This is a genomic window from Bacillus manliponensis (assembly GCF_000712595.1).
Classification (GTDB): Bacteria; Bacillota; Bacilli; order Bacillales; family Bacillaceae_G; genus Bacillus_A; species Bacillus_A manliponensis.
Map to the genome: position 1 here is coordinate 1 of NZ_JOTN01000019.1, position 57671 is coordinate 57671.

Consider the following 57671-nt stretch of genomic DNA (forward strand, 5'->3'; position numbering starts at 1 on the left):
GCTTATTGTATTTTTTGCTTAGCGTGGTTTTTTTCCGAAATGCGGGCGGTACCCCTAAATAAAAGAAAAGCAATCTATAATAAAAAGAAAATACAAGGAGGGTACTATGGGAAAAAGTTTTAAGAGATTATTACTGGAAGAACTATCGTTTCTCCCTTATACAGGAGGTAATTGGCACGTAATAGAGATTGATCACTCAGAATGTTTAAAATCGGAGAGGAAATATATAAGAAGTAAAATTAATACCCAATTGAAAGGCTTCCCAGAAGGTATCTATATTTATACTAGCAAAAATACCAAAGAAGTATTATATGTGGGTGAGGGTGATATAAAAACGAGAATGATAAGACATTACCGCAAAACTTATGGGGAAATAGATAAGAAAAAAGCTAGTCATATTTTTTTTAATAACCATAAAGAAGAAATGCTAGTTTATTATAGAGAGGTATCGAGCAGTTGATAGACGAGAAAAAATAGAGGAACTACTGATTGCTGAATTAGAACCTAAACATAGTCGCCTTCTATATAAAAAGCAATTAAAACTCGAATAAAGCTTTTTATTATGTAGAAATTCAACAAAATACGGCTTGTATAAAAAAGAGAGACACTTCTGTCTCTCTTTTTATTTTGAAAGGAGAGGGAGAATGAAAGAGTATATCGATGTAGTTTGGAAAGGCTCTACAGCAATATTTGGAGCGTTCTTTGGTTTTGTATTCGGGGGGGGGGTGGAGTCAATTGTTACAGGTTTTAATGTACGCATCGATTATTGATTATACGTCGGGTATGGCAGCAGCAGGAGTGAATGGCGAGCTTAAATCAAAAATTGGATGGAGAGGGATATTCAAAAAAATAATGATGTTTGCTCTTATCGCACTGGCAGCACAGGTAGATATGTTATTTAAAGAGCAAGGGTTAAACCTTGAAGTATTTGGTTTACAGGCTTCACTTCAAGAAGCATTTATCATGTTCTACCTAGGCAATGAGTTACTATCAATCATTGAAAATGCAGGGCGTTTAGGGTTGCCGCTTCCATCATTGGTTGCGGATGCAGTTGAAATTTTAAACGGCAAGTATAAGAAAAAAGAACAAAAAGGAGAGGTTGAATAATGACTAAACGAGTATGGTTTGACGCAGGGCATGGTGGTTATGATCCAGGAGCATTAGGGTACAGTTTGCGTGAAAAGGACATTGTATTGAAGCTAGTATTAGAAGCTAAACGGATTTTGTTAGATGAGTTTTATAATGTGGTAGTTGGAATGACACGTGAAACAGATGTGTTTTTATCACTAGAAGCACGAGCTGATAAAGCGAATCCATGGAAAGCAGATGTATTTATATCTTTCCATTGTAATAGTGGCTCTACAAATGGTGTCCCTGGTGATGGTTTTGAAACATTCCGTTATCCTGGTGCAAATGGTGATACATTAAGGTTGCAACAAATCATGCATAACAAGATTTATAATGTATATAAGCAACATAGTATTGACGACAGAGGAATGAAGCAATCAAACCTTTCCGTTCTTCGTAGGACGCATATGGCTGCAGTTCTTACAGAAAACTTATTTATGAATAACCAGGAGATTACTAAGTTTAATGATGTATCTTTTATAAATGCTGTAGCACGTGCTCACGCTGAAGGAGTAGCGGAATACCTTGGACTAGCTAGAAAGAAACCTGCTACTTCAAAACAAACAATGTACCGTATCAATATAGGTGACTTCGATTCAATCGAGTGGTTAGCGGTAGCACTTACGAAAGTAAAAGAGGTGTTACCAGGATACGGTGTGTGGACCCAGTGTTTAGATAACGGATACCACCGTATTATTGTCGGTGATTTTAACGATAAAAAGTGGACGGATGATACGGTGGAGAAGTTAAAACCGTTAGGATACGGTACGTGGATACAGATGTTATAAACAAACAGAGCCGGTTCTTTCACCATCGGGAACTGGCTCTGTTTGTTTATTACGATTTTACTTTCATACCCCATTCATATTGTACACAATTACAATCAGCCTCAATAGTATCCAAACGCTTTCTTAATAATTGCAAGTCTGTAGTAAAAGCGCTACTAAATTTAACACTCATTTGTTTTTCTTTGTGTCCTCGATTATATTCCAAAGATGGAGTGAATTCTCGGGTATCACCATCCGTGAACCTATAATTATAATTATCGAGTTGATCTTCTACCAAGCTCATAATAATATCCCGTAAGACGATATATAATTTGTTTTTTACAAAATAACTTTGGAAATCACTGTGAGTTCGAAAACTTTCAGGGAATCGGATTATGAACTCTGTAGAAATTATATCTTTTCTTTTGTTAACGTAGGTATGGACCCAGTGTAAGGAAGCTTCTTTTCCCTCAATCTCTATTTTTCTCATTTGCTCTCTCCTTATCTATTTTATTGATTATAACACTAAAAGGATGTTGTTTGATATAAAGCATATAATTAAAGGTAAGCTCCTATAAGGAATTGTATTTTATATTCATTAAAAAATTCTTCTATCTTTATGTTTATACGGCTATATTTAATATTTACACCCAATTTACATCTCCTTAATACCCGTCTGTTAAAATTTAACATGTAACGATATCTAACGTAAAAGGAGACGGTAAAGTGGAAAAGATGAACGTAATTTTATCCGATGGACAAGCGTTAACTTACTACGTAGCAACAGTTACAACTGGAGAAGAAACATATTATTTTGAAATTAACAAAGATAAGAATTACTTTGCGGTGTACCTTATCGATGAACACCAAAGACGTTTGGAAATCAGTACTATTTTAGGTTCAGTTGAGATGATAATTGATGAAGAGGTTCGTTATAATTACTGGAAAGCACTCCGTTCTACTATTAATTCTGACTGGGTAGTGTCAGATGGGGAATATTCAGAACGTGCCATGACGAAAGAAGAGGAAGAAGCGTTTCTTTTCTTGAAGGAAAAGGTATTAGACGAAATGTCAGAGGGAATGCCTATATAATATATAAATCCAGTTCCTTATCGGGAGCTGTATATTTTATATTTATTTTCCAATAAAAACAAACTATACAAAAAATATCTATAAAAATTAAAATTTGGTATTTACAAAAATATCTTTATATTCTATTATTTTAATTGTAAGTAAAATACATATTAGGGGGAAATAGTATGAAAAAGTTGATTGCTTCTGTTTTTGTAGCGGTGTTAGCATTCGTATCTTTCGGTGCTCCACAGGCTATGGCAGCGGGGGACCATCGTGCAGACATTATACAAAAGGGTAGTGAAATATATAATACTATTCTAGTTCAGAAATCTTTACATGACAGTCCAGGCAACACAAATATAGTAAACTATGTTAGTCCTGTTCAAGATGTAAAAATAATAAGAGCATCTTTTTTAATTAATACATGGAAAGGTCATAAATGGGTACAATATCATACGACAACAACCATAGAAGGATGGAATCGTATTAGGACATTAGATACACATTTTAATGCTTCGAATGCTACTCTAAAAGTGGAATCTACTAATAATAGTCCTACATATATTTATGATTCTTCGATTGGCGGGTCTCCTATATCTAACCTTTCATCTCAAACTGTGGAAGTACGTCAAGCGTGGTATCAAATTGAAACATGGTTAGGACCTAAGTGGATTGGTTATCAACTGCGATAATAAAAAAGCACTCATTGCGAGTGCTTTTTATATTGTTGTCTAATGAGTAAAGTAAAATCTTATGTGTGGTGAAAAAACCTCTTTTGTTTATGAGTCTTTAGTAGAAGAGGGTTTTTCTTGCACCTCGTAAAGATCATCAACTTTGCATCCAAGAAGATTAGCTAAAACGAATAATCGATGCGTATTTGGGAAAGAAGTATTTGATATGTAATTATTTAGTTGTTTTACACTTACTTCTAATTTCTCCGCAATGAAATCTTTTCGATAACCGCTTTTTTCTATCCAATCCCCGATTCTACTATTTAATTTAATCTTCATATTTATCACCTGCAGATTATTTCAACGTTTATTTCACAAACCCTTTTTTGTAAATGAATTTCTTTTTTGAGGAAATTTATTTTCTTAAAACAGGCAATTTCATTTCTTTTTAGTCATATACCTATACCAAAGTAGCTACAAAGGTAATGAAACACAAAAATATATTTTGATACTGTTGTAGCTACCAAATTAAACTCTCTTTTGTTACTGCAGTAATTACCGTGGTATCTACCAAAGTATTGATACCACGGTTTACAAGCTGAAAATCACTTTGAATTTAGGGATTTCGATGGTGTTTATAAAGAGGGAGATTTTTATGGTGGGAACTTACATTGTATTATCGGCAGTTGGAGTAGTTACTATTGGAAGAGTAGTATTGGAGAAACATCTTATGAAAAACGATAAAGTAGCTGCAGCACGTTTACTATCAGATGGATTGTATCATGGTGTTCGTCTTAGTGGAATAGCATTCATTGGTTATGTATTCGTTAGGATAGTTATGATGTTCTAGGGAGGATCACATGAAACTGGTTAAAGAATGGTTTCACCAAAAGACTTTAAAACATCAACTTATAGAGGTGTTTAAAAAAGCTGGTCTATACTTGGTACATGAGACAAGGGGCGGAAAAGTACCGATTTATCCGAAGATACATGCAATTTCTGAAGATGATAAGAGGACTCAATATGTGTTCACAATTCCGAATGGATTAAATCCGCAGCAATTAGAAAAGAAGTGGTTTTGCTTTCAGCAGATTCTAGGAACGAATATTAAAATTGAGGGTGATATTAAAAAATTTGTATTAAACGTTTATTATTCAAAAGTTGGATTGAAACCGTATTTGTATAGTTATAGTCAAATGAAAAGTCAGTTGTCGCAGCATAGATTACCTATTCCTGTAGGTAAAGATGAGTTTGGTAATTATTTGGTCTATGACATGGTGGAGCAACCGCATCTGTTAATTGCTGGTGAAACAGGTAGCGGAAAAAGTAGTATGCTACGTGTGATACTTGCTACATTGATTCAACATATGTCGGCTCAGAAATTACAATTATACTTGGGCGATTTGAAGCGATCAGAGTTTCATTTTTTAAATAAGGTGGAGCATGTAGTAGGGCTTTATAAAAATAGGAACAGTTTGGCTGCATCACTGCTGAAATTAAGTCGAGAACTTGAGAAGCGCGGCAATCTATTGGATGAAACGGAATTAAGTCACATCGATGAGTATAACAAAACAGGGAATGGGCCGTTACCATACATTGTAGTTTGTATTGATGAAGTAGCTTTACTTCATGGGGATGAGAATGTTATGGATGTGTTGGATGATATAGCTGCAGCTGGAAGAGCGCTTGGAATGTTTCTTATTCTTTCCATGCAAAGACCAGATGCAGAGGTGTTAAACAGTCGTGTGAAAAGTAATTTAACGGTTCGTATGGCATTTCAATCCGCTGATAAAATAAATAGTCGTATCATTTTAGGGACAGAAGGTGCAGAAGCTATAGATCAGCCAGGGGAAATGCTAATAAAGTTGAAGAAGCTCACGCGAATCCAAGCACCATACTTAGAATTAGAGAAAGCTAAAAAGATTATCAAACCTTATCAGATAGAAAAGAAACTTGAGTTAGTTTCACCTGAAGAACCACAACAACTATTTGGGGTGTTGGATGATGAGACAGAGGGATAAAGCAATTTTAACAGACTTACAAAAGTTTCGTTGTATGTCACGAAATGACATTATAGATTTACACTTTAGTGACTTGAAGAATCCAGTTACCTCATGTAATACAGTGTTAAAGCGTTTAAGACGGGATGGATATATTGAAGTGAATATGTCACATCAACCTTTCGTATATTTTCCACATCCAAATCCTATCCGAAAAAGTAGTCAAAAAATCGCACACTTTCTAGGGATAGTGGATGTATATAAACAGTTGCTACCTCACGATAAGCCGAAGAGATTTGATGTTGAACCTAAGTATGGGAAAGGTTACATGGAACCTGATATATTCACTATTTGGAGAAGAGCGCCATTCTTTATCGAATACCAAAACTCTGTATATAGCACAGTTGTTATGCAAGAAAAAATTAAACGGTATGAAGCATACTTTTATAGCCAGGAATGGCAAAGAGAAAGTTGGCAACCTGAAGGTAATAAAATATTCCCTCCAATTTTAATCTTCACAAATAGAACATATTCTCTTAATAGTAACTTACGCATCTTTCAAGCAACTTCCATTGAACATTTCCTAAAGCAAACTGTTTTTAAAACGAAGTGATATAAATTATAGATGCAAAGTAATAACATATATATTAGAACCCATGCTATTCAATGTCCCTTGTAATGACTAATAATATAAGTAAAACAGCCACGGAGGCAGCCACAAAAAGAAAACAAAATATAATAAAAAATATAAGCCTATTTCTTTAAAATGCTTATTTCCCAGCATTCTTGATAAGCAAGGATATGTTGCACCTATAAGTCCTGCTAATGGACCTACAGCTGCTGCTCTAAGCTGATGTGGTTGAGAATACGGCTGTTCTGTTAAGTTAGTATTCTCTATAGGGGTGTTTCGTTTTTTGCTAAGCTGTTGGATTTCCTCTTCGGTCAAATTGATAGTCGAATCATTTTCTACAGTACCTTCAGCAAAAGCGCTAACAGGTATCTATGATAAAATAGTTGAAAAGATAAAGATAAATAATGTAATTTTATTTAGTAGTTTCATTTTGCTCCTCCCTTGAAGTTTATAACCGGATATAAATATATAAAATTTTAATGATTTTTTTATATCTAGATATTAAATTTCAGATAATTAAAGTGAGTTTGATATAATGTTATTCATAATCTCTTATTTATGATAAGAAAGTTGAGGTATTTATATGAAGAATATAGGAATTGGTTTTTATGAACCAAGAGAAGAAGAATTCCATACATCTATATGGAGTTTAATAGAACTCGTCGAACCCCAGAAATATCAATGGCGGATAGTTGATGGAGAAGTATACATAAGAGATGAGAATGACCCGTTAGATGGAGAGTTTTTATTTGAAAAGGCTTTTGTTGATGGATATGAATTAGGAGACATTGTAAAGGATAGAGGTTGTTATGTAATCTTCTTAAATATGCGTGCATTTCCTAAAAAGTTAGATAAGAATGAGTTATTAGCCCGAATAACAACTGTCCCAGAATTTATTAATAGTAGTTGTGAATTTATGATAAATATTGTAGATACTTATGACATTAGTATTTTAACTAAGGATCCAGAGCTATTGGAACAGTTATTTAGACATGTAACAGACCTTGGATATGAAAAAGTTACGTATATAACTGACAAAAGAGAGGGACTAATTTAACGGAATACCCGAAAGAATTTGCCTTCACTGGATAAAAAATAGTCCATCATGATAGGGCTGCGTATATGATGTTATGTAACAAGGAAGGGATTTGTCATATAGTAGCAGTGAATCGTATTCAGAAGATGGTTGTGGATAATGCAAAGTTAAAGTGTTAGGAAGAACTCACTAAAATATACAAACAGAAGTACAATGGAAAAATGCCAGTGACCCATTTCTTCACCATTACAAAATACAGAGAAAAGAAATTAGAACAAATGGCAGCAAGATACAATGTGTTTGTAAACGTATATGTTCGTCAAGAGTATTGATGTGGAACTATAAAATAGTGCTAACAAGTTTGCAAACGAAAATGCAAACTAAACGAATACTCGTATGTAATGGTCAGAGACAAATGGTCGCTGATATGTCCTCTAAACCTCTACAATATAACGCTTTTTAATCTTGTATAAACATGTATAAAGACCATGACTTCATTACTACAATATGGACAATCTTTACCTTCATTTGTGTTAAACAGGGACCATGTATCTTTTGCTTTCCATTTTACTTTGCAATTTGTACAGCGAGTCATAGTTTTTCCTCCATCCCATTATTTAAGCTACAGCGAAAGTTTTCATCATATAATACAAGTAGTATATGCTCTTGTTAGTTATATTTTAGCAATGAAATCTTATGAAATATATAACTATATGTGGAGAAGAATCGATATGAGGATGAAAATTTTCTGTTTATAAATTGACTTTCTTATGTACTTTAAATATAATGTATCACAAGTGAATATTTTCTTATCCAGAGAGGTGGAGGGACTGGCCCGATGAAACCCAGCAACCGCATTGCAGGTGCTAATTCCAGCAGAACAATTTTGTTCTGACAGATAAGAAGGAAGATACGTGTAACTTCTTCTTATCGGAGAGGTTTTTTTATTGCAAAAAAACCGATAATGACAGTTAGAGAAGAAAGGAGCATGGCATCATGACACTTGAAAAATATGTAACGTTACGTAATGCAGTGTATGAATATATGGTTGAACAGGAATCACCAATTACATTGTTAGATATTCAGCAACATATGACGTCTGAGCACGAAGGAAAGTTTGCGAAAAAGATGTTACAACAATTTCATTTAGCACGGTTGCTAGATGAATTAAAGTTAGATGGACTGATTGCATTAGCTGATGGAACAGAGCGATCAGGAATGAGCAGTGTATATTATGAAGCGAAAAGAGGGATTTAATCTCTCTTTTTTTCATTATGTAGGAAAAGACTGCTGAAGCAGTCTTATGCAAGGAAATGGTGCTGAGTGTGTAGGTTGAAATTTAAATGTGCCCTAGAAGATGGGCGTTTTCGGCAAGCCAACAAAAAAGACACCCTTTGCCGAATAGGTGCCAGTTGGTGTGTCAAAGAGGCTTGCCCTCTGACATGTATTAGAATAGCACGACCACACACTTAGAGTCAAAAGGTAATATATGGTTGAGGGTTATGTGTGTGTTTATTCCGCATTAACGGGCTGTAAAAATCTCACTGAGTGACGTTTTACTTTATAAAGGGAGTAAGTCATTTCATAACGAATTTGTATAAAGGGTCTTCTTTATAATTATGTTTAGTGGAATATACAAAAGTCTTTGAAACGAAGTGGGAGGGAAGAGTTTGAAACTGAAAAATCTCTCTTTTGTGTTCATCGTTATTTTATCGTTTTGTATAGCAGGTTGTGTAAAAGAAGAAAAACAAGAAGAGCAGAAAATTAAAGTTCAAAAACGAATTGGTGATGATGGTGGATATGAGGAATTTAAGGAAGTTAATGACCCTATAGAAGTTGGCAAAGTAGAAAATATATTGAATGACACTAACTGGATTAAGGCGAAATTTGAAATGTCCCGTCCTCCCGATTATCAATTTCTGTTTCAGTTTAAAAATCCCGATATAAAAGCAAAGGTAGTGTTATATCGCGTTTGGGTCAGCTCGAATAAAGAGACGCTAGAGATCATTCGGGGGGATGATCAATATGCGAAATTAACAAAGGAGCAGTCCGAAATATTATTTGAAATTATTACGAGTGATTAACTAGTTAGTTTGTAACATAATAAAAAGGAGTGGAATTCCACTCCTTTTTATTATGTTTAAATTATAGAAAAAGAAAACATAACCCAAGCACAGTTCCTGCATAAAGCAGCAGTACAACGCAAAATCCCATAATATCACGTGCGCCTAATCCAGCGATTGCTAATGCTGGCAACGCCCAAAATGGTTGAATTAAGTTTGTCCAAGCGTCGCCCCAGGCAATGGCCATTGCTGTTTTGGCAGCAGGTACACCAAGTTCAGCGCCAGCGGGTATCATAATGGGAGCTTGCACAGCCCATTGTCCACCGCCTGAAGGGACGAAAATGTTAATAAGACCCGCGCTTAAAAATGTAAAGAGAGGGAATGTCGTTTCATTTGAAATACTAATAAAGAAATTTGAAATTGCACCGCCAAGTGATAGACCTTCGCTATTTGCCCCAACCATCATTCCCATAATCCCAGCGTAAAACGGAAATTGTAGTAAAATATCTGCGGAACTTTTTGTAGACCGGGAAAATGCTCGGATGTACTGGATTGGTGTTTTATGAAAAATAAGCCCTGCAATTAGAAGCATGAAAATAACGATATCAAGTGTAAGGCTAAATCCTTTTGTACTAAAGAAATGAACGATATAAATGATTCCGAGTAAACCAATTAACACTGTTACCCACATACTATTTTCTAGTTTTTCTGCAAATGTGTGACCTGTAGTCTCTTGCGCAGCTGCTTCTTCCTCTAAAACACTTGGATCGACTGTAATTGTGTGCTCTAAATCAGGATGCATCGCTCGGTTAATAAGAGGCATTGTAATAAGAAAAATAGCAATAGGAACAAGTGCATATGGAGAGAATAAAGTTTCTGCGATTGGAATTGCTTCTGTAATAGTACCCGCTGTTGTATTAGCTAATGTCTCACCACCAGTTGCTAATGTAAGCGGGATTGAAGCAGATAAGCCAGCGTGCCAGATAAGGAATCCAGAGTAGGAAGAGGCTATCGCTAATCGGTAATCAAGTCCTTGTAGCTGTTTTGCAACTTCTTTTGCATATAAGACAGAGACGATAATACCAAATCCCCAGTTTATGTATGCACCAAGTAAGCTGACAAGGGAAATGGCGATAATTCCTTGCCCAGGTGTTTTGGGTAACTGTGCTGCTTTTGATAGTCCTTTTCGAATAAGCGGAGCGTTTGCGAGTGCAGCTCCTGTCACAAGAATAAGTGCCATTTGCATTGTGAAAGCAAGTAATCCCCAAAGACCGTTGCCCCAGTGTACAACCATCTGTACAGGTGATTGTTTCGTTGTGATCGTGCCGAGAAAAATGACAACGACTGTAAGTAGGCAAGATAAAATAAATGGATTTGGCAAGAAACGCTGCACAAGTGCAACGCAGCCATTTGTAAACATACGAAACACGTGTATCAACTCCTTTACAATGTAGTATGTAAAATATTCTATAAATAGGAACAAATAACCTCTATAATTCTGATTATTCAGTTTTTTTATTGAAGGACAATTGTGATAGCCTAAAAAATAAAGAAGCCTGGAGATACAAAATCTCCAGGCTTCTTTAAATAGTTATTCGATAAAATACATCTTCCCGTTTATTTCAAGAGATACGGATGATTGCTTCATCTCTTCCTTTAGTGATTTCGCATATGCTACCACTTCGTTTACTTTCTTCTTATTTAAATTATCTGCAAAACTATATACAATAGTGACTTTTTCCTTAATAAGCTGATTGTTATCTCCGATCCAGGCGCCTGTTCCTTCAATCGCAGTAGCCCCTCCAAACATATTGGAGAATGTCTCGAGAGATTTGTTAACATATGGAGTATTATCAATAGGTTGATCTAAGTTATAGGTTGAGGGTACGTAAATTTTTACTACATCATCAAGATGGAATTTTCCTTTTAAAGCGTTCTGTTCTTGAACCTGTGCGGATTTTTGTTGTTCTGCATACACCGTATGCCCTGCAAAAGTAACCAATATAATAGATAGAAGCCAATAGAAAATCGTTTTCTTTTTCAAGTTTACCACTCCTTTTTATTTGACTCATTTGCTGTCAAAACAATGGTGAGTGTTCCACTTACTATTATACTTACTTTAAACAGGATTTAAGAGGAAAAAATTACTTTATGTGTTATGCATTTTTGTTCTTATCCCGCTATTTGCTTGCTGACACTCAGTGGGGGAAGAAAACCCTCACTAAGTTTCACTTTATCCCGCATTAACGGGCTGTAAGACTTCCACCTCAAAAATTAGAGGATTCAGAGAAGTTTAGGTCGGAGATAAACAGCCCGTAAAAGCCCGATTCGTTCAACTAACACTCAGTGGGAGGGAAGAAAACCCTCACTGAGTGAAGTTTCACTTTATGAAATACCTTGATGTTTAGTAAACCGAGAAGTTTACTCGTTTAATAAACATTATGCAGATAATTGTTTGTCTGTAGACTGCTTTTTGGATTTTTGCTTTCTACCATGCAATACGAAATATAAAAGAAGCGTAGTTGCGATTACTATTGTTGCGATGATATACATATAAGAAAAGCTAGAACGAGCAGCTATAATACCAAGTACAAACGAACCAATTCCAATCCCGCTATCAAAGAATGAATAATACGTTGCCGTAGCAGCGCCGCGGCGATGATTTGGTGCTGCTGAAATCGCGATCGTTTGGAAACTTGGAACGAGCGTACCGTAACCAAGACCGATAAAAACGCCAGAAGCTAATAGCCAAAATGACGTTTCCGCTTGACTTAATACAAACATTCCAATTGTAAAGACGATAATGGCAGGATAAACGAGTGCGTTTTCACCAAGTCGGTCAAACATTTTTCCAGTAAACGGACGAGAAATCACAACAACAAGTGCATATACAATAAAGAAGTAACTTGCGATATGTTCTAAGCCAAGTTGTTTTGCATGAATTGGGATAAAGGATAAAATACCGCTATATGCAAATGCAAGTACAAAGCCAGTAAATGCAATTGGCATCGATGAAGTTTCAAATAAATCTTTCCATTTCATTTTTTCTTCTTTTTGTTTCTTAACTGGTGCTTCATGCGGGATATTCACGAGTAGACCACATATAAACGCTAGGAATGAAAAAATAGAACAAATAATAAATAATGTTGAGAATGAATAACGAGAAATAATCGTCAAACCTAAAAAAGGACCGATAACCATCGGTAAACTCATAAAGACGCCAAAGTAACTAAGTGCTTCGCCACGTCTATTTGGCGGGGCAACATCTGTGATGATTGTTCCTGTTGCTGTTGTTGCCATACCAAAACCAATTCCATGTAAAAAGCGAAGCGCAAGTAATAGAAAGAGACTTTGTGCGCCGAAGTACATAATTGTGGCAGCGAGAAATAATGATAAAGAAATAAATAAAATTTTCTTTCTTCCTAAATCATCAAGCCACTTTCCAGTGAATGGCCGAGCTAAAACAGAAGAAATAAGAAATACTGTTGTGACAAGACCTATTTCTTCTGGTTTGCCATTTAAGCCTTCGATTACATAAATCGGTAATGTTGTAATGAGTACGTAAAATGTTAAAAAGAGAAAGAGACTGCTTAGGCATGTGCCGATGAAGTCTTTCGTCCAAAGTTTTTCACTTTGCATAGCCATCCTCCTTCGTTATGAATTTAAATTTTTAAGAACCTTGTGTAACACTTGAAACGCATGGTGAAGTTCTTCTTCATCGATGTTTTGGAGCGCTTTTTCTTCAAATGTATGTACTTCCTCTTGCCATGATGGAATCATTTGTAGCGCTGTGTTTGATAGAGAAATCATTTTTTCTCTACGATCTTTTCCTTCCGTTCGAATAATCCATCCCATCGTTTCCATTCGTGTTAACGTACGTGTCATCGTCGGTGATTCAACGTTTAAATATTGACATAGTTCTGTTTGTGTACAAGGACCTGTTTCGTTAAGACGGAAAATAACGGCCCACTGTGCACTAAATAAACCTGTTGGTGAAACGCGTGCATTGAACGTTTTAGAAAACTTACGAGCTGTTTGACTGACAGCGTGAAAAAAGTGTTGTTTTTCGTCCATTTCTTTGATCCTTTCCCAATTAATTACCTAGCTAACTATATACTTTTTCTCTTCCATTGTCTAGCAATTTACTTTGTTTGTTTTATGAAATCTATTGAGAACATTTGTTCTTTATGGTATCTTTTATTTATGTTTGAATTTTCTTTCTATTTGATTGGAGGGAGTAAAATGATACAGCCTACAACAATGGAATACGTTACATTATGTAATGGAGAAAAAATCGCTTATCAGCAAGCTGGGGTAAGAAGTGGGAAGGTACTAGTACTCATTCATGGAAATATGACATCTTCTCAGCACTGGGATTTAGCGATTGAACAATTGCAAGATGAATATCATATTTATGCGGTTGATTTAAGAGGTTTCGGTCAATCAACATATCATACACCAATTGATTCTTTACAAGATTTTGCAGAAGACGTAAAGATGGTTGTTGATGAATTACAGCTACGTTCATTTTCCCTTATGGGATGGTCAATGGGCGGCGGTGTGGCAATGGAGTTTGCAGCACTGTATCCTAGCTTCGTAGAAAAGCTCATTTTAGTAGAGTCTGTTGGGATGAAAGGGTATCAGCTTTATAAAAAAGATACAAATGGTCAGCCGATTGTATCGACATTGCTAAAAACGAAAGAAGAAATTGCAGAGGACCCTGTCCAAATCGCTCCTGTACTAGATGCGATTAAAAATATGAATAAATTGTACTACCGGACGATATGGAATTTACTCATTTATACACATAATAAACCAGAACCAGAGCGTTATGAAAAATATTTGGACGACATGTTAACGCAGCGGAATTTTTTAGATGTTAATTATGCGTTAATTCGTTTTAACATTTCAGATGAACATAATGGAGTCGTTTCTGGGAACGGCCGTATTAATAACATAAAAGTACCAACGCTTGTATTACAAGGAGACCGTGATTATGTTGTACCACAAGCTGTTGGTGAAGAACTCGCAAAGCATTTGCCAAATGCAAAGCTAGTTATTTTAGAAGATTGTGGTCATTCACCTTTTGTTGATTGTTTAGATGTATTGATAGCGCATGTACGAAAATGGTTGCAAAATTAAAGTACAAAGAGAGAAGTTAGAGGAGAATTTTCTAACTTCTTTTTTTATGCGCCTTACATGAATTTGGAAAAAGGTTTATAATGAATTTTGGTGAGCTTGTAGAGGGAGAGAAGAACATGTCAATGCGATTTACATTTTGGATTATGGTTGGAATTGTCGCGATTTCAGGGTTATCACAAGGGATGCTATTACCAGCAATTGCAATGATTTTTGAAGAAGAAGGAGTTAGTTCTAGTCATAACGGATTGCATGCGGCTGCATTATATATTGGAATTTTATTTATTTCACCGTGGCTTGAAAAACCGATGCAACGTTTTGGGATGAAACCAATTATCGTAATTGGAGGATTCCTCGTTATTATTTGTTTATTTTTATTTACACAAGTATTCTCTTTTTGGGTATGGTTTTTACTCCGCTTTTTAGTTGGGGTCGGCGATCATATGCTACACGTTGGTACACAGACGTGGATTACAACAACGGCAGACCGCGATAAAATTGGAAGGCAAGTGTCAATATACGGTGTGTTTTTTGGGATTGGATTTGCGGTAGGGCCATACTTAGCAAGTACGGTTCAATACGGAATTGCAACGCCGTTTATCGTATCAAGCATTCTTTGTTTAATTGGATGGTTATTATTACTACCAACGCAAAATGCTTTTCCCGAGGAAGATGCGACTGCAAATAAAAATGAATCATCGTTTTCTCGATATAAACAAGTAATTACAATTTCTTGGATCGCACTGATTGGTCCACTTGCATACGGAGCATTAGAAGCAATGTTAAATAGTAACTTACCGGTATACGCGATGAGAAAAGGCTGGTCAGTTGCTGACATTTCATTTTTATTACCTGCTTTTGCGGTAGGGGGAATTATTACACAAATTCCGCTTGGGATATTAAGTGACCGCTTCGGACGAGAGCGTATTTTAGTATGGACATTTAGCGCGGGGACATTCATTTTCCTATGTGCTGCTGTATTTGACAACTATTATTGGATTGTATTTGGCTGTATGTTCTTTGCTGGAATGGTTATTGGCTCTTGCTTCTCGTTAGGTCTTGGATTTATGACGGACTTATTACCAAGGCATTTGCTTCCGGCTGGAAATATATTAGCTGGAATAGCTTTTAGCATTGGAAGTATTATTGGCCCTGTATTAGGCGGCTTATTTATAGAAAGAATACAATTTACAAGCTTTTTTATCGCTGTTGTGATGATAGTAGGAACCATTTCACTTTTGTATATCGCTTATACAAAAAGTCAATCAGCAACAAGAAAAGTAGAAAGTGGGTTTGGGCATGACAAAACAACCTAATAAGAAAAAATTTGAAGTACAAGAAAATGAAACAATTACAGATTGTTTAAACCGTATGGAGCAAGAAGGGTATGCGCCGTCTCGCCGTATGGAAGAGCCGATTTTTCATGAAGTAAAAAGGGACGGGAAAACAGTCGTAGAACCATGTGGACGTAAAATTATATTTGAAGGAAAATTAAAGTGAACAGGGAGATGAACACATCTCCCTGTTTTTTTATGTATGGTAAAAAACGGTTATTTTTGATAGAATAGCTGTGTTAATTTTGTTAAAATATAAAAAATTCTCACAGGAGGAAACTGTATGGGAGAAAGTTTTTTTGATAGCGTTGGGAACTTTTTTGGTATTGGTTATACAACAAATGAGCGGAAACGGGATGAGTACAGTGAGCTATATCGCTATTTAAAGAGGAAAGAAAAAGAACTTGAGAAGGATTTGAAAGATGCAACATCTGCAATTAAAAGTTATCACAAAAAAGATGGTACGCTTCATGCAAATAAAGTTCCTGCTCGTGAATTTGAAGCAAAGCGACCGCAAAAAGATGAAGAATTATCTCAATTTATTACGCATTTTGAAGCAGCTTTAATCGATGTGGGGAATGCCGCAAGTCAAGCTTACAGTAAGTGGCTGGAGTATAAAGCGAAAGCAGAAGCTGAAGAACGAGAGGCTGCAGCGCAAAATAAATAATACGAAGAAGTGAGGGACGTATAATGGGCGGAAAGAAAGTCGAGATTTCCGGTTATGAAAGAACAAACGCAATTCAGTATGCAAAGCAAATAGAAGATGGCGTGAAAGACTCTCTTGAACGTGCGCAAAATTTAAAAGCAAAGGTCGTTAGTTCACATTGGCATGGTAAAACATATAACGCGTTTTTAAGTTACTTAGAATTACTTATTGAGTTCAATCAAGATATGGCCAATGCGTTAGAAGATCATACGAAAGCGATCACTACCCTTGATGAAAACATTGAATCATTCACGAATACGAATGAAGTGAGAGTTATAAAAAACTTATAAGAAATAAAGGTGATGACGATGCAAGAGAAACAAAGTATTTTCACTCCGGCAGAATTGTATGTATTAGCGGGTGCAGCTGATGTGACGCACTTATTTGGCTTATCAGAACGTGAACAAATTTTAATGGGGGACCCAGATTGCGTACAAAATGCAACTGCTCGTTTAACTGAAAAAAGTCTCATTACCGAAACGGGTGGGCTAACAGAAGGGGCTTTTCAACTTATTGAACTTTTAAAAGCATATCAAGAGAGTAAGGAATATACCCGTATCAATAACTTATTAATTGGTTTTTTACCAAAAGATGAACACCGCGTAGCTGTGTTAACTGAAATCAAACCAAATGAAGAATACACCGTCGATTACATAGCGAAGCGCGATGTGTATTTTACTTTATTAGGGCGTATTCCATTTTTAATGAGAGAGCCACGGGAAACGGAGCATACATTTTTAACGAAAAGAATGACGATGGAAGAACTGGAAACATGTAAAGAGATGGATTTATCAGAAAAAGATGTTCTCGCGATTGAAACATTTGTCCGTCCACATCCAAAAAGCATAACAGGTGAGGGGAAATGGGAATGTATCTTATATTTCACTGAAGGAGAAGATTTTGTTCAAATTGATGTAGGGCGAAATCGATATGAATGGGTTAGTTTGTATGCGTTAAATAAACGAGTATTTGATGGATTAAAAATGAAGTATAAAAAACCGATGGATCTGACAGGGCTTTCGTTAGGAGGGATACATTAATGCAAGTACAAATGGAAGATGGCGGTTCAGGATCTGTAAGCAGAACTGAAAAAATTGTGATGAACTTTAACGAAATGGTTGAAATCGCAACAAGTTTACAAGAAATTTGTGACATATATACAAATGTTGTACAGGTAAACATTAATCATATTGTGAACGGTAACTTTTATGAAGATGGGGAAGCAAAAGAAATCATGGATATGCACCGTGAAATATTGGAAAAAACATTAGAACTGAGAGATAACTATGGCACCGCTGCTACGGTTGTGTATCACACATTAGAAGAAATGATTAAAAAGGATGAGGAATTACAAAAAATATTAGAGATTAGCGGTTAATCATCTTTAATAAGGGGGGATGGGAAGCGTATGGACGTTCGCTATAAACCTGAAGAATGGCAAGATATGAAAGAAGGAATTGATAAAATTACGAAAGAGGCAATTCCGAAGTTAAAAGAAATGAACCGTACATTAGAAGATGTTGAAGCGAAAATAAGAGAACTAGATTCTGACCGAAGTATTAACTTCTCGCATACTAATCAAGAAAAAAAACTCCATGACTTACTAGATGATTATATAGAACTCGGAAACTACTGCACAAAAGTAGGAGAAGTTGTTTCCAGACACTTTGATAAACCGTTCTTAGAAGATATGGATGCATTCGCAGGAAAAATACGTGATTTATCAATAAAAAACTACAAGACAGATAACCGAATCGGTGCTACAACTACGACAACCACACCAAGTGCCCACGGCTACGGGCAAGTACAAACAATCACCACGAAAAAAGATGAAATTACAGTAGATGATATTTTCAAAGAGTCCGTTGCTTTTGAAGAAGTATTGAAAGCACAATATAAAGAAATTAAAAAACAAAACCCAGATGCAGAGCTAAGCTATGAGCAATACCGAGACTTCGTACCATCCATGCGAGGGTTTGAATATGAGACCATTGCAGAAGGACAAAAAAAGCTAGAATCTTGGCGTGATCTCGCAATTGCCGGAGCGTTAATTATTTTAACAATTGCCGTTCCACCAGTTGGAATAACTGCATCAGTCGCCTATGGTGGATTACAACTAAAAAGCGCGATAGAAGGGAAAGACTGGGGAACAGGAAGGGAACTAACAGCTGCCGAACGAGCAGAAAATGGTGTTTTCGGCGTAATAGATGCCATCCCAGTCATCGGAGTTGCTGGGAAAGCATTTCGAGCAACAGAAAGCCTTGTCACACTAAACAAACTAAGTAAAATAAAAGATGTTCCTGGGGTTAAATTTACTGCGAATAAGGTATCCGATGTGGTACAATTGTTACAGAATAATAAAAATACTTGGTTAAGAGATTTAAAGTTAAAAGGTTTAAAAGCAGCAGACAAAATAAATGATTGGGATCATGCGATAAAAGGTAGAGCTGCTAAAATTATAGATGGTACAACAGGCGGATTGCATATCGCGAAAGACTTCGTGTCAGTTAAGTCTCTAGTACCCGCTGATGGAGCTATGCAACTTCGTCGTGGCACAGATTTAGAGTCTAGGGTAAAAGCGAGTCATGCAGAATCGAAAGCAGACATTCAGAGTCGGATTTCGAAGTTGGAGCAGGAGGGTAGGTTAAATACTAAAGGTACGGGTGATGATAGTACTTATCGACACCTTAAAGATTATGAAAGTAATACTTATTTTACTAGAAGTGTAGAGTATAATGCAGGTAAAGAAGGAACAGGCTTTACTTATAAAGTCTATCAAAGAGGAGATATTGATTGGAATATGGTTCGAACAAAGGGAGCGAAAAAAGGACGTGGATTAACAAATGCAGAAGCCGCTTCCAAGTATGGTCTAGCTCCTATCCTTGATGATGCGGGTAGTGTTGCAACGTTACATCATTCGCAACAAAAAGGAGTGGGTCCATTATTTGAAGCATCGACCAGATATCATAATATTAGTAATGCCAAAAGGCCACCATTGCATCCGTATAAAGGAAAGTTAAATCCATTTTATCCTATGGATGAGCCAACAAGAAAAGCATTCCAAAAAGTAGATTCTATAAATTATTGGAAAACTAGAGGGAATGAAGCTTTAGGAGGGAATTGAAATGAATGTTTTGCCTGATAATTTAGAACAAGTTCTTGAAGAAGACATTTATAAACGTGAAGATAAGAATAAAGTGAAAGAGACATTAACTAACTTAGGTGTTGAAGTATCTGATACATTCAGAGAATTTTATTATCGGTATGCTGGGCCTTTTTGGGAAGAACACGTTCCTTATGAGTTGCTAGATGTTGTAGATGAAGAGAATAATATTGAATCATACACGATTATTGCTCGAAATGAGCATGGATTTCCTAAAAAGTATTTAGTTTTAAGTGAAATGTCAGCAAATGCTATACTAGTACTTGATAGTGTAACTGATAAAGTTTATTCGGTTAATTTTGAAGGTGGAGATGAGCTGCTTTTAAGCGGAGAGTTAGAGGAAACTTGGCCAACATTTTATGAGTTTTTAAAAGAATATTTTAACTGTTAGATAGAGACTAAGTTAATGTTAGGTAAAATGATTTTACTCATGATGCTAAGTAAGCACAAAGGGTTATAGTAACTTTATAAGCTTTTATATGCATGAAAACGATAAAGCTCTTGTAAATATATACAAGTGAAGAGAATTTATTTTGAAGTAGATAAAAAAATGAATCAGCTGTTAAAAAGTAAAGACCTCATGATGGTTGTACCATCATAGAGTATTATGTGCAATGATAGAATAGAAAACGAAGTACGAGCTTAGGCGAGATGACATTTTACTGGGTGATGAATATAAACACATGGAATGGACAAAAAACTAGCGAACTCGTACAGACTCGTAAGTTTTAACGTAGTAGTTGTCATGACATATAAAAGGTGTCATACTGTTACTATAAAACTTACAAATTTAATGTTACTTAAAAAACATATGAACTTAAAGCACTTGATTGTCAATTATGGCAACGAGTGCTTTTTTGTATTTTAGCGTAGAAATAAGTTGGTACACGTATAATTTTATAAGTGTATTAAGTGTTAAATTTTATAGACTGTAGTGGCTTTGTACAGTGTACGACACTACTAGAGAAAAAACTATTGTAAAAATTAAGGGTTGTATTATTTTTTGAAGTCATCGTAAAGTACGTTTTAACGGATTTACGTTACGAACACGTTATCCGCAAAAAACGGGTAAACGTTACAGGGACTCAAATTACTGTAACGGGAGGGGATTTATGATGGGAGAGAAAGTAGTTGGTTACGTACGAGTTTCAACGGAAGGACAAGTACGTGATGGGTATAGTTTAGCGTATCAAGTAGAAGAGATTGAACGTTACTGTAACGAAAATAATTTAGAACTACTTCATGTGTATGAAGATGGATTAACAGTTGAACGTGATGGACTACAAGAGCTATTGTCGGATATGACGTATAAACAAGTAAGCTATGTTGTTGTGTTGAATACATCACGATTGTGGCGCTCTGATATGGCGAAAGTATTGATACAACGAGAACTAAAGAAACACGAAGTAGATGTGAAGGCAATTGAACAATCAAGCTATAGTATTTACACACATGAGCCAAATGACTTTTTGGTGAATGGCATGTTAGAGCTATTAGACCAATACCAACGACTTGAAATTGCATTGAAGCTAAGTAGAGGTAGAAAGAAGAAGGCTGAACAAGGTGGATATGCAGGTGGTGGTGTACTGTTTGGCTACAAGGCAACAAAAGGACAAAAGGTGTTAGAAGTAGATGGTGAGAAAGCAGTAGTTGTACGTAGACTATTTGAATTACGACACTTTTTTAAACATTGGTCACTTACGCAATTGGCAGAACAATTGAATGTGGAAGGCTACTGCACAGCGAAAGGTAAACAATTTACGAAAGTACAAGTGAAACGCATGTTAGATAGAGAGAATTTTTATCGTGGCATGTATGAATACGGGGAAATACAAACAAATGGAAAACATGCAGCAATTATTTTATAAACTCACTTAAAAAATTAGCTCATTTTACTATACATACTACTAGAGTGATGAAAAATGGATAGGCTTGCGTACCTATGCGCATCGGAAGATGAACGCTCGAACTAAGGTTGCCGACATTTTTATATATGACTAAATCATTGAATAGAGGGATGAGTTATGCATAATAGACAAAACTATTTGTATGTAGGAGTAGATTTACATAAGCAGCATCATACGGCTGTTATGATTAATTGTTGGCAAGAGAAATTAGGAGAAATACAATTTGAGAATAAACCATCGGCATTTTCGAAGTTTTTATTAGAAGTAGAGACATATGTGAGTGATGGTTTATCAGTTGTATTTGGTTTAGAGGATGTTGGTGGTTACGGAAGAGCGTTAGCGAAATATTTAGTAGATCATGAACGAATAGTGAAAGAAGTAAATCCAGCTTTATCATTTTTAGAACGAAAAAGCCAAGTGATGATACAAAAAAATGATAGTTGGGATGCGGAATGTGTGGCACGTATATTGGTAAACAAATTTGAGCAACTACCAAATGTAAATCCAAACGATTTATTTTGGTCAATACAACAATTGGTTTCAAGAAGGAATGCATTAGTAAAAGCACAAAGTGCATTAAAGAACCAACTACATATTCAATTAAACCATCATTATCCAAGCTATAAAAAGTTTTTCTCAGAATTAGATGGGAAAACAGCATTAGCGTTTTGGGAGAAATATTCGTCACCGTCTTGTTTAGAGGGTGTTAGTGTAAAAAAATTAACGACTTTTTTATTAGACGTTAGCAACAATACATGTTCAGTGAAGAAAGCAAGCGACATATTAAAACTTGTAAAAGGAGATGGACAAACAATGAAAGAGTATCAAGAAACGCGAGATTTTTTAGTAAGAAGTATTGTACGGGATATTGAGTTTAAAAAGAGGGAACTGAAATACATCGAAAGAGAATTAAAACGGTTATTAAATCTACTAGATTATCAATTAGAGACGATGCCGGGAATAGAACTTGTGACGGCATCAGCATTAATTGCAGAAATTGGGGATGTAAGGCGATTTCCAAATGCCAACAAATTAGCACGATTCGCGGGGATTGCGCCTGTTTACTTTGGTTCTGGTGGGAAAGGTAAGACACACAAAAGCAAACAAGGAAACAGGGCGCTACACGCTTTATTTTATAATTTAGCTGTACAGCAAGTGCAAGTAGCAAAAGGAAGTAAGTTACCTAGAAACCCAGTGTTTCATGCGTATTATCAAAAGAAACTTAAAGAGGGAAAAACAAAAGGACAAGCATTGGTATGTATTATGAGAAGGCTTGTAAACATTGTATATGGCATGATGAAATATAAAACGGCATATGAATTGCCGATAGTAGAAGAAAAAGAAGTAGTTTAATAAGGTTTACATGGTTTGCTTTTTTATTGTGAGGGTTTAAGATTACAACATAGGGTACGGTTAAAAATACTAATGAGACTAGAGAAGTATTTTTAGAAAATATTAATGAATTTGTTTCCGGTAATAAAAAATTTGAAGATGTTATTGATGATTACGCCAAAGTGTATGCTGAAAAAGTTGAATCTAATACAGTATGGAGTTGGGCAGATGACATTGTTGGTGGAGATAGATTAAATTATAGACAGAGAAAAGAAATTAGGTTACAGGCCATAGAGAAAGGATTGATACCAGATGTTCCATTTAAAGATGGAACAAAATACCCTGATTTTTCTAAAGTTGATGGATTAATAGGAAAAGTTGACTACCTTCCCGATAGGCTCTGGGGAGCAAAAGATAGAGAACAGTTTAATTGGCTAGATAGTAGAATTGAAGGTGGAAGGCCTAAGGGAATGACGTGGCATCATTCTGAAATTGATGGAAGAATGGAGTTAGTTCCATTTGGTATTCACAATATTATAAACCATAAAGGTGGAAGGAGCCCTGGACACTGGGCACATATAGGTAAGAGATAGGGAGGAATTAATAATGAAAATAGATGAAAAAACTAGTGTTAAACCTTTTCCGAGTGATGAGAGAATTGCTTGGTTTGAACAATCGTATAGAATTAAATTGCCGCAGTCATATATTGACTTTTTAAAAAAGTATAACGGAGCTACACCTATTACTAATGTATTGAAAATTGATAGGCAGGAATATGTGATAGAAAGGTTCTTATGTTTATTGGATAACCCTAAAGAGCATTCAGTAGATGGATGGTATGACCTAACATCTGTTTTAACTCAATTAGATGGTAGGCTTATTGATGATGAAGAGTTAATTGGCATGAATATTATACCGATAGCTGCTATGTTTGCTGGTGATTTTATTTGTTTAGATTTTAGAAATAGTGAGAATCCTGAAATTGTTATCTGGGATCATGAAGAATCGGAAGAATTAGAGCCAGCAACCACAGTGATTGCGAGTAGTTTTGAAGAATTTTTGACTATGTTATCATAATAATTAAGTGGAATGAGTTATAGTGACTTTATAAGTATTATGATAACACTTAACTCGATTTATATTTTACACATGCGAATGACAAAGCTAGTAACGCTTAACGTAAATACACATAAGCACATACACAGACGAAAAGCAAAGCATATGTGAAGTATATAAAAAAGAAACGGTCATTTTAATGGTCGCTGAGTACAAATAATACACAAAATGTGGCATACTGTTTTTTATAACGTGACGAAATGTATAAACTTAAAGCTAACATGGACACTTATAAAACAGATGAACTTAAAGCACTTGATTGTCTACAATGGGCAACAAGTGCTTTTTATTTTAAGATGATGACATGGGGAAGGGAAACACTGTAAACGATTATTTAGATGATATGGTTGTGGCTGGTAATGCTAATACAGATAAGATGAACAAACTTAAAAATACTATTCAAAATAATAATTTTGTAGATGAGTTGTATGAGATTAGTAAAAAAATGGATGATTTAGGTGTTACTACAGAATATCATGCAGCATTAATTAAAATTGATTTTAGTAAGTATCTTAGAGGGCTAATAGGTAATCTGCCTGCTGTTATGATAAGTCCATATGCACATCATATTTTATTTGAACAAGGTCTTGGGCAGAAGAAACAAGAACTTGTTCGAGAAGGTCAAGAAATATTAAGAAGATATGGAATAGAACTGATAGGTGAAAAAAACCTTGTATGTTCACTAAATAAAATTGCAGCACAACACGGTATAGAACGTCTTCAACATATCGTTGATAAGTTGAAAGAAGTAGATAGTTTTGGTGGAACTCGTGAAAAAATAGTTGAAATGCTTAAGCTACTAGGTGAAGAAGCAGCATTAATGAAATAAAGATATTTTAGGAGGATTCTATGGATAATAAGGAAAAAGCAATGAAAATCTATGATTTAATTAAGAATGGTGATATAGAACAAGCGAAAGAGATAATTATTACAGATAAAAATTTGCTTGATTTTGTAACACCTTTTGGAACGTGGCTACATGTTGCGGTTAGAGCTGGTAAACTGAATATGATAAAATTTCTAGTTGAATCTGGCATGGGTATTAACATAAACGATGGTGTACCAAAGTCAGCGCCTATTGCACATGCAGCTAGTGAAGGTGAAATTAGTATTGTAGAGTACTTATTTGATAATGGTGCAATATTAGATGTTAGTGATCCAAATAGAAATCCTCTATTCTCAGCGATTTATGGTAGGCACATTAATATTGTAAAGTATCTTGTTCAGAATGGTATTGATATTACTGCTAACTATACAGGGGATACTATGAAAGATATAGATGCTTATGTATTTGCTATTGAAAGAGGACAAACAGAAATTGCTGAATATTTAAAGATGAAAGTGGATGAAAAGAATAAGTAAGAGAGATTGATATTGTTTTACTAATTATGAATGGCACAAAAAGCAGATGTGAAGTATATAGAAAAAGAAGAAATCATTTTTTAGTCGTGACTTTATAATGGTTTAACATTATGGACTAGCGTTTATACGCCTCGTATCTCGACAAGATAACATGAGCTTAGGCCAAGTGATATTTTACTTTGGGAGGAACTTAAAGCACTGGATTATTTATTAAAGGAAACGAGTAAATGATAAAGCGAATAGAAAATAACATACAGATATTGTAAAATGGTGCGAGGAAGGGGAGATATTATGATAGAAGTCGATAGAAATGGTGAAGCGTACTGGAGTCGAACTGTTGATTTAGGTGTTTTAGGGGAGTTTAATAACATTTTTATAAATTTAGATGGATGCGATATAACAGGAGAAACGGATGATATGTCGCAAGAAGAGAAGATAGAAAAAGCTACAAAGTACTATTGTAGTAGGTTTAAGGAGTTAGAAGAAAATGTGGACTTTATAAATGAACAATTTTTAATATGGATTATAACACACTTATGTGATATAGAATATCCATTTTGGGAATCTGGTGATGAGAGTGAAGGCAGAGAAGGTTATCCGGATTATATAGTTGAAGAAGAGATGAAAAAATATGAAGATGAGAATGGACAATTCAAACACGATCCGTATAGTCCAAGTCCAATTTATAAAGAAATTCAGGAGTATAATCCACATAATAATAAAAATCATTTATCAAGCTATGAAATTGTAGCGAAACATTTACCAGTTCTTGATTTGAAAAAACTTGTCGATACAATTAGAACAGATAGCATAGATACATATGAAGATCATGTGAATTTTCAAGTGAGTAGCGAGGTTTGTGGTGGCATGTTACTTTGTGCTACTTACGGAACAATATACGCTAATAATGAGCTAGAAGTTACGCATAATTGTTAATACAAAATAGAATTTACTTCTTGTAAGTATGTTTTAATTTACTACACAACTAAGAATCATTTCTTACATAAGAAAGGGGTATAAGAAGTTAGATGAAAAGACTGAAAGCTGTAATATTGTTAGTGGGATGTTTCTTATTTTTAAGCGGTTGTAATTATGAAAATGAAAAACAAGTAGAAAAATATGTGAAAGACAAACATGGATTTGATGTTGCTGTGACGCAATGGGGCGGTATAAACTCAGGGAATATGGGACATACATACCATACCGTTCAAGCAAAAGATAATAAAAATATTCAATTTCGAGTAGAAGTAAATGGTTTTTTCTATTCTAGAATAGTAGGCGATGAATATGATTACGGAAAAAATACATATGAGGAATATAAAAAACTCAAATCTGTTTTAAAGGAAATGAAAAAGTTAGGCTACGAGGAATGTGAAAATGAAAGTGCTCTTCAGTATATCGTTGATTATGATAATGGAGAGAAACCAACTGACGAGTTGCTATTAACATTAAAATCGAGTAACAAGATTGATTATAGTAAATTTGAATCAGCAGAATTGGATCGGTTATTTGCGTTATTCCAGCTCATTCAGAAGAGTAATAGCAAAATAGCAGAAATTGAAATCAGGGATTATAATGGTGAATATATAGGTTTACCTTTTGAAAACGTGCAAGAAGTTACAACGAAAGAAGAGCTGCTAATAACAATGAAAGATAATGTAAGAACTTATTGGACATATCTTATTCAAACTCAAACAAAAATAGGAGAGAGATTAGAAGAAATTCAAAATGAACATTTTGAATTTGAAGATATTACTTGCTCGGATCTGGAAAACGGGGAGTGTTTGGAGTATGAGGTGGATTTAGTGTTTAATGACGATATGGCGCAATATAAAAACAACTCTCGTGTAATTGAGGATTTGACAAAGATGGTCACTATTATGAAAGAAGAACTATATAATAAGGAATTCAACATATATTTAGAAAATAAGGATGGAACAAGAATGACAGCATGGTTATCATCGGAAGAAATTAAACAAAGTAATAACATTGAAGAACTTGTAAAAGAAGAGTATCCGGAGTATTGAACTTAAGTTTCTTATTTGATGTGAAAGTATGATATAGATTAGTAAATGAATCGTTTGTTTTTAGAGTGAAAGAGCATGTTTTCAAAATATGCTCTTCCTTTCTATGAGATGAAATGGGTTTCCATGAAGGTTTATGAACAGAAATTGTCCACCTATCCTGAATAAAGATGGTTCTGTTACGTGAAAAGAAAAAGAGCATCTGGAATTGAAAGATCGATTAAGGAACTGTTGAGTGACAATAAGTCGTTCCGTTAAAGGGCCATTTTATTAAAGAAGCAAGTTGATTTATAATTTATTTAGGGGTGAAAATAGTGATGTATCTTATTAGTGAACTTGCAGAAAAATGTGGGGTCAACAAAGAAACAATTCGTTACTACGAAAGAATGGGGATAGTATTAGAACCTTCTCAAACAGATTCAGGGTATAGGGTGTATTCATCTGAAACAGTTGATCGAATTCGATTTATTAAACGTGTGGATTTGAATTAAAGTTCAGTCTTTTATAAAAAAGCCTGCTCGTTTATAAGAAAGTTTGATAATTTTAAAAAAGATTGATTGAAAGTCCTGTATTTTAATACAGGACTTTTCTTGTTCAGCAGTCAGGCTATTTTTTGAATAGAAAAAGGGTTTATTAAAAATAAACCGAAGCTTTAAGCTATTCAAATAACAAAGATGGTTAGTACAATAATGCATAATTAATGAACTAAATAAAAATAGTATTTTAAGTACAAGATTAGCTTTATTTTTCCAATCTTCTTGTGTAATCAAACCCATTCTTTGACAGCAATAAAATCTAATTATAAAGGAGACTAAAGTTATGGGGATTTCTAAGGGAGTAGAGATGCTACACCTTGAATTTTATGGGATCAGGAAATGGCTGTTTTAATAGAAACTGGATTCCCTGGACAAATTGAAGATTGACACGTAGCAATGGATAAGGTAGGAGTGTCGTTTGATAAACTAAAAGTCGTGATTTTGACGCATCAGGATATAGGTCATATAGGCAGTCTTTCTGAAATATTGCAGAATTGTGGAAGTAATATTAAAGTTTATGCTCACGAACTAGATAAGCCTTATATCCATGGGGATTTACCTCTTTTGAAAGATGGACACATAGAGAATTCAAGAATCCACTGAAGCGAAAAGCGGATGATACCTTGATTGATGGTCAAGAACTGCCGTGTTGTGGCGGGATTCTTATTATCCATACTCTAGGGCATGCTCCTGGCCATATCAGTTTATATTTGAAGAAAAGTAAAACGCTTGTTGCTGGGAATTCGATGTATAGTGTAAACGGAACACTGGAGGAGATTCATTTTCCAACCACTTTGGATATAAAGACTGCTCGACAGTCTTTGAAGAAATATTTAGACCTAGATATTGAATCCGTGGTTTGTTACTACGGAGGATTAAGTAAGGTAAATATTAATGAGCAGATTCAAAAATTATAGAGGATATTAATAATGAATTACCATTTATTGAGGTGTTGTTACTAAACAGTGTGAAGGTTGAAGAGTAGCTGTTCTAGTAATGATAAAGGAGGGTATAATGTACACAATTGGACAAGTGGCAAAATTTTTAGATGTATCTAGAGATACCTTAAAATTTTATGAGGAAAAGGGATTAGTGAAGCCTAAGCAAAATAGTGAGAATGGGTATAGAAAATATAATCATTTTGATATATATGATATAACAACAGTAAATTTCTATAGAGAAATTGATATTGAAATAAAAAAAATACAAGAATTAAGAAAAGGTAAGAGTGTAGAGGGAATACAATCATTATTAGAAGAGAAAGAACAAGAGGTTTTAGAGGAAATAGAATATAAAAAACTACTGTTAAAAAAGCTTCAGGTCGTAAAAGAAGATTGCGAAAAAATTAAACAATTTCTAGGTGTATACGCAGTAAAAGAAATGAAGCCTTTAGAAATAAAAGGAGAAATAGAGCATTTTACTGCATATGATGAATACGACACACTAAAAGAAAGCACAGACAGTTTAAAAAAAGCAGTGATTCTCACATCTTTAAGAAGAGTCATACGTTTCAATGAAGATGGTATTCTTGAAGAAAAATTTATCATTGTAAGAGAAGTGGAATATTTTGATAAAGAGATAGATGGTGAGATTCTATCTCATCCAAAATGTATTTATACAGTTGTTGAAGATGGAAGATGGTCAACGGGTGGGAAAAATACTGATCATAAAGTGGAAGCTAGTTTAAGAAAAGTAGCAAAAGAAAAAGGGTATGAACTTTTGGGGCTTGTTTATATAAATCTATTACTTACCACTTATGAAGATGGACTTGAACGTATTTTTTTAGAAATTTATGTACCTATAAAGTGAAAATTTAATCAGTGGGGGTACTTCACCTTTCACTGGATAGAGGAACACAACTAAAACCTGCACATGCTGTTATAACTGGTGGAGTCTTATTGTTCATTCATGCGGGTATTGACCTGTGAGTAACCCCTAGGTTTATGCTGAAGGTATTCGTTAATATGAGTATTATAATATTGACGAAATACTTAGTTTGAAGCGGGGGATCTGTATGAGTAGAGAAAAGAAGCTAAAAAAGCCGGTAGCAAGTTTTATTCTACTAACCAATATCATTTTTTTTCCACTTTTTTGTCTTGTAGGGGTCATAAAGATATTGGGACTTCCTACATGGGTTTTTGATGTCGTGCGCTGTATATCAGCTTGGTCTTCAACCTTTGCTTTTGCAATACTATTTAAAAAAATCTATCCTGGGCAGAGTTTTATACATTTTGTTAAAAATAAATTCAAGACTAAACTTAGATTTTCTGTGATTCTTTCTGTAATTACGATTCAAGCCTTCATATTTATGCTGATTTTGTTTCTCGTATTGAATAATAGTGAAGTAGACTCTATTTTTACTATATCTTCATGGGGAATGCTGTTCTATTACTTTTTAAAAAATCTTCTGTCAGGGCCACTAGGTGAAGAATTAGGGTGGAGAGGTTTTGCTCAAGTTGAGCTTCAAAAGAAACATTCGCCATTAAAAGCTTCGATAATCATAGGATTTTGGTGGGGGATGTGGCATCTACCTATATGGTTTACTACAGGGTTTATGGGCATGGATTTGATCAAATATATTCTATTCTTTATGATTTCAATCGTATCTACTACGATTATCATGGCAGCGTTTTATAATTTAAATCAGAATTTAATCATCCCAATCATCATCCATCAATTCTTTAATTTTTTTATCGGCTTAATAAACGGAAACTTAATCGATTTAATCATGTATAACGCAATTTTTTATTTAGTAGTAGCAGTTTTAATCATCATTATCAATCCAAAGAAAGTATTGTATGGCAAGAAAGCTACAAACATTATTAATGGAAAGCATTACATGATTTAGTGATAGTTTGTACAGCTATACACTTCAACTATCGGGCGCTATTCTTTTACAGAGAAAGCGTCTTTTTCTTGTATTTCAAGTGTTCTCATGGTTAAGTAATTTTTTGTTTTCTACGATTATTGAATAACTAGCGTATAAAAGAGACTCTCCTTTAATATAATGGAATCTAGATTAATTGATTTGCAGAATGGGAGCGTGAAGAATAATGTTATTATCTGAGGCCTAGGAACAGTATCAATTAGATAAAAAATGAGGGATATTCACCTCTGACTTTAAAAGTATATTGTTTTCAATATAATCTCTTATTACGTTATTCGGGTGACATTAACATGAGTGAATTTACTACAGAAAAACTAAAGGGCTACTTCATTGAAGCAGGAGAACACTTAAAGCCAGTTTAGTTTAGGACATCGAGTTCGTTGCATCAAATCACTTTTTAGATGGACACATGATGAAGGCTTTATTCTTAAAAACCTTGCTGCTAAATTAACAGAACCAAAGTTAGGCAATAGAATCCCAAAATTTCTTTCTGAACTAGAGATTGAACATCTTAGGGAAGCATGTCATAACTCAATGGAGAATGCATTATTTGAATTTTTGTATTCTACTGGCTGCCGTATTGGGGAAGTCGTAAAACTGAATCGTGACGATATTAACTTCTCAACGAATTAATTCTGTCATTGTACATGGGAAAGGTGATAAAGAAAGGGAAGTATACTTTAATACTTGTTGTACCATTCGGTTAAAAAGGTATCTAGATGAAAGAAATGATGAGGAGCCTTGTTTGTTTATTACGGAAAGAAGGCCAAAAAGACGTATGAGTATTGATGATAACCTAAGATTTATTATCAAACGTATATCGAATCGTGCTGGGGTTAAAAAGAGTATTCATCCTCATCAATTACGTCACAGCTATGCTACACATATGATGAACAACGGTGCGCTTTTCCCTGGTAAGGTAGAGAGCTCTCACCAAATTGATGAATTTATAGAAATCGATGATTTAATCAAAGCGACAGCCACCTATGCCAAAGCATTATATGAATTAAGCCACTTATAAAATCAAAGGCCAGGTATGTCGTTTAGCCAACAGTTCAACTAGAAAAATAAAATGTGCCCTATAGAGTACTTTACTTGTCATGATGAAGGAATAAAAGCTGGATGAGCCGAATAAGTCATAGTGATCATGGTTTTGTTGTATTCTCAATATAAATGATTGGAGTATTTCATTGAGAATATTTTTTTCGTTATATGGCCGACAGTCGAAAATGAAGGTTATTTTATGCGTATGAATGGCTTTTTTCGAAGTTGATTGAGGATTATTGTTATCGTCACCCGGAAATTTCGGGTTACCCTGCCATGTTGGAGAGAAAGGTATGTCTAATATGGAAGGGATCGCTTGGATTTGATTTTTACCTTTTTAGGACCGATTAATTATACTATAGTCAGATTTTTCTTGTCTTTTAACTTTGAAAGATTACACTAAACAGTGAGGAGATTGGTTGTATGCAAGTTGTAACCAAAATGTTTTTAGAACAACTCGACATGCATTGTCATGAGAATGATTGGTTTGCATCCATGGATCAGGCGCTTCATGGAGTCAGTGCAGCTGAGGCAGCATGGACAAGTTCGGGAATCAGCAATTCGATTTGGCAGATTGTCAACCACTTGATATTTTGGAATGAAGACGTAATCCATCGAATCAAGGTCACAGAGAATCCGCATAAGGCAGAAGACAATGAAGAAACCTTTGGAAATCCGGGGGATCCAGAAGACGAAATTGGGTGGGCCCAGACAGTGCAGCGCCTCAATGAAGTCATGAATAAATTAAAAACGGTCATTGCGGACCTTGACGATGAAAAGTTAAAAGCTCCGTATGCAGCTAACAGGTACTCTATTGAGCGTTTACTCAGTAATATCATGATGCACGATACATATCATCTCGGCCAAATTGTTCTGTTGCGAAAGTTGCAATCCTCTTGGGGCGGCGTTGATTGGTCCTAAAGCACCATAATTCAGCGACCTTCCTCGCCCAGCCGTAGAAGCAGTATTGAAGGTGTGAAACCCCTTTACATTTTCTATGGTGAAGTGGGTGATTTTCCTGCTTTATGGATGGTTAAACGGGTGTGATAGTCAAATAAATTAGAACGTATTTGCAGAGAGATCTTTCGCATATTTCATTGTTTAACAGTCGGGCGCGATTGTGGAATAAGAAAGGAGATTACATATTAGTCATATAAAATATGTAATCTCCTTTAAATTATTTGTTTTTTAAAATTTAGATCTTGATAAAATCTTTTTTAACAGTACTCTAACAGAAGTCCCTTTCCTCAAGCGCGTGTAGGATATAGTCTAGTGGTAGGGAGGGGTCATTCACAAGGATTCGTTTTACGTGCTGAAAAATAAAAATTTGCGGAATATGTACTTTCTAATACTATTAGGTTTTTAAGAGTTTGATGGATACCAAGAAAATTTCGTATCACTATTAAGTGGTTTATTCTGAGTTTCCTTTTTGATTAGGCTGAACCATTCATTTAATATTTGTGCTTTCGGTAATTGAGAGGCGGGATCGTCTTCCCAGATAATGTGTGAAAACCAGGCCTTTGTTTCCCATTCAAATTGCAATTCTGCAAACGAAATTGTAGGATGGTTCGCTTCACGAAATTGTTTGTTGACGGCATCTGCAACTTCCGAAGCTTGAGGTAATAACTCGTGTTCAATTCTTTTTTTTATTGTCTGATTTTCTAACTGATTCCAAAAATACAAGTGCCCGTTAATTTGATAAAAAATATCAAAAGAAACCTCTCCTTTTTTAAAATTAACTAAAACAAAAGCACGTTCCACATTATTGTCAGCGGCTTTTACAGTATTGATAATTAAATTTTGTGCCATTGATACCCAAAAGCTGTTTGCTTCTTCTATTGGAGATTCAACATATAATTCTTCATTTAATTCATTGAGGGTTGACTCTCTATTGTTTACTTGTTCTACTTTTTTAAAAAGTCTACTAAAAAAACTCATGATTTCTCCTCCTTGTTTCCATTTCTTTATTTTGTATTCCTAAACTTGGATGTAAATCGATGTTATTGACAATATAATCATATCATTTTCAGATGAGGTATGCCGGACATACATATCATACTGTTCGTATACACTAAATAAAACGTTCTTTTTTCAATCTGTAAAAACAAGTAAAACAAAGCATGAAAAATGACTTTTACAAATTCAAGGGAAGGCTAAAATATTATGAATAAAGTAGAAAATATAATAAGATGCTGTAATCGGAATGATGATGTGTTTCGTACATATATAGTTTGTTTACTTCAATTAAAATCTCATAATGAAGAGTTTAACAAGGTATGCCAGGAATTAAGAGCAGATTATTTAGTAAGGGGAATTTGTGAACGGGAAGTTGATAAGATTATTAAAGAGAGTAAAGAGTACGAAACATATTACTTACCAAAAGTATTGAGATGGGATTTTCTACGAGAAAATCCTTTGATGATCGAAAATGTTTGCATGACATTATTTGCATATAGAAGATTAGATCTTTCATATGAGGAATGGGGAAATGTAATAAGATGCATGGAAAACAATGAATTGCTTTTATAGTTATGATGTAAAAAGCTAGTATAAAAGTGAATGGAATTAGAAAAGCAGCAGAAGAACTACAAATTGAAAGAGAAGAAGTGTTAATTCTTCAACATATCGTCTTGTCACAGTAAGGGAAGCGGATTAGGGTAGTCCGAAAGAACCGCTTGTGCGAGAAGCAGAACTTTTTATAAATAGACAAATGTATGATATATAAAAGTATAGTTACTTTTATATCGAAAGGATGAAGCGTATGCAAAATTTTGTGTTTCGTAATCCAACCAAGCTTATTTTTGGAAAAGGCCAATTAGAACAATTGAAATTAGAAATACCTCAATACGGGAAGAAAGTGTTACTCGTATATGGTGGTGGAAGTATTAAACAAAATGGGATTTATGATAATGTGATCTCAATGTTAAAAGAAATAGAAGCAGAAATTTTTGAGTTAAGTGGTGTGGAGCCTAATCCACGTTTATCAACGGTAAATAAAGGGATTCAAATTTGTAAAGAGAATGGTGTCGAGTTTATTTTAGCTGTGGGCGGTGGAAGTGTCATAGACTGCACAAAAGCGATTGCGGCGGGCAGTAAGTATACTGGAGACGCGTGGGATCTTGTTACGAAAAAAGCTATCGCAAAGGCAGCCTTACCTTTTGGAACAGTGTTAACTTTAGCAGCAACAGGTTCTGAAATGAATGCAGGCTCAGTAATTACAAATTGGGAAACAAATGAGAAGTATGGCTGGGGGAGTCCAGTCACATTTCCGCAGTTTTCTATTTTAGATCCGAGCCATACAATATCTGTACCACGAAATCAGACAGTATACGGCATTGTTGACATTATGTCACATGTACTCGAACAATATTTTCATCAAGGTACAAATACAGCATTGCAGGATCGCTACTGTGAATCTATTTTACAAACAGTTATTGAGACAGCGCCAAAGCTGCTGCATGATTTAAACAGTTACGACCATCGAGAAACGATTTTATATTGCGGTACAATGGCGTTAAATGGTATTTTGACGATGGGTGTACGAGGAGACTGGGCAACGCATAATATTGAGCATGCTGTTTCAGCAGTATACGATATTCCGCATGGCGGTGGTTTAGCAATCCTATTCCCGAACTGGATGAAACATGTTTTATATGAAAATGTAGATCGCTTTAAACAATTTGCAATTCGAGTATTTCATGTTGAACCAGAAGGTAAAAGGGATGTTGACATAGCGATAGAAGGAATTGAAGCATTGCGTCAATTTTGGACATCTATTGGAGCACCATCTCGTTTAGCAGATTATAAAATTGGTGAAGAGCAAATTGATGTTATGGCAGAAAAAGCAATGGCATATGGTGAGTTTGGGCAGTTTAAAAAATTAAATAAACAAGATGTTGTAAAGATTTATCAAGCATCGTTATAAAAAACAAAAACACTTCTTCTTTAGAGAGGTGTTTTTTATTTTTTAAACATGCGTACTATAGATGAACAAAAAGCTATTGATAAATTAGTTTTAGAATATTCTGTTGATAAAGAAATTATGGCATATTATAATACGGGTGAAGGATGTAACTGGGAAAGTTTTACTGTTTATAGCAAAGAGAATCGAATAGAAGATATGATTTTTGAAGATTCAACGAGGTTATCTGACAACAAAGATGATGCAATATGGGAGGGTGTTCAACATTGGACTGCATTGCTTTCAAAGATTCGTTGCGTCATTTTAGGGGCTCAGTGGCATGTGCATGTAGATGATCACGTTCTTGAATGGGACGGGAATTACTTAGAATATGACTTGTCGAAATAAGTTAAGTATAGAGAAAAAATTAGAAGATTGATAAGTGATTTCAAGTGTCCAAGATTTAAATGAGATGGGAGCGAGTATGGATGGAAGTACAAACAGAAGAATATCGTGCGGCGATTAAAGGAACGTTGGAACGTCATTTTTCTGATATGATTGCTGTTATACCGGAAAGACTTTCGTTAGATCAGTTAAAACAACGATTAGAAATTGTTGCGACTACAGTAGATGAGTTGAAAATTGTATATAGTGATGAGACAAGCCTTATTGTGGAATTGCATATGGATGGGGAAATGATACCGTATGAGATACATATTGAGGAGACAAGAGATGTAGAAGAATATAAGCTATATAATAGACAAGACTCCACGATAATAGATGATGTTTTTGAAGATGTTTCTGTAGGGACTGAAATCTTTACACGTACAATTTTTTCTGGTGATGTGCTCAGCTGTTTTTACGATCAATTGCAATTTTTATGGAAACTTGCACCTGATTTATTATTTGTCATCGACTCGAGTGCAGCGATGAAAGTGCTATCGAGAAGATACATTGAATATCACATTGAAAATGAATTGTTACCGGATATTCCCGATTTATATGTCATTCATTCAGTTTATAGAGAAGGGGAAAATGGTGAACCTACGCAATATTGGTTTCATACACATGGACTTTTAAGAGCAGGAGTAACGGAAGTGGAATTAATTATTCCAAATCGTCTTTCTTCTTATTACGGTATTTCTGATCTCTTTCAAACATTTGCAAATAATGCAATTGAAAATGGATATGTATCGATTAACGAACCTGTAGTTATAGCACAAAGTCAGCAAGGTACAATATATACCGTAGCGGTCCCGTGGGAAAAAGGTTTATCTTATATTGGACATAAAACGAGTATTACGGAATTAACTTCAATTGAAGAGGAAGAAGTATCTATTCAATTAACCGATGCAAATGAATTATTTCTTGGAGGAATGGATGATCGGGACGAATACCATCAGCTCCCGTCTGTTGTGTTGTTTCAACTTAATGCTACAGAAGGATATATTGAAAGCTTTTTCAACAAACAACAAGAAAATACTGGGTTGATGTTCTACAAAACGAATAAGGAAACAGCTCGAATGGCTTATAATGCGAAGAACACCTTCGGATATTTCGCCAATATTTTTAATGTGGAAGAAAACAATGAGGACTTCCGTTTTCTTGCAAAGTTTGGTGTTCATTATGAAGAAGATAAAAGTGAACATATGTGGTTTGAAATGAACAATATAACAGAAGAAAACATACAAGGAGTACTCATTAACCAACCATATTTTATTAAAGATATGACTGAAGGAACATGCTATAATCTAGATTTTGAAGACTTAACGGAATGGGTTATTTATGTTGGAGATGAGGTTATAAAACCTAGTAACTTATATTTGTTTTTTGGATGAGTGTTTTTTAACTATAAATGTAATGATATGTATCTTTAGCAGCATGAGAGAATCCAAGGAAGTATATTAGATTTAAAAATGAGGAGAAAATTTTAGGGGGAGTTTGAAATGGCTATAAAAGTAATAAGGGCAACTGGTATAATGGGCGGAGCTACAAGGGTAGCTTTGAAAGTGGATAATGAAGTCGTAATGAAATTAGCAAATAATGAAGAGTACAGCCTTCCTTCTGATGTAGAAAAAGCGAATATAAAAGTAAATCAATTGTTTTTTGGAAGTAAAGAAACAGAAGTGAAAAGCGGCGATATAGTTGAAATTAAGATTAATAGTATTGCGATGTTATTATTTTTCGTTTCATTGATAGCGGTGTTATTTGGTTCAACCCTTAATACTAATGTTATTTTGTTTGGGATGGTGGGGTTGTTGGTAACGCTTGTGTATGCATGGAACAATTGGTTTAAATTAGAGGTTCAATAATAGAAAACAGCAGAGATTGTATAAAAGGTCTCTGCTGTTTTTTTGCATAATAATTGTTTACCTTATTATTAGTTTTGAGGTGTTGAAGGGTATGAAACGTAAAGTGACAAGAGAACAATTAATTGAATTTTGTAATTAGTTCAATTGTTTTAGATGATTTATGGGATTATTCATTAAAAGAATTTGTATCAAATGGTTATGCAGTTGCAATACCGGCAAGAGGTATTCTTGTATTTTGTGACTGTAATGCGAGTAATGGAATTAAAAAGATGAGAAGTATAATAGAAAAGATTTGGAAAGATAGTGATCATTTACTTATTGATAAAATTTTAGTGAGCAGTGAAGGAGAGTGACAATTTGTTAGTACTGGCTTGCAATCTCTTTCAATCGCGAAAAATCTATCCGAGTGTAGTCATATGAGCTTAAACACCAAATAAACACACATTAAGTGTGTTTATTTGGTGTTTGCTTCTTTAAAATGTTTATTTTGGATTTTATTTCAGCAACCTTTTTATGAAATGCTGTAGCTTTTTTAGTTCTTAGCGCTTTTTTAAATTTTATCGATTCAGCAATACTAAGGATTCGTACTTCTTTACCCTCTTCAGAATGCAATGATATCAACTCCTTGATGGATTTTTTTACATAAAACATGTTTTTAACATAGCGATAGTGAAGTGGCGGGATGTTAGCCTGAAATTGAACTGATATAAATTAATTATATGTCGTTTTTGTTTTGTAGTTACATTTTAGATGATTTTCCTTGCTTTTTAGACTTGTCAGAAGTGATAGTGGCTCCGTTTTATCCCGCATTAACAGTCCGTAAAAGCCCGATTGGTCGGGCTAATATTCAGTGGGGGATGAAGAATCCCCTCCACTGAGTGAAGTTTCACTTTATTGTGTTCGGAAAAAGTAAAAAAATGCTATTTTTATTGATATTCGACAATTTATAACAAAAAATACAAAAAACGTTTGATAATATGTTTTTTGGAATGTTACATCGTGTTTTGCTGGGAATTTGAAACGTAAAAGGAAAGTGAAGGTGTACAAAGTGGAGAAGTATAGAGATAAGATTAAAGTCATTTCGTTTGATAGAGAGAAGAATCAAATGGTTGAAGCGGAAGAGTCGAAGCAAACATTTGCTGATGTTGGTGGAATGGAAGAGATTAAGAAGCGGATTAATATGGATTTTATTCTTCCGATACAATCGCCTGAGTATTTTAAAGCGTTTGGAAAACAAACAGGCGGCAGCTTATTGTTTTACGGTCCACCTGGCTGTGGGAAAACATTTTTGGCGCGTGCAGTAGCTGGAGAAATTAATGCGAATTTTATTCATTTGGAACTGCAAGCAATTCTTTCGATGTGGTCTGGTGAGTCGGAGAAAAATTTGCATGAAGTGTTTGAAGAAGCTCGTAAAACAAAGCCTTGTATTTTATTTATTGATGAGTTGGATGCTTTTGGAGGAAATCGCCAAAAGATGGGAGCGCATCATCAGCGTACGTTAGTGAATCAGTTGCTCGTAGAAATGGATGGTAGTAATTCTTTTAATGAAGGTGTGTATATTATAGGAGCGACAAATACACCGTGGTATATTGATCCTGCTCTTAGACGCCCTGGTCGCTTTAATTCACTTATTTTTGTAGCGCCTCCAAGTTTAGAAGAGCGATTGACAATTTTAGAGTTAAAGACAAAAGATAAGCCACAAACAGAATTGCAGCTTGATATTGTAGCAAAGTACGCCGAGCATTTTTCAGGCGCAGATTTAACATACTTAGTCGAAGATGCGATTAATCAAGCGATTCATCGTTCATTTGAAACAGGACAGCTACAGCCACTTTCAAATGAAGATATATTAGCAGCGATGAAAATGCGCCAACCAACAACGCTAGATTGGTTTTCAACAGCGAAAAATTATGCAACGTTTAGCGATGTGAATAAAGATTTTGATAAAGTATTAGATTATATGAGAGAGCACGGGTTGAAATAGCAGATAGGGAGAGGGATATGGAACAAACTGTTCGAGATAATTTAATCACAGTCAACCATTGGTTAAAACTTGGTAATGTAGAGAGAGCAAAAGAAGAAGCGGAATGGATGATTGAAGAGGATTCTGAAGATGCTTCTGGTTATCTTTGTTTAGCGTATGTGTATTTTTATGGCTTACAAGAAGAAGGAGAAAGTATTTTCTATTTAGAAGAGGCGTTAAGACTTAATCATATAGATGAGACGGTTTTATTAGTAGCGCTAGAAATATCTGATTCACAGCAAGCGATTGATAAAATACGAGAGCTAGCAGAAATAGGTATGAAAAATTATACAGAAAATGCAGTGTTCTATTATTATATGGCACATGCATATCTCTTGTTAGAGACTCCTAAACAGTCTTTGCCGTATTATGAAAAAGCAATTGAGTTAGACCCGGAGAATGAACTGTATATTGGAAGGTATGCGTTAATTTTGTATTATTACTTCCCAAAGCGAAAGCAAGATGCACTAAGAGCGGAAGAGCGTGCATTAGAGCTGAATCCTGAAAATGTGATGAATCTTGTAGCATTTGCGGATTATGCGAAGGAACAGAGGCAGTTTAAAAAAGCGCGAATGTTAGCTGAAACTGCAATGAAACTAGAGCCGAATCATCCAGGTGTGCAGAAAATTTATAAAGAGACAATTGTGACGAAAAATAAGTTTTGCCACTTTACAATGAACCTCTCAATATTAATTGTTCCATTAGCGAAGTTTATCAATCTTTTTCGCTTTATAGAAGGGAAGAGTCCATCTTTTTTTAATATACTAGTATACATTAGTTCGGTTATCTACTTTATTATACCGATAGTGTTTCTAGAAGAATATGCGCTTGTTTTATATGGTGCTTTGTTTGGAATGTCCTTTATTTCTGGCAAGATTCAAGATAGAATGCTTCGTAATCTCGGTCTATCGGATAAACGGAGCGGGGAGTATAATACGCAGAAAAATAAGCGGAAACGGGATAAAGAAATAAGCAAGATGATGCGTAATAGTCATAGTAAGAAAAATATTACGACTGAAAATACAAATGTATCAGAAGAAGAGTTGCAGTTACAATTAGAGCAGTTGTGGGGACCGGGTGCTTCGGTTGAAAAAAGTAAAGAAGCTTTGCCGCAGCAGAAACTATCTGAGAAAGAACGGAAAGACGTAAAAGGGTATTCTCGTTTGAAGTCATCACCATATAAAGGCTGGATTATTTTTATTGTGACTGTGTTACTTATTCGTATTATTTATAGTGGAATTAAGTATTATCAAATTCACGAAAATGCAAATCAAGATCAAGAAATAAAAGTAAGTGAAGAAATAAAAGACGTAACGGTTGAATACAATTCGGAAGAGTTGAAAGTAGGAATGGAAAAAACAGAGATGTATATCATTTCTATGACGTTTTCAGTTTTTAAACAAAGTGATGGTAGTGAAGAATCTTTACGAGAAAGTGTAGAAGAAAATTACATAGCAACTGTGCTAGAGAAAACTGGGCAACCATCATTTGAAAGTTTAAAAGCAGCTCGCATTATGAAGCTATATAAAGAAAATGGTAATTTATATGTGTTACTGCGTAGCAGTGATAGAAGCCGTTTTGTTTTAGAAATGTCTCCTAGTAAAATAAAACGTATTTACGGCGAGACGTGGGATAATAGTGAAGTTGAAATGCAAATCCATAATGAATTAGTAAAAAAGTTAGAGAGACAGGGAACAGAACCGAATGTAGCAGGATTGTGAAGTTGAGATTGTGTAAGACATAGTCGGATGATTCACTATGCGACGGTCAATGAAACAGGAAGCCCCTTCTTTAAACAACTCGAAAGAGTGTTAAGGAGGGGTCATTCACAGGTTCTACTGTTTTTTTGTTAAAATTATATTAAGTTAACGGTAAGAAGAGCACGGTAGAGGGTAAGAAGTAGAAAGGATATGATGGCATGTACAAGTACACAATATGTTTCATTAGAAAAGGAGGAAAAATACTACTCTTAAATAGAAATAAAAAACCACTAATGGGAATGTGGAATGGTGTTGGAGGTAAAATCGAGGATAATGAAACTCCATACGAAGGAGTAATTAGAGAAACGTTTGAGGAAACGGGTATTCAACTTCATAGTGTAACTTATAAAGGTAATGTCATCTTTAAAGATAAGGATGAACTTGAAGATAGTGATGGAATGTATGTATTTCTTGCTGTTTTACCAGATGAAGTACATATTGAGACTCCTTTAAACACCGACGAAGGTATATTAGAATGGAAGTCAATTAATTGGATCTTAGATGAGGATAATAGGGGTGTAATTAGCAATTTAAAAAGGTATTTGCCAAGAGTATTGCAAGATGAAAAAAAATTAGAGCATACCTTCATTTATGATCACCACAATATTATTGATTACACAGCTTCTAATCTTGGTGAAGATGATATGAAAAAACGATATGTACAACCTCTTGTTTCTCAATAGGATATTACATAAATACTTATTTTAACTATACAAAGTGCTTAACCTTATATATAAAACTTAATATTTATATACTTAACCTCACGAAAGAAACCACACATAACTACAATCTATGGTTTCTTTTTATTTTGTTTAAAAAAGTAAAAAAATGCTATTTTCCTTTGTGCTCGACAATTTATGACCAAAAAGACAAAAAACGTTTGATAATATGTTTTTGGAATGTTACATCTTGTTTTGCTGGAATATTGAAATGTAAAAGGAAAGTGAAGGCGTACGAAGTGGATAAGTATGAAGAGAAGATAAACCGCAAACAGAATTACAGATTTATATTGTAGCAAAGTACGCCGAGCATTTTTTAGGTGCAGATTTAATGTAGATTAATCAAGCGATTCATCGTTCATTTGAAACGGGACAATTACAGCTGCTTTCCAATGAAGATATATTAGTAGCGATGAAAATGCGCCAACCAACAACGCTAGAGTGGTTTTCAACAGCGAAAAATTATGCAACGTTTAGTGATGTGAATAAAGATTTTGATAAAGTATTAGATTATATGAGAGAGCACGGATTGAAATAGTAGATGGGGAGAGGGATATGGAACAAACTGTTCAAGATAATTTAATAACAATCAACCATTGGTTAAAACTTGGTAATGTAGAGAGAGCAAAAGAAGAAGCGGAATGGATGATTGAAGAGGATCCTGAAGATGCTTCTGGTTATCTTTGTTTAGCGTATGTGTATTATTATGGTTTGCAAGAAGTAGAAGAAAGCATCAAATATTTAGAAGAAGCGTTACGACTAGATCATAAAGAAGAGATGATTTTATTAATAGCATTAGAGATATTTGCTGAACAAAAAAATATGAAGAGAGTGCAAGAGTTAACGGAAATTGGGATGAAAAACTATCCGGAAAATGCAAAGTTTCATGCTTACATGGGACAAGTCAATATTGTTGCAAAGAAGATTGTTGAGGCGCTTGCTTGTTATGAAAAAGCAATGGAGTTAGATCTGGAAAACGAAAAATATGTAGGGAGCTACGCAGTACTTTTATACTATCATTTCCCGAAACGAAAAGAAGAACGTTTAAGAGCTGAAAAGCGTGCGTTAGAACTAAATCCGGAAAATGTTGATAACCTTGTGAATTTTGCAGTTCTTGCAAAAGGGGATGGGAATTTTAAAAAAGCAAGAATGCTAGCGGAAGCGGCGATGAAATTGGAGCCAAATCGCAAAGAGGTAAAAACAATTTACAGCGACACAATTGCAACAAAACATAAATTTTGTGTGTTTATGGCTAGTGTTACACATTTGTTACATCGTCCTTTTTTAAAGTTTTGTAAGTCTCTTAGGTTTCTGGGTGAAAAGTTTCCGAAGACAGGTTTAACATTTGTATTTTTCGTTTATATAACTGGTTGGATTTTACCAATATATTTTACTGGTTGGTATGCCGGTAGTGTATATATCGCATTAGTTATTATGTACCTTATTTCTGGTGGGATTAAAAGTAAAATTTTAAAAGAAGTTGGTTTAGGTAGTGAATTGGATGATGCCTATAATAAGAGAAAGAATAGAATAAACCGTGAAATAGAAATATTAAATATGGAAATTGAGATGAAGCGTAAAGAAAACTATACTGCGACTACTCCAAAGTTGCTAGAAGAAGGGTTAGAAACACAGTTAGAACAATTTTGGAGTTCGGGAGCGGTATTTGAAAAAGATAGTATGGAAGAAGAAAATGCAAGCTCTCAGCAAAAACTCTCTGAAAAAGAGCATGAAGAAATAAAAGAATATTCTCGTATTAAATCACCGGGTTATAATGGCTGGTACATTTTTATAGTGGCTATGTTGCTTGTCTCTATCGTTTATCGCAGTATCGGCTATTACCAACATACAAAAGAAGTGAATAAAAATGAAGGACCGAAAATAAGTGAGGAAGCGAAACAGGCAATTGTTGAACATAATTCAGAAGAGCTAGAAAAACAAATGAAAAAAACAGATGTTTATATAATTGCGCTAACGCTTTCCTCTTTTAAAAAGAGTGATTTGAGTGAGGATTCTTTACGAGAAAGTGTAGAAGAAGGTTATATAGCGAATATTATAGAGAAGAGTGGCCAACCATCATTGGAAAGTTTGAAAAACTCTCGTATGACGAAAATATATGAAGAAAATAGTAAAACATATGTGTTGTTAAATAGTGATGATGGCAGTCGTTTTATTTTAGAAATGCTTTCAAATAAAATTAATCGCATTTACGGCGAAACATGGGACAATAGTGAAGGGGAAATACAGATATATTATGAGTTGTTACAAAAACTGGAGACAAATGGTGTAAAACCAGATGTAAGAGAATAGTGTCAGTTATAAGAAGCATAGAAAGAATTTATTCTATGCTTCTTGTAATTTAGAAGTCAAAATTTATATTATGAATAAGTCAAATTTGCTACAAGATGTCCTAATTCATAACCAATCTTTACTACGATAGCCCCCAATGTAATGTATATTTGATAAATGATGGGTGTTCTTTTAATAGTTTGTTTAAATTTCCTATAGTTAACCTCCAATGGAAACCACGTAAATTCATTGCATTATAATATAATGAATTTATGTGGTTTTGAAATGTTTTTACATTTCGTTGTATCAGTAACTGAATAGGAGGGTGAATATGCAGGAGAAAAGGAAACCATTCTATATATTAGGGATGGTGTTCATCATGTTATTTTCTTTTTGCTTTCAAGCATCTGCAAGTGTACATACTGTAAAAGATGATAAAATTAAGGCAGGAAATGTAACAGTATGGGAAGTAATATTGAAAAAGTACTACAAGATGTAGAAAGGTTGAACTTAAATACAGTAAACGTTCCAATCCAAGTAGATATTCCTAACGTGTATTCATCAAATATGATGATTAATGAGAAGCAAAAGCAAGAAGCAATTGTATTAATTGAAGAATTAGTAAAGCATAACATTCAAGTCATTGTCGAGCCATTTCCGTTTATTCAAAATGGAAATGTTGGAGAGACAGAATGGAATCCTAGCAATATTAATGATTTTTTCTGGAAGTGGAAAACAATTGTATTACAAAACATTTTTGATGACATTACAAGTCAATATGATATATATGGGCTGAAAATTGCTTCTAACTTTGTTCATATGGAGTATGCAGAAGGGTATTGGAACGATACGATTGATTTTGTGAGAGCACATTATAATGGGGAAATTTTATACCAAATGAACTGGTGGCTTACGACGACGTGGGATCCATCATATGAGCTCGCTTTTGCAAAAAAGATTAGTCGGCCGTATTTGAAAAAAGTTGATATTGTTAGTATTGATAGTTGGTTTGAACTTTCTGATCAAAAAGCACCTACGTATAAAGATATTACACAGGCTTTATATGGAACGACTGTATATAATCGTGGTCAAAATGTGGTGGAGCAACTAGAACAATTACATAAAGTAACTGGAAAGCCTATTTACTTTGGTGGTTTTAATGTTCCAGCGAAAGAATATGGTTTACAAAACCCATGGAATCCAGATGTTTCAAATGTATTTTCTTCGTCTGTGCAACAGGATGGTTGGCGTGCATATCGTGATATATTAGAACCAAAACCTTATTTTAAAGGATTTTCAGTTTGGTTTATTGGTTCTTACGATGACAATCATGCGTATCACATTCATAGTAAAGAAACGGAGAACGTTATATATAATTGGTATGAAAAATAAATTTCATAAAGAAACGTGCAAGTTTCCGAATTCACTACATATATTTATAGCGAAAGGCCTTTCACCATTTTTCACCTAGGGGGAGTCAGCATGAAATTTTTATCTTATCTGACAGCAATTTTGGTGATTTTGGGCGGATTAAACTGGTTAGGTGTTGCGCTGGATTTTAATTTTGTAGAGGAACTGTTTGGTTCTGTACCAGCTCTTGTTGACACAGTTTACTGGCTTGTAGGGCTTTCGGCATTGTATCAAATTTATGATCGCTTTTTAGCAAATAACTAGCAATTATATTATTTATACTTAGGGAGGCTGCTTAAGGGGAGGCGGTCTCTTTTTTGTATTTTTAACAGTTGTAAACGATTCCACGACGTTTTAATGCTAGGTGGGAAAAAGAAATTGACCGGTATTTTTATATAGGTTATAATTCAGAAAGTTCAAAAAATTAAACGATTTAAATTTGAGGGAGGTATCATGTTATGGAAAGAGTATATAATTTTTCAGCTGGACCATCTATGCTCCCTTTACCGGTATTAGAAAAGGTGCAGACGGAATTATTAAACTATAGTGGCACAGGGATGTCGATTATGGAGATGAGCCACCGGGGACCAGCTTTTCAACAAGTGATGGATGAAGCAACATCTTTGTTACGGGAGTTAATGAACATACCTGAAAATTATGAAGTGTTATTTTTGCAGGGCGGGGCGTCACTTCAGTTTTCTATGATTCCACTTAACTTATTACATCGTTTTAAGAAAGCGAGTTACGTACATACAGGTTCATGGTCAAAAAAGGCAATGCAAGAAGCGAAAAAAATAGGCAATGTTCATCTGCTAGCATCTTCAGAAGAAAATCGTTTTACAACGATTCCATCTATTCATCAATCTACTATTCCTACCGAGGTCGATTACGTACATATTACAACAAATAATACCATTGAAGGCACACGCTATAAAGAGATTCCCCTTACAGGAGAAATCCCACTCGTTGCCGATATGTCTTCAAACATTTTATCAGAAGAGTACGATATTACGAGATTTGGCTTGATTTACGCTGGTGCTCAAAAAAATTTAGGGCCAGCAGGGCTTACCGTTGTCATCATTCGAAAAGATTTAATTGGTCATGCAGATGCATCTTGTCCAGCGATGCTAAATTATGAAACGTATAGTAAGCATGGCTCTTTATATAATACGCCGCCATCTTTTAGCATTTACGTTACGAAACTCGTATTAGAGTGGCTAAAGGAGCAAGGTGGTGTACGTATAATGGAAGAGAAAAATCGTGAAAAAGCAGCATTACTATACAATTTTTTAGATGAGTCAAAGTTTTTCTCATCACCTGTACATCATGCTTACCGCTCTCTTATGAATATCCCATTTACAGCACCATCGGACGATTTAAATCAAACATTTATTCAAGAGGCGAAAGCACTTGGATTAGAAACATTAAAGGGACATCGTTCTGTTGGTGGAATGCGAGCTAGCATTTATAACGCAATGCCAATTGAAGGCGTGAAAAAGCTTGTTGACTTTATGAAAGCATTTGAAATGAAGAATAAATAAGGGGATGAAGCAATGTTTCATATTCAAACGTTCAATCAAATTGCAGAAAAAGGATTGGCTACATTTTCTACGGAAAATTATAAAGTTGGGGCAAATATTGAATTACCGGATGGTATTTTGTTAAGAAGTTATTCTTTACATGAAGAAGAGCTTTCATATAATTTACAAGCGATTGCAAGAGCGGGTGCAGGAGTAAATAATATCCCTGTTGAGCGTTGTACGGAAAAAGGGATTGTTGTTTTTAATACACCAGGAGCAAATGCAAATGCGGTAAAGGAGTTAATACTTGCTAGCTTAATTATGTCATCTCGTAATTTAATTGACGGGATTGTATGGACGAAAGGGTTAGAAGGAGAAGGGGTACCAAAGCTTGTTGAAGCGGGAAAAAAGCAATACGTTGGATCTGAAATTGCGGGGAAACGATTAGGAATTATCGGTCTTGGGGCAATTGGTGCTCTCGTTGCAAATGATGCATTGTCACTCGATATGGAAGTAATCGGTTATGATCCATATGTTTCAGTGGAAACAGCGTGGCGCTTATCAAGACAAGTTCAGCGTGCTTTTAATATAGAAGAAATTTTTGCGACATGTGATTATATTACGTTGCATCTGCCTCTTCTTGAACAAACGAAGGGTATCGTAAGTAAAGAGGCATTTGGAATGATGAAAAAAGGAGTTCGTCTATTAAACTTCTCACGTGGAGAACTTGTAGATGAAGCTGCATTAGAAGAAGCTTTAGAGGTAGGGACAGTTCGTCACTATATTACGGACTTCCCAAATGAGCGTGTGTTACAAATGAAAAATGTTATTGCAACGCCGCATCTTGGCGCATCAACAGCTGAGTCAGAAGAAAACTGTGCTGTTATGGCAGCGCGTCAGCTTAAAAACTTTTTAGAAACAGGTAATATACGAAACTCCGTCAACTATCCAAATGTTGAACTTCCTTATATCGGGAAGAAACGAATTACAATTGCTCATCAAAATGTCCCAAACATGGTAGGACAAATTACTGCGTGTTTAGCGGAGCATAGTATTAACATTGCGGATATGATTAACCGAAGTAAGGGCTCTTTTGCTTATACAATGATTGATATTGATAATGGCATTGATGATATAATTAAAGAGAATGTATTAGATAATATTAAGAAGATTACAGGTGTTGTAGCCGTTAGAATGATTGTATAAAGGGGAGAGAGCTTATGGTAATAATTCGTCCATTTCGAGCAATTCGTCCTGCAGTAGAGAAAGCAAAGGAAGTTGCAGCCTTGCCGTATGATGTATTAAATAGTGAAGAGGCACGGGAAGTTGTAAAAGGGAATCCATACTCTTTTTTACATGTTGATAAAGCGGAAATCGATTTAGATCCAGCGCTATCACCATACGATGACCTTGTTTATGAAAAAGCAAATGAAAATTTACAACAGATGATAAAAGATGGCATTTTTATACAAGAAGAAAAGTCCTGTTTTTATATTTATAAATTAACGATGAACGGAAAGTCACAGTCTGGTCTTGTCGTTTGCACATCGATTGATGAGTATGAAAATGATACGATTAAAAAGCATGAACGAACAAGATATGAAAAGGAAAAAGATCGTATTCGCCATGTTGATGCATGTAATGCAAATACAGGTCCAATTTTTTCAACATATCGTACAAAACAGGAAGTATCTGCGCTTGTAGCACGTTGGCAAGCAGAACATGCACCAATTTATGAATTTACTGCGGATGATGGAATTGAGCATGTTGCTTGGAAAGTGGATGATGAAGAAACAGTGCATACATTTATTGAGATGTTTCAACATGTTCCCACTATATATATTGCGGACGGACATCATCGCTCAGCCTCAGCGGTAAAGGTAGGTTTGATGAGGCGTGAGCAATATCCAAACTACACAGGAGAAGAAGAATTTAATTACTTCTTATCTGTTTTATTTCCGCAAGATGAGTTGGCCATTTTAGATTATAATCGTGTAATTACAACTTTAAATGGGTTAACAGAGGAACAGTTTTTACAAAAGCTTGACCAATCTTTTTATGTAGAAAGAGCAGAGGTTTCACCATACAAACCAACAGAACGCTGCACATTTGGGATGTACTTGAATGATAAATGGTACACCTTGAAAATAAAGGAAAACTTAGTTGATATGAATGATGTTGTAAAGCGATTAGATATTTCTATTTTACAAGACTATGTATTTAGCCCTGTTTTACAAATCCATGATCAACGTTCTGATGATCGTATTGACTTTATCGGTGGTATCCGTGGCTTACAAGAATTAGAACGCCTTGTTGATAGTGATCAATTTCAAGTAGCTTTTGCAATATATCCAACGTCTATGGAAGATTTGTTAGCGATTGCGGATGCAGGAGAAGTAATGCCGCCCAAATCAACATGGTTTGAACCGAAGTTAAGAAGTGGATTGTTTATTCATTTATTACAGTAGAAGGTAAGACAACTTTCCTATATTACTAAAATGTAATGATAGGAAAGTTGTCTTTTTTACTGTATAAAATGTAGCTATACAATCTCTTATTAGGTTAGTGGTCGGTAATTTTAAACGCTTTGTCGAGCTTTTTATGATAGTAGTTGAATCCTTGTACGCTAAATGGTATTAAAGAATCCTCATACTTTGTAGGAAGAACTACATCTTAGATGCTACGAGGAAGGAAGTGTTTGGTGATAAAGCGTATATGTTCAATACGGGCAGTTTTCTTGTATTATCGCTTCATTTCCAGTGATTTTAACAATTTTGCTACATCGTCACGAAGTTTTTTCGCTTCTTCCAAATTAAATTCTGTAAATTTGTCATGTAAAGCTAATCTAATACGATTAGCTCTCATAAAAATGAGATTATATTGAACTTTTGTTTGATTCATTCCACCGAAAATCTCCTGCATTCTTTGTAAATCGTTTTTAATTTCGTGACTCAGTATATTTTTTATTTTTTGTTCTTCATTAACGTCACCGAAAATTCTTTGCATTCCTTCATATGTTACAAGAATTGTTTCTCCACTTTTCTTTGCTTCGTTCTCTTTAAATTCCTCTCTGTCAAAGTACTCTATCACTGTTTTAAACGATACTCCCCATATTTCTGAGGCTTCCTGTATTGTGTAGACATACTTTAATGTGTCTTTCAAAAATAACCCTCCCTTGCATTTCTTTGAATACATCTTATGAAACAGAAATACATTGTGTATACAGAAAAAAACGAATTATGATAAAGGAGTATATTATTTTTTACATGTGTTTTAATGCTCTTTTAAAAACGGAATAGTAATGAAATATGAAAGAAATGTAGTATTTATGATTCATTTTTATCAATTTAGCCAAGAATACTCCTTCCTCGAGGAACGTGAAGGGCATAGCCCAGTGAGCAGGTGGGAGCTGAATTGGCTTCGGAAAAGGGGTGGCTTAGCCACTTATCGCGTGGATTAATGGCTTGAAAATTTTATCCCGTATTTCAGAAAATAGAAATTAGAAAGGGTATATAATCTTTGTAGAGAAAGTATGATTTGAGAACAGTGCTTTCTATTTTTGTTGCAAAATGTAGTTTTCTTTTTTAATGTAGAAGGGAATAAAGAAGTAAGAAAGGAACACACATTATGATACATATTTTAGTAGCAGATGATGACCGTCACGTTCGTGAATTGTTGCATCATCATTTACAAAAAGAAGGGTATGTCGCATTGGAAGCTGCGGATGGAAAAGAAGCGCAAGCAGTATTAGAGAAGGAAAATATTCAGCTTGCGATTGTTGATATTATGATGCCTCATGTTGATGGATATACATTATGTGAAGAGATTAGAAAATATTATGATATTCCTGTTATTTTATTAACGGCAAAAAATCAGCTTATTGATAAAGAAAAAGGTTTCTTATCAGGAACAGACGATTATATTGTTAAACCGTTCGAACCAGCAGAAGTGCTCTTTCGAATGAAGGCGTTGCTTCGTCGTTATGAGAAGGTTAATGCAAATATCATCCAAGTAGGCGATACAACAATTGATCGGAAAAGTTTTGAAGTGAAATGCAAAAATCAGACAATATTATTACCATTAAAAGAATTTGAGTTATTATCACAACTTGCTAGTTATCCTGGAAGAATATTTTCGCGTGAAGAGTTAATTGAACTCATTTGGGGAATTGATTTTACCGGAGATGAAAGAACGGTGGATGTACATATTAAGAGGCTTCGTGATCGATTTTCAAAACGAACGGACGATTTTCAAATAAAAACGGTGCGCGGCATGGGTTATAAATTGGAGTTGAAATAATGTGAGGTCATTATATACAAGGTTTGTCTTCATTTCGATATGTATTATGCTTTGTACAAGTATTCTCGGTTTTTTATTAGCGAACGTTTATTATCAAGTGAAGCTAAAGCCTTATAACAGTGAAAAGATTTTACGGTATGCACAAGTGGTAGCTAATATGTATGAAAAGCAAGAGGATGAAAACAAAGAAGCGTATTTATATTCTATTACAAATCTTGGTTATGAAATTTACGTAGTGAATAATCAAAAACAAGGAAAGCAGTATGGAAACGCATTTCGAACGATAAATGTAGATGAAAAAACGATTGATACTGTATTGCAAGGGAATGTATATAATGGTGTTTCCAAGTATCCAACAAGGTTGTTTATTACAGGTTTCTTCGATAACGAATTAATGAATAGTGTTGGAGTACCGATAAAAGATGGAGAGAAGCAATATGCTCTATTTATCCGCCCTGATATTGGTCAACAGTTTGGTGAAATGCGAATTTTCTTGGCCATTTTATTAGCTTTTATTGTTGTGTTAAGCATCGTGTGCATTGCTATTGGAGCACGGTATATTATCCGACCTATTCGAATTTTGACAAAAGCGACACAAAAGATTGCAAGTGGAGAATATGATATTGAGTTAGATGATAGACGGAAAGATGAAATTGGATTATTAGCAGTTAGCTTCCGTAAAATGACCAAAAGCATACAAGATTTAGATCAAATGAGACAAGAGTTCGTGTCCAATGTATCACATGAATTCCAATCACCACTAGCATCGATTCAAGGATTTTCAAAAACGTTGCAAAGTGAAAACATAACAGAGCAAGAAAGAGGTCATTATTTAAAAATTATCGAGCTGGAAAGTAAGCGAATGTCTAATTTATGTAAGCAGCTATTAACATTAGCATCTTTAGATAAGGAAGAACATGCATTGCAACTACAAACGTTTTCGTTACAACAGCAAATAAAAGATGTGATCTTTATGTTAGAGTGGCAATGGCAAGAGAAAGATATCGCGATTGAATTTGATATTCCAAGTATGTCTGTAACAGCTGATAAAGACTTGTTATATCAAGTTTGGACGAACCTACTTACAAATAGTATTAAGTTTACAGATAGCGGAGGAACAATTGCATTTCATGTAGAAGAACGAGGTGATACAATCGTTACTTCTATTTCAGATAACGGAATAGGAATGGAGACCGAGCAATTAAATAAAATTTTTGATCGTTTTTATAAAGTGGATGAAGCGCGGGCTAGAAACGTGGAAGGAAGCGGACTTGGTTTATCGATTGTAAAAAAGATTGTTGATTTACATGATGGAGAGGTTGAAGTAGAGAGTGAGAGCGGGAGAGGGACGAAGGTTTCTGTTATACTTCTGAAAAAGTAATGAGAAAGAAGACATCCATAAGGAGTCTTCTTTTTTGTTTCACATAACAGAACCTTGTTTCTGCTCTTCCTTTGCGTATAGTTGGAACGTTTCCCACGTGATGTCATCTGTTTTCGGTAATGATCGTAATTTCGGATGAGCGAGCCAAACTACCGCAGTGCATAAAATACCGATACTTGTGAAGGAGAAAATGAAAGTGCTATTTACTATCGTAGCAAGATATCCACCAATTAATGAGCCAAGCGGCATAGCGATGATGCCCATGCTTCGCGTAACAGAGTTGACTCTGCCAAGTAAATGATTTGGAATTACGGACTGACTTAACGCAGCAAATACTATATTTGTACCGCCAATCGGTATCCAAGCGAAACTAAAAAATAAGACTGCAAGAGACGGTATAGGTATCCATACAGATGCTAACCAACAGAGAGAAGAAATTGTAAAACTTATAATGGATACGTGGCCTAGTCTATATTTTCTGAGTAACGAACCACATAAAGCACCAATTAACGAACCAGCAGAGATTGCTGTTAAATACATGCCGTACCATTGTACACCACCTTTTGTATCTGCAAAGGAGGGTAAAATAGCCATCGTTATTCCGATAGAAAAGTTAGCGATGATAGAGCCGATTAAAAGAATTTTCGTTAATGAATGAAAGACGATGGAAAACCCTTCGCGTAAATCTGTAAAGTAGTTTTTTATTGCTTCTGTCTTACTTTTTTCTTCATTTTTTGTTATTTGTTCAGAAGCTGGAAGCTTGATGAGATGAAATAAAAGTGCAGCAATAACAAATGTAAAAGAATCGATAATATAAAGGGTGATAGCCCCAACAGTTGCGACTAATACACCAGCAACTGCATTACATACGATATCAATTCCTTGATAAGCAAATGAGAATAATGTATTCCCTTTTAATAGTTGTGTTTTTTGGAGTAACAATGGCAAAGCTTTCGTTTGCGCTGGGTATGCAAATTGTTCAATGAAGGAAACGATTGGCATGATGATTAATAAGAGCTGGACAGTTAGTAGATCGAAGTAGTATGTAATGGGAATGATTAAGATGATGATAAATTGTAATAGTTGTGTAATGACAAGTGTATGGCGTAATCGCCACCGGTCAACAAATGGCCCGGTTAAAAATTGTAGCGCGGAAGGAAGTAACGTTAAAAAGCCAGCGAGTCCGGAATAAAAAGCATTTCCACCAAGTTCATAGACGAGCCACATTGCGGCGATATAGTAAAAGCTGTCTCCAATATTCGTAACAATTCTTCCTAAAAATAAAAACAAGAAATCTTTATTGCGCAATAAGTTCATTCTTTTCACTCCTTTTCATAAAAATTACTCGGTCAAAAAAAATTGACCGTTATACAAAAAGAATCGTGTTACGACTCTTCTTTTTCATAACGCTTCATAACACGCTCATCAATTTGTAAAGCAGTTGTTGCGATGTAGTATGATTTGCTATTTGGATTATCAGCTGCTCCTTCTGTAATGGTATTTAATTCGTTCATCAACTGATGGAATTTCTTTACCCAAACTTGAAACTGTTCTGGTGTTGCTGAAAATTCCCACATAGAAGAAACATAATTCCATTCTGATGGATATTCACTTGCTTTATGAAGTGTAAAAGCTTCTTCTGGTGCAGCAAGAACATGACTCTTCGTTCTTTCTATCATTTGTAAAAAGATTTGCCGAGCCGATTCACTTAAGACGTCAATATGGGGGAGTAATTCAGCTGCCGGTGTAAAACCTCTTGCGACGGATTGATAAAACTTTTGTATAATGCCGTTTTTTTCTTCCGTATAGACAAGTTCAATGAGCTCGTTTTTTTCGAGTTCTTTTAAGTGGTAATGAATCTTCGCTCTAGATAGATTGAAATATTCCGATAGCTGTTGCCCTGTATACGGTTTTTCTAATAAGCGCATCATCATTTCTGTACGAAGAGGATCACTTAATGCTTTTAGTTGACTATAGGTCGTTAAAGTTAACATCGGTTTCAATTGTCTTCACTCCTAAAAAAGTTACTCGGTCAAATTAATTTAACTATAGGTTAACAGCTATTGTTTTGAAAGTAAATAAAATTCTGATTATTTTTTTGTAACCATTTGTTCATATTCCGTTCATATTTCTCTTTTAACATAACAGCATAGCAAGAAATAAAGAAGGGAGCGGAGCGGAATGTTTTTAGCGCTACGTGAATTAAAACAATCAAAATTACGATATGGATTAATTGGATGTATTATGATGCTGTTATCTTTTTTAGTGCTCGTTATTTCGGGGCTAGCAAACGGTTTGTCATATGATAATGCATCTTCTATTCAAAATATGGATGCAAAGCAATTTGTATTAGGAAAGGATTCAGAAAATAAATTACTTCGTTCACAATTGACGGAAGAAGAAGTGCAAAATGTGACAAAACAAATAGATGAAGGAAAAGCCGTACCTTTTTATGTGAAGATGTTAACTTATGAAATGAAAAATAGTGAGAAGAAAGTAGATATTGCAATTTTTGCAAATAAAGAGGATACATTTTTACAGCCAAGTATTGTGAAAGGGAGAGCGGTTGAATCAGTTAGCAATGAAGCCGTAGCTGATGAATCTATTCAGCAAAAAGGTGTTCATCTTGGAGATGTGATTACAGATCCAATTTCACAAAAAGAATTTAAAATTGTTGGTTTTACAGAAGGACAAATGTTTAGTCATACACCAGTTATGTATGTAAATGAAGCGGTTTGGAGCGAAATTGCTCAGCCGAATCAGCAAAACTATAGTGCAGTTGCAGTTCAAACAGAAGAGCAAATTAAAAATGCTCATGTTGTGACGAAGAAAGAAGTTTTACAAAGCATACCTGGTTATAAAGAAGAGCAAGGAACATTAACGATGATTATTGTATTCTTACTTGTGATTGCAGCATTATTAATCGGTGTGTTTTTCTACGTGATTACATTACAAAAAACAGGGCAAATTGGTGTATTAAAAGCAATTGGAACAACAAATGCCTATTTAGTATATAGCTTAGTTATGCAGGCGTGTTATTTATCAGTTGCTGCAATTGTTATTAGCATTGGCTTAGTGCAAGGATTGCAACAAGTATTACCAGAGAGCATGCCGTTTTTATTAACAACAACGATGATTTGGCAATATGCAAGTGTTTTTATCGTCATTAGCATTGTAGGAACAGTGATTTCTTTATATCAAGTATTGAAAGTAGATGCATTAGAAGCGATTGGAGGCGGTGCGCTATGACATCGTTATTACAGTTAAATCAAGTAAGTAAAGTATATGGCGAAGGCGAAACAGCGGTAACAGCTCTTTATCCTACTTCTCTTACTGTAGAAACAGGGGAGTTCATTGGAATTGTTGGGCCATCTGGTTCAGGAAAAAGTACTTTGTTATCAATTGCAGGTGCACTGTTATCCCCATCAAAAGGTGATATTTATATTCGTGATAAAAATATTACAAGTTTATCTGAGAAGGAAATGACAAAAGTTCGCTTACAACAAATCGGTTTTATTTTTCAGTTTGCGAACCTTGTGCCGTATTTAACGGTAAAAGAACAACTTCTTTATATCGCGAAACTAAAAAAAGAGAACAAAGAAGAAGCAAATGAACGGGTTGTAGATTTGCTAACGAAATTTGATTTAATGCATCGGGAAAATCAATATCCAAATCAACTATCAGGGGGAGAGCGTCAACGCGTTGCAATTGCGAGAGCTTTTATGAATAATCCCGATATTATACTAGCTGATGAGCCGACAGCAAGCCTTGATACGAAACGTGGACAGGAAGTTGTGGAGATGATGAAGCGTGAAGTAAAAGAACGTCAAAAAGCAGCAATTATGATTACACATGATGAGCGAATGCTTCACGTATGTGATCGTATCATTACATTGCGAGATGGAAGACTTGTATGATAAGAAAAGGTGCTGATAGTTCAGCACCTATTTTTATTTACTATATGTTTTTCTAACCAATTGATAATCTCCTCAACCATTGAAAGAGTAGTAGAATGGTTAACATTTGGATACATAATGAGTGATATGTTTGATGTATTTTCAGCTTTTAATGCTTCTTCATAAAACGTTTGTTGTCCGACTAGCGAAACAACTGTATCGTGTTGTCCATGTAGGAGAA

Annotated in this window: 61 protein-coding genes, 7 pseudogenes and 1 riboswitch (1 of these 69 running past the window's edge); of the genes and pseudogenes, 56 read left to right on the forward strand and 12 right to left on the reverse strand. The window is 34.9% G+C overall.

Going from position 1 to position 57671, the window contains the following annotated elements; genetic code table 11:
• Positions 1-106: 106 nt before the first annotated feature.
• From BAMA_RS18145 to BAMA_RS18155, 3 genes are all read left to right on the forward strand, one after another.
• A complete protein-coding gene (locus tag BAMA_RS18145; RefSeq protein ID WP_034642027.1) occupies positions 107-460 on the forward strand; it encodes a hypothetical protein in 354 nt (117 codons plus the stop codon).
• A 275-nt stretch (positions 461-735) separates the two neighbouring features.
• Positions 736-1107, forward strand: coding sequence for a phage holin family protein (locus BAMA_RS18150; protein WP_338022315.1), 372 nt, complete (start codon positions 736-738; stop codon positions 1105-1107).
• Positions 1107-1916, forward strand: coding sequence for an N-acetylmuramoyl-L-alanine amidase (locus BAMA_RS18155; protein ID WP_051759017.1), 810 nt, complete (start codon positions 1107-1109; stop codon positions 1914-1916). Before BAMA_RS18150 ends, BAMA_RS18155 begins: the two co-directional genes overlap by 1 nt.
• Before the next feature lie 49 nt (positions 1917-1965).
• Here the strand turns inward: BAMA_RS18155 and BAMA_RS18165 are convergent, their stop codons facing one another.
• Positions 1966-2385 (reverse strand): hypothetical protein, encoded by a 420-nt coding sequence (locus tag BAMA_RS18165; RefSeq protein WP_034642029.1) that lies wholly within the window; start codon positions 2383-2385, stop codon positions 1966-1968.
• Between the two features lie 236 nt (positions 2386-2621).
• Between BAMA_RS18165 and BAMA_RS25220 the strand changes: the two genes are divergently transcribed.
• Both BAMA_RS25220 and BAMA_RS23610 read left to right on the forward strand, forming a co-directional pair.
• Positions 2622-2987, forward strand: coding sequence for a hypothetical protein (locus tag BAMA_RS25220; RefSeq protein WP_034642031.1), 366 nt, complete (start codon positions 2622-2624; stop codon positions 2985-2987).
• A 167-nt stretch (positions 2988-3154) separates the two neighbouring features.
• The gene (locus BAMA_RS23610; protein ID WP_051759018.1) at positions 3155-3661 is read left to right on the forward strand and encodes a hypothetical protein; all 507 of its coding nucleotides are present in this window, start codon (positions 3155-3157) and stop codon (positions 3659-3661) included.
• 87 nt (positions 3662-3748) lie between these two features.
• Here the strand turns inward: BAMA_RS23610 and BAMA_RS18180 are convergent, their stop codons facing one another.
• Positions 3749-3979, reverse strand: coding sequence for a helix-turn-helix domain-containing protein (locus tag BAMA_RS18180; RefSeq protein WP_034642033.1), 231 nt, complete (start codon positions 3977-3979; stop codon positions 3749-3751).
• A gap of 316 nt (positions 3980-4295) precedes the next feature.
• On the opposite strand from BAMA_RS18180, the gene BAMA_RS18185 reads away from it, so the two are divergent.
• The 7 genes and pseudogenes from BAMA_RS18185 to BAMA_RS18210 all read left to right on the forward strand — a co-directional run bounded on the left by BAMA_RS18185 (position 4296) and on the right by BAMA_RS18210 (position 9391).
• Complete coding sequence (locus tag BAMA_RS18185; protein ID WP_034642034.1) at positions 4296-4490, forward strand: hypothetical protein; 195 nt, start codon at positions 4296-4298, stop codon at positions 4488-4490.
• 10 nt (positions 4491-4500) lie between these two features.
• Positions 4501-5661, forward strand: coding sequence for an FtsK/SpoIIIE domain-containing protein (locus BAMA_RS18190; protein ID WP_034642035.1), 1161 nt, complete (start codon positions 4501-4503; stop codon positions 5659-5661).
• The gene (locus BAMA_RS18195) at positions 5645-6253 is read left to right on the forward strand and encodes a replication-relaxation family protein (RefSeq protein WP_034642036.1); all 609 of its coding nucleotides are present in this window, start codon (positions 5645-5647) and stop codon (positions 6251-6253) included. The genes BAMA_RS18190 and BAMA_RS18195 overlap by 17 nt, the downstream gene beginning before the upstream one ends.
• Before the next feature lie 601 nt (positions 6254-6854).
• Entirely contained in the window at positions 6855-7328 is a 474-nt protein-coding gene (locus BAMA_RS18200) for a DUF2691 family protein (protein WP_034642037.1), read from the forward strand.
• Between the two features lie 77 nt (positions 7329-7405).
• Positions 7406-7639 (forward strand): annotated as a pseudogene (locus BAMA_RS25225) (replication-relaxation family protein); the annotation flags it as partial.
• Between the two features lie 474 nt (positions 7640-8113).
• A riboswitch (SAM riboswitch) is annotated at positions 8114-8212 on the forward strand.
• A gap of 91 nt (positions 8213-8303) precedes the next feature.
• Complete coding sequence (locus BAMA_RS18205; RefSeq protein ID WP_034642038.1) at positions 8304-8564, forward strand: hypothetical protein; 261 nt, start codon at positions 8304-8306, stop codon at positions 8562-8564.
• Between the two features lie 413 nt (positions 8565-8977).
• Positions 8978-9391 carry a YhfM domain-containing protein gene (locus tag BAMA_RS18210; RefSeq protein WP_034642040.1) on the forward strand — a complete coding sequence of 138 codons (414 nt, stop codon included), beginning with the start codon at positions 8978-8980 and terminating at the stop codon, positions 9389-9391.
• Between the two features lie 61 nt (positions 9392-9452).
• On the opposite strand, the gene BAMA_RS18215 is transcribed toward BAMA_RS18210, so the two are convergent.
• The 4 genes from BAMA_RS18215 to BAMA_RS18230 form a co-directional block, all read right to left on the reverse strand.
• Entirely contained in the window at positions 9453-10799 is a 1347-nt protein-coding gene (locus tag BAMA_RS18215; protein ID WP_034642042.1) for a short-chain fatty acid transporter, read from the reverse strand.
• A gap of 162 nt (positions 10800-10961) precedes the next feature.
• Positions 10962-11414, reverse strand: a complete 453-nt coding sequence (locus BAMA_RS18220; RefSeq protein WP_034642044.1) for a hypothetical protein — start codon at positions 11412-11414, stop codon at positions 10962-10964.
• 395 nt (positions 11415-11809) lie between these two features.
• Positions 11810-13009 (reverse strand): MFS transporter, encoded by a 1200-nt coding sequence (locus tag BAMA_RS18225; protein ID WP_034642046.1) that lies wholly within the window; start codon positions 13007-13009, stop codon positions 11810-11812.
• A 15-nt stretch (positions 13010-13024) separates the two neighbouring features.
• Positions 13025-13444, reverse strand: a complete 420-nt coding sequence (locus BAMA_RS18230) for a MarR family winged helix-turn-helix transcriptional regulator (RefSeq protein WP_034642049.1) — start codon at positions 13442-13444, stop codon at positions 13025-13027.
• Positions 13445-13597: 153 nt separating this feature from the next.
• Between BAMA_RS18230 and phaZ the strand changes: the two genes are divergently transcribed.
• The 23 genes and pseudogenes from phaZ (at position 13598) to BAMA_RS18340 (ending at position 32841) form a co-directional block, all read left to right on the forward strand.
• On the forward strand, positions 13598-14512 hold the full coding sequence (gene phaZ / locus BAMA_RS18235) for an intracellular short-chain-length polyhydroxyalkanoate depolymerase (protein ID WP_200874699.1): 915 nt from the start codon (positions 13598-13600) through the stop codon (positions 14510-14512).
• Between the two features lie 116 nt (positions 14513-14628).
• The gene (locus tag BAMA_RS18240; protein WP_034642196.1) at positions 14629-15825 is read left to right on the forward strand and encodes an MFS transporter; all 1197 of its coding nucleotides are present in this window, start codon (positions 14629-14631) and stop codon (positions 15823-15825) included.
• The gene (locus BAMA_RS18245; protein ID WP_034642072.1) at positions 15809-16009 is read left to right on the forward strand and encodes an NETI motif-containing protein; all 201 of its coding nucleotides are present in this window, start codon (positions 15809-15811) and stop codon (positions 16007-16009) included. Before BAMA_RS18240 ends, BAMA_RS18245 begins: the two co-directional genes overlap by 17 nt.
• Positions 16010-16126: 117 nt before the next feature.
• Positions 16127-16510, forward strand: a complete 384-nt coding sequence (locus BAMA_RS18250; RefSeq protein WP_034642074.1) for a hypothetical protein — start codon at positions 16127-16129, stop codon at positions 16508-16510.
• A 23-nt stretch (positions 16511-16533) separates the two neighbouring features.
• Positions 16534-16839, forward strand: coding sequence for a WXG100 family type VII secretion target (locus BAMA_RS18255; RefSeq protein ID WP_034642076.1), 306 nt, complete (start codon positions 16534-16536; stop codon positions 16837-16839).
• Positions 16840-16857: 18 nt separating this feature from the next.
• Positions 16858-17589, forward strand: a complete 732-nt coding sequence (locus BAMA_RS18260; protein ID WP_034642079.1) for a DUF5081 family protein — start codon at positions 16858-16860, stop codon at positions 17587-17589.
• A complete protein-coding gene (locus BAMA_RS18265; RefSeq protein WP_034642082.1) occupies positions 17589-17927 on the forward strand; it encodes a hypothetical protein in 339 nt (112 codons plus the stop codon). The genes BAMA_RS18260 and BAMA_RS18265 overlap by 1 nt, the downstream gene beginning before the upstream one ends.
• Positions 17928-17957: 30 nt before the next feature.
• A complete protein-coding gene (locus tag BAMA_RS18270; protein WP_034642084.1) occupies positions 17958-19673 on the forward strand; it encodes an HNH/ENDO VII family nuclease in 1716 nt (571 codons plus the stop codon).
• A gap of 1 nt (position 19674) precedes the next feature.
• Positions 19675-20103 carry an SMI1/KNR4 family protein gene (locus BAMA_RS18275; RefSeq protein WP_034642087.1) on the forward strand — a complete coding sequence of 143 codons (429 nt, stop codon included), beginning with the start codon at positions 19675-19677 and terminating at the stop codon, positions 20101-20103.
• A 724-nt stretch (positions 20104-20827) separates the two neighbouring features.
• Complete coding sequence (locus BAMA_RS18280; protein WP_034642089.1) at positions 20828-21580, forward strand: recombinase family protein; 753 nt, start codon at positions 20828-20830, stop codon at positions 21578-21580.
• Between the two features lie 156 nt (positions 21581-21736).
• Positions 21737-22972 (forward strand): IS110 family RNA-guided transposase, encoded by a 1236-nt coding sequence (locus tag BAMA_RS18285; RefSeq protein ID WP_034642093.1) that lies wholly within the window; start codon positions 21737-21739, stop codon positions 22970-22972.
• 161 nt (positions 22973-23133) lie between these two features.
• On the forward strand, positions 23134-23544 hold the full coding sequence (locus BAMA_RS18290; protein WP_235184475.1) for an HNH endonuclease signature motif containing protein: 411 nt from the start codon (positions 23134-23136) through the stop codon (positions 23542-23544).
• A 13-nt stretch (positions 23545-23557) separates the two neighbouring features.
• On the forward strand, positions 23558-24028 hold the full coding sequence (locus BAMA_RS18295; protein WP_034642098.1) for an SMI1/KNR4 family protein: 471 nt from the start codon (positions 23558-23560) through the stop codon (positions 24026-24028).
• A 343-nt stretch (positions 24029-24371) separates the two neighbouring features.
• A complete protein-coding gene (locus tag BAMA_RS18300; protein WP_235184476.1) occupies positions 24372-24896 on the forward strand; it encodes a hypothetical protein in 525 nt (174 codons plus the stop codon).
• A 20-nt stretch (positions 24897-24916) separates the two neighbouring features.
• Positions 24917-25429, forward strand: coding sequence for an ankyrin repeat domain-containing protein (locus BAMA_RS18305; protein WP_034642101.1), 513 nt, complete (start codon positions 24917-24919; stop codon positions 25427-25429).
• Positions 25430-25720: 291 nt separating this feature from the next.
• A complete protein-coding gene (locus tag BAMA_RS18310) occupies positions 25721-26365 on the forward strand; it encodes a hypothetical protein (protein WP_034642104.1) in 645 nt (214 codons plus the stop codon).
• A gap of 92 nt (positions 26366-26457) precedes the next feature.
• The gene (locus BAMA_RS18315) at positions 26458-27456 is read left to right on the forward strand and encodes a hypothetical protein (RefSeq protein WP_034642107.1); all 999 of its coding nucleotides are present in this window, start codon (positions 26458-26460) and stop codon (positions 27454-27456) included.
• 311 nt (positions 27457-27767) lie between these two features.
• A pseudogene (locus tag BAMA_RS24180) lies at positions 27768-27932 on the forward strand (MerR family transcriptional regulator); the annotation flags it as partial.
• A 340-nt stretch (positions 27933-28272) separates the two neighbouring features.
• Positions 28273-28906 (forward strand): annotated as a pseudogene (locus tag BAMA_RS18320) (MBL fold metallo-hydrolase).
• A gap of 97 nt (positions 28907-29003) precedes the next feature.
• Positions 29004-29798 (forward strand): MerR family transcriptional regulator, encoded by a 795-nt coding sequence (locus BAMA_RS18325; RefSeq protein ID WP_034642109.1) that lies wholly within the window; start codon positions 29004-29006, stop codon positions 29796-29798.
• A gap of 205 nt (positions 29799-30003) precedes the next feature.
• Positions 30004-30837 (forward strand): CPBP family intramembrane glutamic endopeptidase, encoded by an 834-nt coding sequence (locus BAMA_RS18330; RefSeq protein WP_034642110.1) that lies wholly within the window; start codon positions 30004-30006, stop codon positions 30835-30837.
• Between the two features lie 205 nt (positions 30838-31042).
• A pseudogene (locus tag BAMA_RS25230) lies at positions 31043-31780 on the forward strand (tyrosine-type recombinase/integrase); the annotation flags it as partial.
• Between the two features lie 563 nt (positions 31781-32343).
• A complete protein-coding gene (locus BAMA_RS18340) occupies positions 32344-32841 on the forward strand; it encodes a DinB family protein (protein WP_034642114.1) in 498 nt (165 codons plus the stop codon).
• 441 nt (positions 32842-33282) lie between these two features.
• On the opposite strand, the gene BAMA_RS18345 is transcribed toward BAMA_RS18340, so the two are convergent.
• Entirely contained in the window at positions 33283-33858 is a 576-nt protein-coding gene (locus tag BAMA_RS18345; protein ID WP_034642116.1) for a hypothetical protein, read from the reverse strand.
• A 225-nt stretch (positions 33859-34083) separates the two neighbouring features.
• Between BAMA_RS18345 and BAMA_RS18350 the strand changes: the two genes are divergently transcribed.
• The 7 genes and pseudogenes from BAMA_RS18350 to BAMA_RS18375 all read left to right on the forward strand — a co-directional run bounded on the left by BAMA_RS18350 (position 34084) and on the right by BAMA_RS18375 (position 38486).
• The gene (locus tag BAMA_RS18350) at positions 34084-34449 is read left to right on the forward strand and encodes a group-specific protein (protein WP_034642117.1); all 366 of its coding nucleotides are present in this window, start codon (positions 34084-34086) and stop codon (positions 34447-34449) included.
• 17 nt (positions 34450-34466) lie between these two features.
• Positions 34467-34559, forward strand: a pseudogene (locus BAMA_RS25660) (hypothetical protein); the annotation flags it as partial.
• 122 nt (positions 34560-34681) lie between these two features.
• Positions 34682-35845, forward strand: a complete 1164-nt coding sequence (locus tag BAMA_RS18355; protein ID WP_034642120.1) for an iron-containing alcohol dehydrogenase — start codon at positions 34682-34684, stop codon at positions 35843-35845.
• Positions 35846-35893: 48 nt separating this feature from the next.
• Complete coding sequence (locus tag BAMA_RS18360) at positions 35894-36229, forward strand: hypothetical protein (RefSeq protein WP_034642122.1); 336 nt, start codon at positions 35894-35896, stop codon at positions 36227-36229.
• An 80-nt stretch (positions 36230-36309) separates the two neighbouring features.
• A complete protein-coding gene (locus tag BAMA_RS18365; protein ID WP_034642125.1) occupies positions 36310-37659 on the forward strand; it encodes a DUF4026 domain-containing protein in 1350 nt (449 codons plus the stop codon).
• 108 nt (positions 37660-37767) lie between these two features.
• Positions 37768-38133 (forward strand): hypothetical protein, encoded by a 366-nt coding sequence (locus BAMA_RS18370; RefSeq protein WP_034642128.1) that lies wholly within the window; start codon positions 37768-37770, stop codon positions 38131-38133.
• Between the two features lie 122 nt (positions 38134-38255).
• Positions 38256-38486: a DUF1444 domain-containing protein gene (locus BAMA_RS18375; protein ID WP_235184477.1), complete on the forward strand. Its 231-nt coding sequence runs from the start codon at positions 38256-38258 to the stop codon at positions 38484-38486.
• A 91-nt stretch (positions 38487-38577) separates the two neighbouring features.
• Here BAMA_RS18375 and BAMA_RS24620 read toward each other — a convergent pair whose 3' ends face one another.
• Complete coding sequence (locus BAMA_RS24620) at positions 38578-38745, reverse strand: hypothetical protein (RefSeq protein ID WP_157406041.1); 168 nt, start codon at positions 38743-38745, stop codon at positions 38578-38580.
• A 427-nt stretch (positions 38746-39172) separates the two neighbouring features.
• Between BAMA_RS24620 and BAMA_RS18380 the strand changes: the two genes are divergently transcribed.
• From BAMA_RS18380 to BAMA_RS18420, 10 genes and pseudogenes are all read left to right on the forward strand, one after another.
• The gene (locus BAMA_RS18380; protein WP_034642132.1) at positions 39173-40117 is read left to right on the forward strand and encodes an ATP-binding protein; all 945 of its coding nucleotides are present in this window, start codon (positions 39173-39175) and stop codon (positions 40115-40117) included.
• A 17-nt stretch (positions 40118-40134) separates the two neighbouring features.
• The gene (locus tag BAMA_RS18385) at positions 40135-41877 is read left to right on the forward strand and encodes a tetratricopeptide repeat protein (RefSeq protein WP_034642134.1); all 1743 of its coding nucleotides are present in this window, start codon (positions 40135-40137) and stop codon (positions 41875-41877) included.
• 197 nt (positions 41878-42074) lie between these two features.
• On the forward strand, positions 42075-42599 hold the full coding sequence (locus tag BAMA_RS18390; RefSeq protein WP_034642136.1) for an NUDIX hydrolase: 525 nt from the start codon (positions 42075-42077) through the stop codon (positions 42597-42599).
• A gap of 292 nt (positions 42600-42891) precedes the next feature.
• Positions 42892-43173 (forward strand): annotated as a pseudogene (locus tag BAMA_RS24625) (ATP-binding protein); the annotation flags it as partial.
• A gap of 17 nt (positions 43174-43190) precedes the next feature.
• Positions 43191-44945, forward strand: a complete 1755-nt coding sequence (locus BAMA_RS18395; RefSeq protein WP_034642139.1) for a tetratricopeptide repeat protein — start codon at positions 43191-43193, stop codon at positions 44943-44945.
• A gap of 346 nt (positions 44946-45291) precedes the next feature.
• Positions 45292-46316: pseudogene (locus BAMA_RS18400) on the forward strand (glycoside hydrolase family 113).
• A gap of 90 nt (positions 46317-46406) precedes the next feature.
• On the forward strand, positions 46407-46598 hold the full coding sequence (locus tag BAMA_RS18405; RefSeq protein ID WP_034642143.1) for a DUF378 domain-containing protein: 192 nt from the start codon (positions 46407-46409) through the stop codon (positions 46596-46598).
• 194 nt (positions 46599-46792) lie between these two features.
• Positions 46793-47875 (forward strand): 3-phosphoserine/phosphohydroxythreonine transaminase, encoded by a 1083-nt coding sequence (gene serC, locus BAMA_RS18410; RefSeq protein ID WP_034642145.1) that lies wholly within the window; start codon positions 46793-46795, stop codon positions 47873-47875.
• Positions 47876-47887: 12 nt separating this feature from the next.
• Complete coding sequence (locus tag BAMA_RS18415) at positions 47888-49060, forward strand: 3-phosphoglycerate dehydrogenase family protein (RefSeq protein ID WP_034642148.1); 1173 nt, start codon at positions 47888-47890, stop codon at positions 49058-49060.
• A 14-nt stretch (positions 49061-49074) separates the two neighbouring features.
• Positions 49075-50322 (forward strand): DUF1015 domain-containing protein, encoded by a 1248-nt coding sequence (locus BAMA_RS18420; protein WP_034642150.1) that lies wholly within the window; start codon positions 49075-49077, stop codon positions 50320-50322.
• Between the two features lie 274 nt (positions 50323-50596).
• Here BAMA_RS18420 and BAMA_RS24630 read toward each other — a convergent pair whose 3' ends face one another.
• A complete protein-coding gene (locus BAMA_RS24630) occupies positions 50597-51016 on the reverse strand; it encodes a helix-turn-helix domain-containing protein (RefSeq protein WP_157406042.1) in 420 nt (139 codons plus the stop codon).
• A gap of 465 nt (positions 51017-51481) precedes the next feature.
• Here BAMA_RS24630 and BAMA_RS18430 point away from each other — a divergent pair, with 465 nt between their 5' ends.
• Together BAMA_RS18430 and BAMA_RS18435 are read left to right on the forward strand one after the other, a co-directional pair.
• Positions 51482-52153 (forward strand): response regulator transcription factor, encoded by a 672-nt coding sequence (locus BAMA_RS18430; protein WP_034642153.1) that lies wholly within the window; start codon positions 51482-51484, stop codon positions 52151-52153.
• A 1-nt stretch (position 52154) separates the two neighbouring features.
• Complete coding sequence (locus BAMA_RS18435; protein ID WP_034642155.1) at positions 52155-53534, forward strand: sensor histidine kinase; 1380 nt, start codon at positions 52155-52157, stop codon at positions 53532-53534.
• A gap of 39 nt (positions 53535-53573) precedes the next feature.
• Here BAMA_RS18435 and BAMA_RS18440 read toward each other — a convergent pair whose 3' ends face one another.
• On the reverse strand, positions 53574-54851 hold the full coding sequence (locus BAMA_RS18440) for an MFS transporter (RefSeq protein ID WP_034642157.1): 1278 nt from the start codon (positions 54849-54851) through the stop codon (positions 53574-53576).
• A gap of 68 nt (positions 54852-54919) precedes the next feature.
• Positions 54920-55537 carry an ArsR/SmtB family transcription factor gene (locus BAMA_RS18445; protein ID WP_034642159.1) on the reverse strand — a complete coding sequence of 206 codons (618 nt, stop codon included), beginning with the start codon at positions 55535-55537 and terminating at the stop codon, positions 54920-54922.
• A gap of 178 nt (positions 55538-55715) precedes the next feature.
• Between BAMA_RS18445 and BAMA_RS18450 the strand changes: the two genes are divergently transcribed.
• Positions 55716-56783, forward strand: coding sequence for an ABC transporter permease (locus BAMA_RS18450; protein WP_034642161.1), 1068 nt, complete (start codon positions 55716-55718; stop codon positions 56781-56783).
• Positions 56780-57451, forward strand: a complete 672-nt coding sequence (locus tag BAMA_RS18455) for an ABC transporter ATP-binding protein (protein WP_034642163.1) — start codon at positions 56780-56782, stop codon at positions 57449-57451. The genes BAMA_RS18450 and BAMA_RS18455 overlap by 4 nt, the downstream gene beginning before the upstream one ends.
• 20 nt (positions 57452-57471) lie before the next feature.
• On the opposite strand, the gene BAMA_RS18460 is transcribed toward BAMA_RS18455, so the two are convergent.
• Positions 57472-57671, reverse strand: partial view of an alpha/beta hydrolase family protein gene (locus BAMA_RS18460; protein ID WP_034642165.1) — the end only. It continues 532 nt past the right edge of the window; 200 of the gene's 732 nt are visible here — the last part of the coding sequence; its start codon lies beyond the right edge, outside the window; its stop codon occupies positions 57472-57474.

What these genes read in the sequence shown, in the direction of transcription:
- BAMA_RS18455 (WP_034642163.1), top strand. Translation starts at nt 56,780, where the DNA reads ATGACATCGTTATTACAGTTAAATCAAGTAAGTAAAGTATATGGCGAA.
- BAMA_RS18365 (WP_034642125.1), top strand. Translation starts at nt 36,310, where the DNA reads ATGGAAGTACAAACAGAAGAATATCGTGCGGCGATTAAAGGAACGTTG.
- BAMA_RS18405 (WP_034642143.1), top strand. Translation starts at nt 46,407, where the DNA reads ATGAAATTTTTATCTTATCTGACAGCAATTTTGGTGATTTTGGGCGGA.
- BAMA_RS18205 (WP_034642038.1), top strand. Translation starts at nt 8,304, where the DNA reads ATGACACTTGAAAAATATGTAACGTTACGTAATGCAGTGTATGAATAT.
- BAMA_RS18325 (WP_034642109.1), top strand. Translation starts at nt 29,004, where the DNA reads ATGTACACAATTGGACAAGTGGCAAAATTTTTAGATGTATCTAGAGAT.
- BAMA_RS18440 (WP_034642157.1), bottom strand. Translation starts at nt 54,851, where the DNA reads ATGAACTTATTGCGCAATAAAGATTTCTTGTTTTTATTTTTAGGAAGA.
- BAMA_RS18200 (WP_034642037.1), top strand. Translation starts at nt 6,855, where the DNA reads ATGAAGAATATAGGAATTGGTTTTTATGAACCAAGAGAAGAAGAATTC.
- BAMA_RS18155 (WP_051759017.1), top strand. Translation starts at nt 1,107, where the DNA reads ATGACTAAACGAGTATGGTTTGACGCAGGGCATGGTGGTTATGATCCA.
- BAMA_RS18370 (WP_034642128.1), top strand. Translation starts at nt 37,768, where the DNA reads ATGGCTATAAAAGTAATAAGGGCAACTGGTATAATGGGCGGAGCTACA.
- BAMA_RS18190 (WP_034642035.1), top strand. Translation starts at nt 4,501, where the DNA reads ATGAAACTGGTTAAAGAATGGTTTCACCAAAAGACTTTAAAACATCAA.
- BAMA_RS18240 (WP_034642196.1), top strand. Translation starts at nt 14,629, where the DNA reads ATGTCAATGCGATTTACATTTTGGATTATGGTTGGAATTGTCGCGATT.
- BAMA_RS18430 (WP_034642153.1), top strand. Translation starts at nt 51,482, where the DNA reads ATGATACATATTTTAGTAGCAGATGATGACCGTCACGTTCGTGAATTG.
- BAMA_RS18250 (WP_034642074.1), top strand. Translation starts at nt 16,127, where the DNA reads ATGGGAGAAAGTTTTTTTGATAGCGTTGGGAACTTTTTTGGTATTGGT.
- BAMA_RS18305 (WP_034642101.1), top strand. Translation starts at nt 24,917, where the DNA reads ATGGATAATAAGGAAAAAGCAATGAAAATCTATGATTTAATTAAGAAT.
- BAMA_RS18330 (WP_034642110.1), top strand. Translation starts at nt 30,004, where the DNA reads ATGAGTAGAGAAAAGAAGCTAAAAAAGCCGGTAGCAAGTTTTATTCTA.
- BAMA_RS18315 (WP_034642107.1), top strand. Translation starts at nt 26,458, where the DNA reads ATGAAAAGACTGAAAGCTGTAATATTGTTAGTGGGATGTTTCTTATTT.
- BAMA_RS18255 (WP_034642076.1), top strand. Translation starts at nt 16,534, where the DNA reads ATGGGCGGAAAGAAAGTCGAGATTTCCGGTTATGAAAGAACAAACGCA.
- BAMA_RS18390 (WP_034642136.1), top strand. Translation starts at nt 42,075, where the DNA reads ATGTACAAGTACACAATATGTTTCATTAGAAAAGGAGGAAAAATACTA.
- BAMA_RS18275 (WP_034642087.1), top strand. Translation starts at nt 19,675, where the DNA reads ATGAATGTTTTGCCTGATAATTTAGAACAAGTTCTTGAAGAAGACATT.
- BAMA_RS18195 (WP_034642036.1), top strand. Translation starts at nt 5,645, where the DNA reads ATGAGACAGAGGGATAAAGCAATTTTAACAGACTTACAAAAGTTTCGT.
- BAMA_RS18270 (WP_034642084.1), top strand. Translation starts at nt 17,958, where the DNA reads ATGGACGTTCGCTATAAACCTGAAGAATGGCAAGATATGAAAGAAGGA.
- BAMA_RS18300 (WP_235184476.1), top strand. Translation starts at nt 24,372, where the DNA reads ATGGGGAAGGGAAACACTGTAAACGATTATTTAGATGATATGGTTGTG.
- BAMA_RS18310 (WP_034642104.1), top strand. Translation starts at nt 25,721, where the DNA reads ATGATAGAAGTCGATAGAAATGGTGAAGCGTACTGGAGTCGAACTGTT.
- BAMA_RS18360 (WP_034642122.1), top strand. Translation starts at nt 35,894, where the DNA reads ATGCGTACTATAGATGAACAAAAAGCTATTGATAAATTAGTTTTAGAA.
- BAMA_RS18385 (WP_034642134.1), top strand. Translation starts at nt 40,135, where the DNA reads ATGGAACAAACTGTTCGAGATAATTTAATCACAGTCAACCATTGGTTA.
- BAMA_RS18265 (WP_034642082.1), top strand. Translation starts at nt 17,589, where the DNA reads ATGCAAGTACAAATGGAAGATGGCGGTTCAGGATCTGTAAGCAGAACT.
- BAMA_RS18280 (WP_034642089.1), top strand. Translation starts at nt 20,828, where the DNA reads ATGGGAGAGAAAGTAGTTGGTTACGTACGAGTTTCAACGGAAGGACAA.
- BAMA_RS18230 (WP_034642049.1), bottom strand. Translation starts at nt 13,444, where the DNA reads ATGGACGAAAAACAACACTTTTTTCACGCTGTCAGTCAAACAGCTCGT.
- BAMA_RS18180 (WP_034642033.1), bottom strand. Translation starts at nt 3,979, where the DNA reads ATGAAGATTAAATTAAATAGTAGAATCGGGGATTGGATAGAAAAAAGC.
- BAMA_RS18350 (WP_034642117.1), top strand. Translation starts at nt 34,084, where the DNA reads ATGAATAAAGTAGAAAATATAATAAGATGCTGTAATCGGAATGATGAT.
- BAMA_RS18285 (WP_034642093.1), top strand. Translation starts at nt 21,737, where the DNA reads ATGCATAATAGACAAAACTATTTGTATGTAGGAGTAGATTTACATAAG.
- BAMA_RS18395 (WP_034642139.1), top strand. Translation starts at nt 43,191, where the DNA reads ATGGAACAAACTGTTCAAGATAATTTAATAACAATCAACCATTGGTTA.
- BAMA_RS18340 (WP_034642114.1), top strand. Translation starts at nt 32,344, where the DNA reads ATGCAAGTTGTAACCAAAATGTTTTTAGAACAACTCGACATGCATTGT.
- BAMA_RS18355 (WP_034642120.1), top strand. Translation starts at nt 34,682, where the DNA reads ATGCAAAATTTTGTGTTTCGTAATCCAACCAAGCTTATTTTTGGAAAA.
- BAMA_RS18245 (WP_034642072.1), top strand. Translation starts at nt 15,809, where the DNA reads ATGACAAAACAACCTAATAAGAAAAAATTTGAAGTACAAGAAAATGAA.
- BAMA_RS18260 (WP_034642079.1), top strand. Translation starts at nt 16,858, where the DNA reads ATGCAAGAGAAACAAAGTATTTTCACTCCGGCAGAATTGTATGTATTA.
- BAMA_RS18345 (WP_034642116.1), bottom strand. Translation starts at nt 33,858, where the DNA reads ATGAGTTTTTTTAGTAGACTTTTTAAAAAAGTAGAACAAGTAAACAAT.
- BAMA_RS18145 (WP_034642027.1), top strand. Translation starts at nt 107, where the DNA reads ATGGGAAAAAGTTTTAAGAGATTATTACTGGAAGAACTATCGTTTCTC.
- BAMA_RS18415 (WP_034642148.1), top strand. Translation starts at nt 47,888, where the DNA reads ATGTTTCATATTCAAACGTTCAATCAAATTGCAGAAAAAGGATTGGCT.
- BAMA_RS23610 (WP_051759018.1), top strand. Translation starts at nt 3,155, where the DNA reads ATGAAAAAGTTGATTGCTTCTGTTTTTGTAGCGGTGTTAGCATTCGTA.
- BAMA_RS18295 (WP_034642098.1), top strand. Translation starts at nt 23,558, where the DNA reads ATGAAAATAGATGAAAAAACTAGTGTTAAACCTTTTCCGAGTGATGAG.
- BAMA_RS18225 (WP_034642046.1), bottom strand. Translation starts at nt 13,009, where the DNA reads ATGCAAAGTGAAAAACTTTGGACGAAAGACTTCATCGGCACATGCCTA.
- BAMA_RS18165 (WP_034642029.1), bottom strand. Translation starts at nt 2,385, where the DNA reads ATGAGAAAAATAGAGATTGAGGGAAAAGAAGCTTCCTTACACTGGGTC.
- BAMA_RS18450 (WP_034642161.1), top strand. Translation starts at nt 55,716, where the DNA reads ATGTTTTTAGCGCTACGTGAATTAAAACAATCAAAATTACGATATGGA.
- serC (WP_034642145.1), top strand. Translation starts at nt 46,793, where the DNA reads ATGGAAAGAGTATATAATTTTTCAGCTGGACCATCTATGCTCCCTTTA.
- BAMA_RS18185 (WP_034642034.1), top strand. Translation starts at nt 4,296, where the DNA reads ATGGTGGGAACTTACATTGTATTATCGGCAGTTGGAGTAGTTACTATT.
- BAMA_RS18420 (WP_034642150.1), top strand. Translation starts at nt 49,075, where the DNA reads ATGGTAATAATTCGTCCATTTCGAGCAATTCGTCCTGCAGTAGAGAAA.